We start from the raw sequence: 57,671 nt of genomic DNA, 5'->3' as shown, positions 1-57,671 counted from the left end.
TCGACTACGCCGAGACCAACCCGAACACGGTCGTGCGCTCCGGCAACCTCGACAACGGCTCGCGCATCGCCTTCTCCACCGACAACGGCGCCAACTGGTGGGCCGGGCAGGAGCCGTCCGGGGTGACCGGCGGCGGCACGGTCGCCGCCGCGGCCGACGGCAGCCGCTTCGTCTGGAGCCCGGACGGCACGGGCGTCCACACCGCGGCCGGATTCGGCTCGTCCTGGACGGCGTCGCAGGGCATCCCCGCCGGCGCGGTCGTCGAGTCGGACCGGGTCGACCCGAAGAAGTTCTACGGCTTCGCGTCCGGGGTCTTCTACGTGAGTACGGACGGCGGCGTGACCTTCACCGCCTCGAAGGCCACCGGTCTGCCCACCTCCGGGAGCGTCCGCTTCAAGGCCGTCCCCGGCCGCGGCGGTGACATCTGGCTCGCCGGCGGAGCCACCGGCTCCTACGGCCTGTGGCACTCCACCGACTCGGGCGCGACCTTCACCAAGGTCGGCGGCGTCGACGAGGCCGACACCATCGGCTTCGGCAAGGCCGCGCCCGGCGCCACGTACCCGGCGCTCTACAGCAGCGCCAAGGTGGGCGGCGTCCGCGGCGTCTTCCGCTCCACGGACGCCGGTGCGAGCTGGGTCCGGATCAACGACGACGCACACCAGTGGGGCTGGACGGGCGCCGCCATCACCGGTGACCCGCGGATCTACGGCCGCGTGTACGTCTCCACCAACGGCCGCGGCATCGTCTACGGCGACACTACGGGGTCGTGACCGCCGGCCGGGGTGCGGTGCGCATCCCGGCCCCGATGTGGAAACTCGGGTGCGGGGGCTGGTTGTAGGCGGTGTTCTGCCACGCCAGCCCCGTGCGGTACATGGTGTCGTGCAGCAGCGTCGTGATCCTCGTGCCCGTCTCGTACGGGGTCGCGTACACGCGCAGCGCCCGGTTGTCCGCCGTGCGCCACACGACCTCCTCGCGCCAGTCGCCGAGGATGTCGCCGGAGAGGGCCGGGGTGGCCTTGGTGCCGTTGTTGGACGCGACCGACGCCCCGGTCAGCAGCCGGGTGTCGCCGCCCGTGCCGTACTTGTCGATCCGGGTGCCGTCCAGCAGCTCGCGGGAGGTGTCCCCGTCCCACCAGTTCACGAAGTTCACGGACGACGGTTCCCGGCCGAGTGACGCTCCCGTCGCCGAGCGGAGCGTGGTGTCGGTCGCGGACCACGACTCGGCACCGGGTGAGCCCGCGTGGATGTCGGCGGAGACGCCCCGGCCGTTGTCGCCGCCCGTCGCGGTCTGCCACAGGATCTGCCCGGTCCGGGCGTCGGCCATCCAGGAGCCGGGCTTGGAGGTGTCCTCGGAGATCTTGAAGTACTCCAGGCCCGCGCGGGCCGGGTCGAGGTCTCCCACGTGCCCGGCGTCCCCGTGCCCTAGCCGCGTCGTCCACAGCCCGGTCCCGTCGTCGTCGACGGTCATCGCCCCGTACACGATCTCGTCCCGCCCGTCGCCGTCCACGTCCGCGACCGACAGACTGTGGTTGCCCTGCCCGTCGTACCCCTTGCCGGCGTTGGCCGACGCGCTGCTGTCGAACGTCCACCGCCGCGTGAACCGCCCGTCGCGCCAGTCCCACGCCACGATCACGGACCGCGTGTAGTATCCGCGCGCCATGATGAGCGAGGGCCGTACGCCGTCCAGATAGGCGGTCCCGGCGAGGAAGCGGTCGACACGGTTGCCGTAACCGTCGCCCCAGGAGGCGACGTTGCCGCGCGCGGGCACATAGCCGGTCGTGCCGAGGGCGGCGCCGGTGCGCCCGTCGAACATGGTCAGGTACTCGGGCCCGGCCAGCACGTACCCCCCGCTGTTGCGGTGATCGGCGCCGCCGTCACCGATGACCCTCCCGGTCCCGTCGACGGTCCCGTCGGCCGTCTTCACGGCGACCTCGGCCCGGCCGTCGCCGTCGTAGTCGTACACCTGGAACTGCGTGTAGTGCGCCCCGGAGCGGATGTTGCGCCCCAGGTCGACGCGCCACAGCCGGGTGCCCTCCAGGGTGATCCCGTCCAGGATCGTGGAGCCGGTGTGGCCCGACTGCGAGTTGTCCTTGGCGTTGGTGGGCTGCCACTTCAGTACGAAGTCGAGGTCGCCGTCCCCGTCGAGGTCACCGACGGACGCGTCGTTCGCCTCGTACGTGTAGGCCACCCCGTCCGGGGTGCTCCCGCCGGCGGGCGGGCTGAGCGGCACGTCCTTGTACCCGCCGCGGAACTGCACGGCGCTCGGCGAGTCACCCTGCTCCACGCCGCCCACGACCGGGCGGACGGTGTAGTCGGCGTGGCTGGGCGCACCGGAGTGGAAGTAGTTGGTGGAGCCGGTGAGGGGTGTGGCGTTCACTTTCGTACCGGCCCGGTACACGTTGAAGGCCACGTTGTCGGGGTCGGTGGCGAGCCAGCGCCAGCTGACCAGGTTGCCGCTGCCGGTGTACACACTGACGACACCCCGGTCGAGCCGCTCGACCTGCCGCGCGGCGACGGCTTCCTCGGCCCCGGCCGGCACCGCACCCACGAGCGCGGTGCCGGCCAGGGCGGCGGCGAGGAGAAGGGAACGGCGTCTCGTGCCGGGGATCTGCGGGTGGTGCACGATTCCTCCTGGGGGGAGAGGGCCGTGTTACGTACCTCACAGTCGCCACGGAGGGGGCGGGGGTTGCCGGGTAGTTCAATCCTTGAGGATGTGCGCCTCTGGGCGGCCGTGCGGGGAAGCCCTCGTATCACTTCCGGAGCGCCAGGGGCTCACAGCCCTTGACGGTGACGACGCCGGTACGGTGAAGCCCCCGGCCGGCCGACGGAGGGCGCGGCCGGACGGGGCGGTCGGTCAGGCCCGCGGCGGTACGAGGAAACCGCGTGCGGTTGCCGCTGGGCGCGGCGCGGGCTCGATGATGCGGCTCGGGTAGCCGAGCCACACCCGCCGGCCGTCCGTTGGGTGGACCGTGAGCCCGAAGTCCGTCGGCTCCGGTCGCGCAAGCTCCACGTACTCCTGGTGCACCCGCTCGATCTCGACCCACAGCTCCCGAGGTCCGTACTGCCACACCTCGCCACCGGTGACCGCGGTGGTGGCCGAGCCGTCGCGGTCCTGCGCCCAGACCTGTACGCCTCCGCCTCGCTCGGTGTGCCACATCCGCACGTCGGGCAGGCGGGTGCCGGCGTACAGGGCGAAGCCCAGCGACAGGAGTTCGCGCGGGTCCACCGCGCCGGTGTGCGCCCGGACGCTGGTGTCGTCCACCGGGGCACCGTCCGGTGCGCGGTGGGAGCGCGTCGGCATGTACGAGGCACCGCTGTGGAAGTGCCCCGACGCGACGCCGTGCTCGCCGACCCGGAGTTGTACGAGCGCACCGCTCCAGAAGTCGCGCGCCATCGGGGCGACGATGACGCCGCCGGGCCGGACCTGCTGCACCAGCTGGTGCGGGACGTGCCGGAGTGCGCAGGTGGCGAGGATGCGATCGAACGGGGCCTGGTCGGGCCGGCCCCATTCGCCGTCCACGCACGCGAGGTTCGGCGTGTACCCGGCCGCCCGGAGCGCGGCGGCCGTGTGATGGGCCAGGCCGGGGTCGATCTCGACGCTGTGGACGAGCGGGGCGCCGAGGCGCTCGGAGAGCGGGGCGGCGACGTAGCCGGACGCGGTGCCGATCTCCAGGACCCGATGACCGGACTCGACCTCCAGGAGCCGCAGCATGCGGGCGACCATGGACGGCTGCGAGTTGGACGAGGTGGCGATGCCCGGGCCGTCGGCGTGCCCGTCGTCGAGCTGGATGACGACCGGCTCGTCGGAGTGGATGAGGGCCAGGCGCTCGGCCTCGGTGGTCAGCGGTTCGCCCGACCAGGGCTTGTCGGACGGCTCGCCGCCGTGCTTGCCTCCGTCGGCCATCGTGGCGCTCATCTGTACCTCCTATGTGGGTGGTGCCGGATATGGCGGGGTGGGGGTGCCCGCCCGCTGCGCCGTCCCCGCCATCGGCCGTTCGCAGCGGACGGAGCTCAGCGGTGAAGCAGGGCGTCGGACAGGGTGAATTCCCCTGGACCGGTGCCGGGTCGCTGCGGCCACGCGGCCCCGGAGTACTCGTGGTAGTGGTCGCCCGGGTGGCGAGGCGGGAGGGTGCAGCAGCGGACCGGCTGATCCGGCCTCGGCGACCAGCACAGGCCCAAAGCGGATGGGCGCGCTGCGCTGCTCGGGGTGCTCACTGGGTCGGCTCCCGCCCAGCACTCGGCCGTGCACCTTGAGATGCGGGACAGTTACGGAGTCACCAACGAGTCCGAGGACTTCCGCAACTGGCGTCGCACCGGGCGCCGGGACGTCGATCCCGACTCGGCGTACTGGGCCCCCTGGGTGCGTCTCGTCACGGAGTCCGTCGGCCGGGGCGTTGTCGTACGCCGGGCCCGGATCGTGTCGGAGCCGGTCACCGAGTACATCCGCTACGAGCACGCGGGCACGGCCGTCAATATCCGCGCCGGCGAGCAGGTCCGATGGCTCCCGCGCCGACAGGCGTCCGATCTCGCCCTGCCCGGCAACGACTTCTGGCTGATCGACGACCGGCTCGTCCGCTGGAACCACTTCACCGGTGACGGCGCATCGGCCGGGCCCGAGGACACCGAGGACCCGATGGCCGTGAAACTGTGCGCCTCGGCGTTCGAAGCGGTGTGGGAACGAGGCATCCCGCACGAGCGATACGGCATCCGCTGACGGCACCGGACAGACCGGCTCATGCCCCTCTCCCCGTCCTCGTCGGCACAGGCGGCGCGTGAAGTAGTCGCGCGGAGCCTGCGAGACCTGCGCAAGCAAGCCGGGCTAACGGTCACTGAGCCGGCGGAACGGTGCAACTGGCACCATGCGAAGACCTTCCGCGTCGAGAATGCCCGAACGGCGCCCTCCGCCAAGGACATCAGGTTGTGGTGCTCCGCATGTCGCGTGCCCGACCAGGCGGAAGGGCTCATTGTCCAGTCGCTCCACGCGGAGTCGATGTACAGCGAGTGGCGCCACCAGGTGCGCAACGGGCTCAAGCAGATGCAGGACAACCTGGTGTTCTTCTTCCGGAAGACGCAGCTGTTTCGGGTGTACTCCTCCACCCTGGTGCCCGGGCTCCTGCAGACCGAAGGCTACGCGGCTGCCGTCCTGCGGGCGGTCGCCGACTTCCGCGAGCTCCCCGCCGACGACGGCGCTGCGGCCGCACGGGCGCGCGTCGATCGCTCGCGCATCGTGCACGAGCCCGGGCGCCGTTTCGTCCTGCTCATGGAGGAGACGGTGCTCCACCACCAAGTCGCCGATGCCGAAGCCATGGCGGCTCAGCTGGGTTACCTGCTGACGGCCGGCGCGATCCCCGCGGTCTCCCTCGGGATCATTCCCATGGCGACGCGGGAGCGGAAGCAGTGGCCACGGGAGACGTTCCATGTGTACGACGACGCGCTCGTGTCGGTCGAGCTCGCTTCGGCCCAGGTGAAGATCACGCAGCCTGGCGAGGTCGCGGTGTACCTGAAGGCATTCGAGCAGCTCCGCGGCATGGCCGTCTACGGGGCTGACGCCCGCGCGCTGATCACCAAGGCCATCGACGCTCTCGCATGACCCGCACACGGAAGCGGCCCCTGTCCGGTCCCGAAGAGCACGGCCATGCGCGAGGGCTCCGGCAGTCCCTGCTCGACGCGGACCCAGTCAGTAACGTCATCCCGCGTCAGGTCGCAGATCGTGGCGGGGAACGACAATGCCGTCGGCGCGGTGTGCTGGATCAGGGTGAAGCGGACGCGCACCTCGCGCATGCAGTCCTCGCGCGTCCGCACGTCGATGCCGGTGAGGTGGCTCACATACCGCTCTGCCCACTTCGCCAAGGGCATGTCTCCCGGCATGGTCTCCGATTCCACGAAGTCCACGCCGCGCACCCCATCCAGGCGGCCACTGCCCGCCGTGGGTCTCGGCCGGCTTCTTGAACCGGTCGGCCCGCGTTCCCGCGATGTTCCCAGAATTCAGAGCATGACGAAGGCCCGACCTGTTCTCACAGGTCGGGCCTTGATCAATCAGGGTGAGTAACGGGACTCGAACCCGCGACATCCTGGACCACAACCAGGTGCTCTACCAGCTGAGCTATACCCACCATGACCGGTCTTTTTCCCGACCGGCCGAGAAAAAGTGTACAGGGTCCGAGAGGGTGCTCGCTCCCGCCTTTCGGGTGGAGCCCCGGCGGGGGTCAGTCGGGCAGGACGTGGCGGGCCGCGATCTGCTTCGCGGTGTCGGAGTCCGGGCCCGGCTGCGGGACGAAGATCGCCTCGCGGTAGTAGCGCAGCTCGGCGATGGATTCGCGGATGTCGGCGAGCGCGCGGTGGTTGCCGCTCTTCTCCGGACTGTTGAAGTACGCCCTCGGGTACCAGCGGCGGGCCAGTTCCTTGACCGAGGAGACATCGACGATCCGGTAGTGGAGGTAGTCCTCCAGTGTCGGCATGTCGCGCAGCAGGAAGCCGCGGTCGGTGGAGACCGAGTTCCCGCAGAGGGGGGCCTTGCCGGGTTCCTTCACCCATTCGCGTACGTACGCCAGGACCTGCTCCTCGGCGTCGGCGAGAGTGGTGCCGCCGGCGAGCTCGTCGAGCAGGCCGGAGGCCGTGTGCATCTGGCGCACCACCTCGGGCATGGTCTCCAGCGCGGCGTCCGGTGGGCGGATCACGATGTCCACGCCCTGGCCGAGTACGTTCAGTTCCGAGTCGGTGACCAGTGCGGCCACCTCGATGAGTGCGTCGTCCGTCAGCGAGAGCCCGGTCATCTCGCAGTCGATCCACACCATGCGGTCGTTCATGCGTCCTACCTTAGATGGGCCGCGACGGAGGGGGTGTGGTCGTGCACCCCCTCCGCCGGAGCCCATCGTCACGGTGCGCTGCGCTGGCCCGGGAGAGCGGCCCTGCCGGACGTGAACACGTCCGCGTGCTGCTTGCCCGGCTCCGACGAGGCCGTGGCGGCCGTCGCGGTCGCCCGCCTGACCCCGTGCGGGCCCTGCTGCGCCGGGACCGTCTCCGCGACCGCCGGTGGCGGGGGAGGGGTCGAGTCGCCCTGCGGGCGCCGGGCCCGGTAGGCGGCCCGGTACGCGGCCGGCGACGAGCCCAGCTGGCGCCGGAAGTGGCCGCGCAGGGCCACCGGCGAGCGGAACCCGCAGCGGCCCGCCACCTCGTCGACCGAGTAGTCCGACGTCTCCAGCAACCGCTGCGCCTGGAGCACCCGCTGCGTGATCAGCCACTGCAGCGGCGCCGAGCCTGTCAGCGAGCGGAAGCGCCGGTCGAAGGTCCGCCGGCTCATGTACGCGCGGGCCGCCAGGGTCTCCACGTCGAACTGCTCGTGGAGGTGCTCCAGCGCCCACGCGACCACCTCGGCCAGCGGGTCGGCGCCGATCTCCTCCGGCAGCGACCGGTCGAGATACCGCTCCTGCCCGCCACTGCGCCGCGGCGGTACGACGAGCCGCCGGGCCAGCGCCCCGGCTGCCTCGGCGCCGTGGTCCGTCCGCACGATGTGCAGACAGAGGTCGATCCCGGCCGCCGTCCCCGCGGACGTCAGCACGTCACCGTCGTCGACGAAGAGCTCCCGTGGGTCCACATGGACCGACGGGTAGCGCTTGGCGAGCGTCGGCGCGTACATCCAGTGCGTGGTCGCCGGGCGTCCGTCCAGTAAGCCGGCCGCCGCGAGCACGAAGGCGCCTGTGCACAGCCCGACGATCCGGGCGCCTTCCTCGTGCGCGCGGCGCAGGGCGTCGAGCGCCTCGGCCGGTGGTGGTGAGGTGATCGAGCGCCACGCCGGTACGACGACGGTGCCCGCTCTGCTGATGGCCTCCAGGCCGTACGGCGCGGAGAGTTCAAGTCCCCCGGTCGTGCGCAGCGGCCCTTCTTCGCCCGCACAGACAAGCAGCCTGTAGCGGGGCACTCCTGCGTCCTGGCGGTCAATCCCGAACACAGAGAGTGGAATGGAACTCTCGAAGATGGGGCCGCCGCTGAACAGCAGCACTGCGACGACCTCGCGACGGCGGCGCCCGGACAGTTTTCGTCCGGTCTCCGGTGCGGCGGAGTCCTGGCTCATGACGCTAAGCCCCCCTCGGTGTTCGCGTCTCCTAGGTCCTGTCGCTCCTGCACGTTTCCCCTCGGTTTTGCACGAGTCCCCAGTCTTCGATACTCATGATCGAATCTACTGCGTCCCGTGGCGCCGGCGTGACAAGTTCCGCATCCGGGACTATGTCGACAAGGCAACTTGGCGCGAAGCATTCGTTCACGAAGGGTTCCACTCGCGGGGCCCGCAGGGAAGTGCGCGTCGCGGGCATGGCCCATCCGCATAGGGTTCGCGCGACCGGTTTGGCGCTTTCTTTCCTGGTGACAAGGGGGTTGACCGGCCATTCCGGCAAGGAATGGCCACCTCCCCGAAGTTGGCTGAAAACATACGGGTGCGCATGTGCGAAATCCTCAGTCGCCCGGCGGACATCCCCCTCCGTGACGCCCTCCGCGGTGCGCTCGCGGTCCCGTACGGCCGTGACGGCCGCGACGCGGAGCGTCCTGCGGTGGGCCGCACGCATCGGTGAGCAGCCGCACCGCGCCCCGCTCCGAGCGGCGCAGCAGCAGCCGGCAGACGGCGGTCACGGCGGCCAGCCCGAGCGCGGTGGCCACCGCGCCCCCGAAGGGCGTGCCGTACACGACCAGCACCACGGGGACGAGGGCGCAGCTGAAGGCGGCCCAGCGGACCACGTCACCGGCCGAGTCGGTCGCCCGGTGGGAGGCCGCGGCCGGGGTCGGAGTCGGGGCCGGGGCCGGGGCGGGCGTGGTGGCGGGTTCCGGCGCCGGCGCCGGGGACTGCGGGGCTGCGGGCGGGGCTGCGGGTGGGGAAGTGGGCGACACGACGGGTGAGGGGGCGGGCGGGGGCGCGGGGACGGGCAAGGGGGCTCCCTGAGGGCTGCTGCGGGTACCGGCCGGGCGGTCACCGGACGGTCACCCGGTGGTCATCCGGCGGTCACCGGGCGGGCGCGACGGGCCGGACGCCCGGGCTCGGCGTCAGGGCTCGGCGTCACGACCCGGCGTCCGGGCGGGATGCCGACCGGGTGCCGGCCGGGTGCCCGGTGAACCGTGTGGCCAACGAGGGCCCGCCCGGTCCGGTCACTGCGTCCGGGCCGGGGCGTTACGCAGGGTGCCCGTGAGACGCCTGTAAGGCACATCCGGCATTGCCATACGGGGCGGGCTCGTGCATGCTCCCTGGAACGCCTGTGAGCGCCGTGGGCAGGGCGGCGGGCACTGGGCAGGGCAGGAGTGTCGCCGTACCCTTGGGGGTATGGGGTTGGGAAGATGATTCCCGGACACGCCGCCTACCGTTGTTCCCCCGTTCCTTCTCACGAGGACCTTCTTCGCCGAGACTCCGATGGCCGGTCACGAGATTCCTGAACCCGCGGACCGCAGGCAGGTCGCCGACTCCCCGGTCGACCCCCTCGCGGAGGACCAGACACGCCACTCCTGCGATCCCGCCTTCCAGCACGGAGTGGTCGTCGGCTTCGACGGCTCGACCTCCAGTGAGCGCGCCCTCGCGTACGCGATCGGTATGGCCCGGCGGTCCGGCTCGGGGCTGATCATCGTGCACGTGGCGAACCGGCTGCCCACCACCGTCTGGGCGGGCTGCGAGCCGCCCGTCTTCGTCGACGTGCCGGATCACCGGACCGAGGTGCTCGGTCTGGAGCTCGCCTGCGCCGACTACCTCTCCGAGGTGCCGTGGATCCTGGTCGAGCGCGGCGGTGACATCTGCCACGAGCTGGAGGAGGTCGGCCGGGAGTACTCCGCCGACGCCATCGTGGTCGGCTCGACGCACGGCATCGTCGGGCGGATCTTCGGCTCGGTGGCGGGTCGGCTGGCGCGGCGCGCGCAGCGGCCGGTTGTCGTCATCCCGTAGCGTCCGGCAAACCCGGACATTTCTGCTTCGCCGCTGATGAGGCGGCGTCAACTTCCTTACGCAGCGGTGGAATCCGGCCTCGTTCACAGGTGGATTGTGCGCTTGTGAAGGGTATATCCAGGTGGCCGGGACGCAGCGCCCGGCACAGGCAGCACACCTGCGCACGAAGGGAGCCCGCCGTGGACAACGACGTCTCCGCGGGAAGCACCGCCACCTCCACTCTCGGCCATCTCGCACTCGGTCTGACCCTGCTGGCCGGCCTGCTCGAACTCCACGCGGGCAATAGCGGCAACGGCACGGCCTTCGCCGGGCTCGGCGCCTTCTGGTTCACCTGGGGCACCGCCGTCGGCGGCACGGCCTCCACGGAGGCCGCCGGTCTCTTCCTGCTGGTGTGGTCCCTCCTGGCGCTCACGCTGACGGCCGCCGCGCGCGGCGGCGGCGTGCTCGGACAGGGCGTGTACGGGCTGCTGTTCCTCTCCCTGCTGCTGACCGGCGTCGGCGCCTTCGCGGACACCGCCGCGCTCGGCAGGATCGGTGGCTGGACCGCGGCGCTGGCGGGGCTCGGCGCCTGGTACGGCGCGACGGCGGCGGTCGCCAAGTGGCCGGTGCCCTCAAGGCGCGCCGCGGGCCGGGGTGTGACGGCCACCGGCTGAGCCCCCGTCTGGGCTCGGCCCGGGGAGAAGCCCGGGCCGAGCCCGTCGAGGGCCCACGCGGCCACGAGGCCGGTGCACGGGCGGCACCGGCCGTACCAAAGGGCGACCCCCGGCGCGCTGGTGGCACGCGCCGGGGGTCGCCCCTTCTTGCCTGAACCGGCGCCGCTCCCGCGGATGCGGCCGGCCGCCGTGGGGGTTGCCCAGTCGTCGCTTCGGCCGTCGCCGGCGGCGGGGACTACTCCACCGTGACGGACTTGGCGAGGTTGCGCGGCTTGTCGATGTCCCGGCCCAGGGCCAGCGCCGTGTGGTAGGCGAAGAGCTGGAGCGGGATGCCCATGAGGATCGGGTCCAGCTCGTCCTCGTTCTTCGGGACGAGGATGGTGTGGTCGGCCTTCTCCTGCTCGGAGTGCGCCACGGCGAGGATCCTGCCGCTGCGGGCCTTGATCTCCTCCATCGCGGCCCGGTTCTTCTCCAGCAGGGAGTCGTTCGGGACGATCGCGACGGTCGGCATCGCGGGCTCGATGAGCGCCAGCGGACCGTGCTTGAGCTCGGAGGCCGGGTATGCCTCGGCGTGGATGTAGGAGATCTCCTTGAGCTTCAGGGAGGCCTCCAGGGCGACCGGGTAGCCACGCACACGGCCGATGAACATCATCGACTTGGCGTCCGCGTACTCGGCGGCCAGCTTCTTGATGTCCTCCTCGCCCTGGAGGATCTCCTGGATCTGCTCGGGCAGCTTGCGCAGGCCCTCGATGATCCGCTTGCCGTCGGCGACCGACAGGTCGCGGATGCGGCCCAGGTGCAGGGCGAGCAGCGCGAAGGCGACGACCGTGTTGGTGAAGCACTTGGTGGAGACCACGCAGACCTCGGGGCCGGCGTGGACGTACACGCCGCCGTCGGCCTCGCGGGCGATGGCGGAGCCCACGACGTTGACCACGCCGAGGACGCGGGCGCCCTTGCGCTTGAGCTCCTGGACGGCGGCGAGCACGTCGTACGTCTCACCCGACTGGGAGACGGCGATGTACAGCGTGTCGGGGTCCACGACCGGGTTGCGGTAGCGGAACTCGGAGGCCGGCTCGGAGTCGGCGGGGATGCGGGCCAGGCCCTCGATCAGCGAGGCGCCGATCATGCCCGCGTGGTACGAGGTGCCGCAGCCGAGGATCTTCACGCGGCGGATGCCGCGCGCCTCGCGGGCGTCCAGGTTCAGTCCGCCCAGGTGGACGGTGGAGAACTTCTCGTCGATGCGGCCGCGCAGGACGCGGTCCACGGCGTCGGCCTGCTCCGAGATCTCCTTGTGCATGTACGTGTCGTGGCCGCCCATGTCGTAGGAGGCGGCCTCCCACTCCACGGTCTCGGGGGTGGCGGTGGTCAGCGTGCCCGAGGTGGTGTACGTGCGGAAGTCGTCGGCCTTCAGGGTCGCCATCTCGCCGTCGTCGAGGGTGACGATCTGGCGGGTGTGGGCGATCAGCGCGGCGACGTCGGAGGCGACGAGCATCTCCTTCTCGCCGATGCCGAGGACGACGGGGGAGCCGTTGCGGGCCACGACGATGCGGTCGTTGAAGTCGGCGTGCATGACGGCGATGCCGTACGTGCCCTCGACGACCTTGAGCGCCTCGCGGACCTTCTCCTCCAGCGTCTCGGCCTGCGAGCGGGCGATCAGGTGGGTGAGGACCTCGGTGTCGGTCTCGGAGGCGAAGACCACGCCGTCGGCCTCGAGCTTGGCGCGCAGCTCGGCGGCGTTGTCGACGATGCCGTTGTGGACGACGGCGACCTTGTTGTCGGGGTCCATGTGCGGGTGCGAGTTCACGTCGCTGGGGGCGCCGTGTGTGGCCCAGCGGGTGTGGGCGATGCCGGTGGTGCCGGTGAAGCGCTTGGGGACGCGAGCCTCCAGGTCACGGACCCGGCCCTTGGCCTTGACCATCTTCAGCCCGGTGCTCTTGGGGCTGGTGATCACCATGCCCGCGGAGTCATACCCCCGGTACTCCAGCCGCTGCAGGCCTTCCAGCAGCAGCGGAGCCACATCACGCCTACCGATATAACCGACAATTCCGCACATAAAGTTTCTGCCCCTCCGAGTGATCTCTGGTGTGCTCAGCCGTAGACGATGCGGCGCAGCTGCCGGAGCGAGAGCTCCGGGGGCGCCACGGCGCGGTGCGGCAGTTCCGCCGCGATGCGCTCGAAGATCGCGGAGTTCACTTCGCCGCCGGACTGCAGTTCGCGATGGCGGCGGCGGACGAACTCCTCGGTCGTCTCGTCGAAGTACGCCAGCACGTCGAGCACCACCCGGGCGGCCTCACCGCGCGGGAGCGCGGTGCTGCGGACCAGATGGTCGATGAGGTCGTCATGCGACGTGCGGCGTTCGAGCACCCGTAGATACTGAGGCTTGGCGGGTCGGCTTTGCAAGAATCCTGCCCGATATCGGGCAGTCACTTCATGATCGACGGAATCGGCGGGGGTGCGGAAGGCGCCGGAACTGGTCTACACCTTGACCCGCCCAGCAGGGCGCGATACGCATGGTGAGCGTTCGGTTGCGTAAAGCCCACAGGTGCGACGCCCGTCGAAGGGACCAGCTTGTGAGACAGCACGGAACGTCCCCCCGCCTCCTCGGTTCGCTGCTGCTCGTCGTCGCCGCCGGCGTCGCCGGACTCGCGGCCGTATCCGGTGGCCCCGCCACCGCCGCCGCGCCCGCCGCCCGGCCGCTCGGCGACATCGTGCCCGCCCCCGCCTCCGTACGGCCCGGAGGCACCCCCTACACCCTCACCGACCGGACCAGGATCCACGTCGACGAGGGCTCCCCCGAGGCGCGCCGCGTCGCGGCCCACCTCGCCTCCGTGCTGCGGCCCTCCACCGGCTACGCGCTGCCCGTCGTCGACGACGACGAGGGGCGCGGCGGCATCCGGCTCCGGCTCACCCCCCGCGAGCCCGCCCTGGGGGAGGAGGGGTACCGGCTGGAGTCCGGGCGCCACGGCGTCACCATCACCGCCCGTGAGGAAGCCGGGCTGTTCCACGGCGTCCAGACGCTGCGCCAGCAGCTCCCCGCCGCCGTCGAGAAGGACACCCGCCAGAACGGCCCCTGGACGGTCGCGGGCGGCACCGTCGTCGACACCCCCCGGTACGCCTACCGGGGCGCGATGCTGGACGTCTCGCGGCACTTCTTCACCGTCGAACAGGTCAAGCGGTACGTCGACCGGATGGCGCTCTACAAGGTCAACAAGCTGCACCTGCACCTGAGCGACGACCAGGGCTGGCGCATCGCCGTCGACTCCTGGCCGCGCCTGGCCGCGTACGGCGGCTCCACCCAGGTCGGCGGCGGGCCCGGCGGCTTCTACACCAAGGCGCAGTACCGGGAGATCGTCGCGTACGCCGCCTCCCGCCACCTGGAGGTCGTGCCCGAGATCGACATGCCCGGGCACACGAACGCCGCCCTCGCCTCGTACGCCGAGCTGAACTGCGACGGCGTCGCCCCGCCCCTCTACACGGGCACCGCCGTCGGCTTCAGCTCCCTGTGCGTGCGCGAGGACATCACGTACGACTTCGTGGACGACGTGATCCGCGAACTGGCGGCCCTGACCCCCGGCCGCCACCTCCACATCGGCGGCGACGAGGCGCACTCCACCAGCCACGAGGACTACGTCGCCTTCATGGACCGGGTGCAGCCGATCGTGGCGAAGTACGGCAAGACCGTCATCGGCTGGCACCAGCTGACCGGTGCCAACCCGGCGAAGGGAGCGCTCGCCCAGTACTGGGGCCTGGACCGCACCGGCGACGCCGAGAAGGCGAGGGTGGCAGCCGCCGCGCGGAACGGCACCGGGCTGATCCTGTCGCCCGCCGACCGGATCTACCTGGACATGAAGTACACCAAGGACACCCCGCTGGGCCTGTCCTGGGCCGGCTACGTGGAGGTCCGGCGCTCCTACGACTGGGACCCGGCCACCTATCTGCCGGGCGCGCCCGCGAGCGCCGTCGTGGGCGTCGAGGCGCCGCTGTGGACGGAGACCATCTCGTCGAGCGCGCACATCGACCGGATGGCGTTCCCGCGGCTGCTCGGCGCGGCGGAGCTGGGGTGGTCCCCGGCCGCCACGCACGACTGGGAGACCTACCGGCAGCGGCTCGCGGGGCAGGGGCCGCGCATGGAGGCGCTCGGGATCGACTACTACCGGTCGCCGCAGGTGCCGTGGCCCGCGGCGCGCTGACGCGCTGACGGGTGCCCCGGAGGACCGTACTCCGGGGCACCCGCCCGTTCATGGTGCCGACTCGCCGGCGTCGTACGACCGGGGGCGCCGCCCCCGGCTGACCTCAGGCCCTCAGGCGCCGGACGGACCGGGCCGCGCGAACCGCGCGATCGGGTTCTTCAGCGTGCCGATCAGCTGCAGCGCGCCCGACGGGTCCGCCAGGTCCACCATCTGCCTGTTGTTGCGCAGCTGGAGGCGGTTGAGGCAGGACAGCGTGAACTCGTCCGCGAACATGTCGTACTGCGCGAACTTGTCCGCCAGCTCCGGCTTCGACTCCTGGTACGCGCGCACGCACTCCGCGACCGTCCGCCAGAAGTCGTCCTCGTCCAGCACCCCCTCGGCGGCGAGCGTCGCGCCCAGGAAGCGGAAGAAGCAGTCGAAGACGTCCGTGAAGACGGACAGCAGTTTCGTGTCCTCGGGCACGTCCACCCGGATCCGCTCGACCGCCGGCGGCAGCACCGCGTCCGGGTCCATCACCGCGATCTCCTCGGCGATGTCCTTGAAGATCGCGCGCCGGACCGCGCCGTCCTCGATGACGAGGATGACGTTCTCGCCGTGCGGCATCCACACCAGGTCGTACGCGTAGAAGGTGTGCAGGATCGGCAGCAGGTACGCGTCCAGATAGCGGCGCAGCCACTCGGTCGGCGCGAGCCCCGACTCGGCGATCAGCGCGCCCGCGAAGGACGCCCCCTCGTGGTCCACGTGGAGCAGGGACGCCATCGTGGCCAGGCGCTGCCCCTCCTCGACGGTCGGCACCGGGCTCTCGCGCCACAGCGCGGCCAGCATCTTGCGGTACGGGGAGTAGCGGTCGGTGGCGGCCTCGTACTCCAGGTGGCGGTAGCCGACGGCCGCCCGCTCGCGGATGATCGAGAAGCGGGCCGCCTTCAGGACGTCGTCGTTCTCGATCAGGTGCGCCAGCCAGTCGTTGATGGCCGGGGTGGCCTCCATGTACGCGGCGGACAGGCCGCGCATGAAGCCCATGTTGAGCACGGAGATGGCCGTCTTCACATAGTGCTTGGCCGGGTCGTTGGTGTTGAAGAAGGTACGGATCGACTGCTGCGCCAGGTAGCGGTCGTCGCCCTCGCCGAGGAGGACCAGGCGCCGCTGGGCGATCTCGGCGGCGAAGGTGACGGACAGCTTGTTCCACCACTGCCAGGGGTGGACGGGCACCAGCAGGTAGTCCGCGAAGTCCAGGCCCTGGTCGGCGAGGGTCTTGGCGAAGCCGTCGACGACTCCGTCGCCGAGCTCGGCGCGGATGAACGTCTCGTACTCGATGCCCGCGCCGGCCGTGAAGGTGGTGCGGTCGCGGCGGGCGGCCAGCCAGATCAGCCGGATCGGGTTCGCCGCCTCCGGCGCGTACGCGTGGTACTCGTCGATGCCGAAGCCGAGCCGGCCGTTGTTGGCGACGAAGCAGGGGTGGCCCTCGGTCATGCCGGTCTCGACGGCCTGGAAGTCGGCCCTGGCGAGCTCGGCGGCCGTGACGCGCGGCTTGGTCGACTTGTACGCCGTACCCGAGAGGGTGGAGGAGATCTCCTCCAGGTAGACCGGGAGGATCTCGTCGCTCAGGCCGAGCGAGCCGCGCAGTTCGATGATGAACGCCAGCGCGTCGAGCGTGAGCTCCTCGCCGTCGCGGTGGCGGCTGATCGAGCCGGCGTCCACCTGCCAGTGGTCGAGGGCGTACCGGGCGGCGGTGAAGCGGTACTCGGTGGTGCCGTCGTCGCTGAGGACCCGGTAGCGGCTCTCTCCCCCGGAGCCTTCGGCCCGGGAGGTACCCCCGAGGGGCTCGGGCGTCAGCAGCCGCTCGTGGGTGAACTCGGCGAGGCCCTTGCGGATGAGGAGGCGGTTGGCGTGGGCCCAGCGCTCGGGGGTGAGGTGCGCGACGGGGTGCGCGGCGTTCACGGGGCTCATCGGGCGGCCCCCACGGCGGCGAAGAACTGTTCCCGGGTGCAGAAGCTCAGGTACGCGTCCTTCTCCGGCTTGGCTATCCGGGTGGCTATCTCGAAGCCGACGGCCTCGTTGAGCGCGTGGACGGCCTTGTTGCGCACGTCGGGCTCGACGACGACCCGCCGCGTCTGAGGGTCCCGGAACAGCTCCTCCATCACGGCGGTGATGACGGCGCGGGTGAAGCCGTGGAGCGGGGTGTCGGTCGGGGCGACCAGGAAGTGCATGCCGACATCGCCCGGCCGGGCGTCGTACAGCCCGACCAGCTCCACCTTCGACGGGTCGTACCGCTCCATCAGGACGGCCGGCTCACCGTCGTGCAGACCGATGAAGGCGTCGTGGTGCTCGTGGGCGGCGATGGCCATGTAGTCGCGCTCGACGTCCTGGAGCGCGTGGTCCTGCATCAGCCAGAAGGCCGCCTTGGGGTGCGTGACCCAGGAGTGGACCAGTTCGCTGTCGGCCAGCGGGTCGAGGGGGCGGAAGGTGAACGTACCGACAGCGGTGGCGGTGCGGGTGGTGCTCATACGGAGAACTCCTGGAACGCGATGGTCTTCTCGACGGGGTAGTACTCGGAGCCCAGCAGCTCGCCGATGATGTACGCGTTGCGGTAGGCGCCCATGCCCAGGTCGGGGCTGGTGATCGAGTGGGTGTGCACGCCGGCGTTCTGGAGGAAGATCCCGCGCCCGGTCGTGTCGATGGAGTAGTTGCGGGCGACGTCGAAGCGGCCCTGGCCGTCCCAGCGGATGCGGTCCCTGACGGGCTCCAGGAAGGCGGGCGTGACGTACTTGTAGCCGGTCGCCAGGATCAGGCCCTCGGTCTCGATCTCGAAGTCCTTGCCCTGCTCCTCCTGGCGCAGGCCGAGCGTGTACGTCCCGTTCTCGTACGTCGCGGTGTTGAGCGACGCGTTGGTGAGCAGGCGCGTGGGGACCGGGCCGCCGAGGTTCTTCTGGTACAGCAGGTCGAAGATCGCGTCGATGAGCTCGCCGTCGATGCCCTTGAACAGGCCCTTCTGCTGTGTCTCCAGCCGGTAGCGGGTCGCCTCGGGCAGGGCGTGGAAGTAGTCGATGTACTCCGGGGAGGTCATCTCCAGCGTGAGCTTGGTGTACTCCAGCGGGAAGAAGCGCGGCGAGCGGGTCACCCAGTTCAGCCGGTAGCCGTGGACGTCGATCTCGCTCAGCAGGTCGTAGTAGATCTCCGCGGCGCTCTGGCCGCTGCCGACGAGGGTGATCGACTTCTTCTTCTGGAGCGCCTCCTTGCTGGGGAGGTAGCGCGAGTTGTGGATGAAGTCGCCGTCCAGGCCCCGGCAGGCGTCCGGGATGTACGGCGGGGTGCCGGTGCCCAGGACGAGGTGGCGGGCGCGGAACGTCTCTCCGCCGGACGTGGAGACCACGTACAGCGCCTCTTCGGCGTCGTACTCGACCTTCTCGACCGTCGTGTCGAAGCGGACGCTGCTCAGCTTGGCGGCGGCCCAGCGGCAGTAGTCGTTGTACTCGGTGCGCAGCGGATAGAAGTTCTCGCGGATGTAGAAGGAGTACAGCCGGCCCTTCTCCTTGAGGTACTGGAGGAAGGAGAACGGGGAGGTCGGATCGGCGAGGGTGACGAGGTCCGACATGAACGGCGTCTGGAGGTGGGCGCCTTCGAGGAACATCCCCGAGTGCCACTCGAAGTCCGGCTTGGATTCGAGGAAGAGGCCGTTCAGCTCGTCGATCGGCTCGGTCAGGCAGGCCAGGCCGAGGTTGAACGGACCCAGTCCGATACCGATGAAATCAAGAGGCGTGGACAAGGTTCTCTCCAAGGTACTGCTCGGCGTGGCCGGCGATCAGGTCGAGGACGGCGGCGATGTCGCGCACGGTCGTCTCGGGGTTGAGCAGGGTGAACTTGAGGTACTGGCGGCCGTCGACCTTCGTACCGGCGACGACGGCCTCGCCCGACGCGAACAGCGCCTTGCGGGCGTGGAGGTTGGCGCGGTCGATCTCCGTGGGGGAGGTGACGTCCTGCGGGATGTAGCGGAAGACGAGGGTCGACAGCGACGGCTGGACGACGACGTCGTAGCGCGGGTCGGCGGCGAGCAGGTCCCACCCGGCCCCCGCCAGGTCGCAGACCTCGTCGAAGAGCTGCCCGATGCCGTCGGCGCCCATGACGCGCAGCGTCATCCACAGCTTCAGCGCGTCGAAACGGCGGGTGGTCTGGAGGGACTTGTCGACCTGGTTGGGAATCCTCCCCCGCAGCCCTTCGGACACGGGAGGCGCCCCCGCCTCGACCGCCGGCGCGGGGTTGAGGTAGTCGGCGTGGTACGTGGCGTGGCGCAGCGTCGCCCCGTCCCTGACGAGCACGGCCGACGAACTGACCGGCTGGAAGAAGGACTTGTGGTAGTCGACGGTGACGGAGTCGGCGCGCTCGATGCCGTCCAGGAGGTGACGGCGGGTGGGGGAGGCGAGCAGACCGCAGCCGTAGGCGGCGTCGACGTGCATCCAGGCGCCGTACTCGGAGGCCAGCTCGGCGATCTCGGGCAGCGGGTCGATGGAGCCGAAGTCGGTGGTACCGGCGGTGGCGACGATCGCCATCGGGACCAGGCCCTCGGCGGCGCAGCGCGCCAGCTCGGCGGCGAGGACCACGGACTGCATGCGCTTGTCGCGGTCGGTGGGGATGGCGACGACCGCCTGGGCGGAGAGGCCGAGGAGTTTGGCCGACTTCTGGACGCTGAAGTGGCTGCACTCGGAGGTGAAGATGCGCAGTTTCGCCAGGTCGTCCGTCTTGGACTCCTCGCGGGCGAGGAGGAGGGCCTGGAGGTTGGACTGCGTACCGCCGCTGGTGAAGACACCGTCGGCGGCCGGGCCGAGACCGATGCGGCCGGCGGTCCAGTCGATCAGACGGCGCTCGATGAGGGTGCCGCCGGCGCTCTGGTCCCAGGTGTCCAGGGAGGAGTTGACGGCGGAGAGGATCGCCTCGCCCAGGACGGCGGGGATCACGACCGGGCAGTTGAGGTGGCCCAGGTAGCGGGGGTGGTGGAAGTAGACGGCGTCGCGGAGGTAGACCTGCTCCAGCTCGTCGAGGGCGGCCGTGGCGTCTCCGAGCGGCCGGTCGAGGTCGACGGAGGAGATCAGCGGGGCCAGCTCGTCGGGGGTGACGCCGGTGAACGGCTGCCGGGTGGAGGCGAGTCGGTTCGCCACCCGCTCGACTCCTTCCGTGACGCAGCGCCGGTACTGGTCCGCCGTCGCGTCATTGAGCAGGTGCGAGCGCATGCAATGTCCTTCCGGGGACGGGGACGTGTCGGCCCCTCCGGACAGGGAGAGGGGGGCGAGGGGCGACGTTCGAACTTAGGCTAGCCTAACCTTAATTCACATCGCAACGACCCCACGCCCCCCTTGGGGCACAGCGGTTGGGGTACGCGGTCAGACGTCGTCGTCGGAGGTGTCCGGCGCCTCGCGCAGGGCGTCCTCACTCAGGCCTTTGCGCCAGTAGCCGACGAACGTCACACGGCGACGGTCGATCCGGCGCTCATTCACCAGATGGCGGCGCAGCGCCTTCACCGACCCCGACTCACCGGCGATCCAGGCGTACGGGGACGACCCGGACAGCTCCGCGGCGCGCACGGCGTCGACGGCGGCGGGCGCGCCCTCCTCCCGGACCAGCCAGGTGACGGTCGCGTCCGCCTCGGTCGCGAGCTCCATCCGGTCGGCCGCGTACGGGACGTCGAGCCACACCCGTGCCCTGGTGCCGGCCGGCAGCGACTGAAGGATGGACGAGGCGGCGGGCAACGCCGTCTCGTCACCCCAGATCAGCACCTCGTCGGCGTCGTCCGGCAGCCGGAACCGCACACCGGTGTTGTCCGCGACCGCCGGGCCGAGCACGACGACCCGGTCGCCCTTGGCGGCCTGCTGGGCCCAGCGGCAGGCCGGGCCGCCGTCCTCGTGCAGGGCGAAGTCGATGTCGACCTCATCCGGGTCGTGGCGCTGCTCCCGCACGGTGTACGAGCGCATGACGGCCCGTACGTCGTCCGGCATGGCCCGCCAGGCACCGAGCGCGGCGTACAGGTCGTCGCCGTCGAGCGGCGGCATGACCGGCTCGGGCTGACCCGGGTGCGGGAGGAACAGGGAGAGGGACTGGTCCCGGCCGCCGGAGGCGAAACCTTTCAGCTCCTCGTCCGTGGCTCCCGTGAAGGTGACCCGGACCAGCGACGGGCCGAGCCGCCTCGTCCGGTCGACCCGGAGGGCGAAGAAGCGGAACGGGACGGTCTCGGCTGTCGTCATCGAGGTCAGGCCACCTTCTTGGCGTTCTCGATCGCCTTGGCGAGGTCCTCGAGGATCGGGGCGCACTTGCCGTACGAGTAGACGGGCTCCGTCACGCGCGGCACGACCTGGCCGGCCTTGACGGCGGGCAGCTGACCCCAGGTCGGCTTCGCCTTGAGGGCCTCGGGCTGCAGCGCGGAGGAACGGTTGTCCAGCAGGATGATGTCGGCCTTGTACTTGGCGACGTTCTCCCAGCTGAGGCTCTCGAACCAGCCGCCCTGGTCCAGCTTGGTGGGCGTGACGAGGTTGACGCCGAGCTCCTTGAAGTACAGCGTGTCGCTCGGGCGGGCCGGGGTGGAGACGTAGAAGAGGTCGGCGGCTGCGGAGCCGATCAGGACCTTGATCTCCGGCTTGGCCTTGGCCGCCCTGCGCAGCCGCTCGGCCGCCTTCTCGAAACGGGCCTTGTCGTCGAGGATCCTCTTCGCCTTGACGTCGGCCCCGAGGGCCTGGGCGAGGTCCACGTGACGCTGGAGCACCTTGGGCATCGAGGCGTCGGACGCCCACAGGGCGACGCTCGGCGCGATCTTCAGGATCTTGGCCTTCTGCTCCTCGGGGACGTACCAGAGCTGGTCCTTCTCCCACATGTCGGTGATGAGCAGCTCGGGCTCCAGCTTCAGGTACTCCTCGATCTTGAACTCGCCCCACGTGTTGCCGATCACCGCGACCTTCTTGATGTCCAGGTCACCGGCCTGGACGTCGGGCGTCCGCTCCTTGGTCTTCGGGTCCTCGACGTACGTCGGGCCGAAGACGCCCTTGACCTTCACGCCGAAGTCGTGGAGCGAGGCGGCGGTACCGGTGAAGGCGACGATGTTCTTCGGGGTGGACTTCAGCTCGACGGTCTGCCCGCGGTCGTCCTTGAAGGTGAACGGCTTCTCCCCGGCGGAGCCGGAGCCCTTCTCCTCCTTGCCGCCGCCACACGCGACGAGCGCGGCGCCGAGCCCGAGGGCGCCGCCCGCGGCGAGCAGACCGCGACGGGAAAGGTGGGTGGCTCGGGCGTTGCTGGGCATGGCGGGATCGCTTTCGTACGAGCCGGTGATCGGCTGGGCAAGTTCGAGGGTAGGTTAGCCTAACCTCAGGACTTGTCCAGAGGGTGCCCCTGGCAATTGCGCCCGGCCCGGTGTGACGGTGCCCTAACGGGGCCGTGGCCCCTGACGGGGTGACGGGGTGACGGATGCGGGGCCGACGCCCGCGCGCGGTGCGGTGTGGCGGGCGGTGGTTCAGTCCCCCACCCCGCCCCTTCCCGAAACCGGGGGCGATGCCCCCAGGCCCCCTGACGGGGGGACGGATGTGGGGTTGACGCCCCACACCCCGGACGCGGCAGCTTCCCGCCGCGGTGGGCTGGGTGGTGGTCAGTCCCCCACCCCGCCCCTTCCCGAAACCGGGGGCGATGCCCCCAGGCCTCCCGACGGGGGGAGGGATGTGTGGGGCTGAGGCCCCACACCCCGGACGCGGCAGCTTCGCGCCGCGGTGGGCTGGGTGGTGGTCAGTCCCCCACCCCGCCCCCCGAACTCGGGGCGATGCCCCAGGCCCCCTGACGGGGGGAGGACGGACGCGGCAGATTCGCGCCGCGCCCCCGGCGACCACCCACATCAGCCGCCCCACCACCGGGACGTGAGGGTGGGGATGACCCCACACCCCCGCACGCGTCAGCCGCGCCGCAGGGGTCACAACCCGCACTCGGCGGACGGCATCGGGGTGGGCCGTGCGGGCCGTCCCCGCAGCGGGCCGGCGGCCAGGACACGGCAATCAATGCAAGGGCCCAGAGCCGCCGGGCCCGTTGGGGGTGCCCCTCTGGGGGAGAGTCGAGCCCGGAGGGGACCCGCGCCCCACCCACCGACGGCAGCCGCACCCCGGGAGACGGCAACGAACCCAGCACGCCCGCCCCGAGGCGCGGCAACGAACCCAGCACGCCCGCCCCGGGGCGCCCCGGGTCAGGCGGAGAGGCCCAACTCCCTTGCGATCAGCATGCGCTGCACCTCGCTCGTGCCCTCGCCGATCTCCAGGATCTTGGAGTCCCGCCACATCCGGGCCACCGGATACTCGTTCATGAAGCCGTACCCGCCGTGGATCTGCGTCGCCTCGCGCGCGTTGTCGACGGCGACCGTCGACGAGTACAGCTTCGCCACCGCCGCCTCCTTCTTGAACGGCTCACCGCTCACCAGTCGTGACGCCGCGTCACGCCAGCCGATCCGGGCCATGTGCGCCCGCATCTCCATGTCCGCGATCTTGAACTGGATGGCCTGGTTGTCCCCGATCGGCCGCCCGAAGGCGTGCCGCTCCTTGGCGTACTTGACCGACTCGTCCACGCACCCCTGGGCGAGCCCGGTCGCGAGCGCCGAGATGGCGATGCGGCCCTCGTCGAGGATGCGCAGGAACTGGGCGTACCCGCGCCCCTCCTCGCCGAGCAGGTTCGCGGCCGGGACGCGGACGTCGGAGAAGGAGAGCTCACGGGTGTCCGAGGCGTTCCAGCCGACCTTGGAGTACGGCGCGGCCACGGTGAAGCCGGGGGTGCCGGACGGCACGATGATGGACGAGATCAGCGGGCGCCCGTCGTCCTTGCGGCCCGTGACGGCGGTGACCGTGACCAGACCCGTGATGTCGGTACCCGAGTTGGTGATGAAGCACTTGGAGCCGTTGATGACCCACTCGTCACCGTCCCGCACGGCCGTCGTCCTCGTACCGCCCGCGTCCGAGCCGCACTCCGGCTCGGTCAGCCCGAACGCGCCCAGCAGTTCGCCGCTGCACAGGCGCGGCAGCCACTCCCGCTTCTGCTCCTCGGTGCCGAAGCGGTGGATCGGCATCGCGCCGAGCGAGACGCCCGCCTCCAGGGTGATGGCCACGGACGAGTCCACCCGCGCCAGCTCTTCCAGGGCGATGCCGAGGGCGAGGTAGTCGCCGCCCATGCCGCCGTACTCCTCGGGGAAGGGCAGGCCGAACAGGCCCATCCGCCCCATCTCCCGCACGATCTCGTACGGGAACTCGTGGCGTTCGTAGAAGTCGCCGATCTTCGGAGCGACGACCTCGTGGGCGAACTCCTCGACGGTGCGGCGCAGTTCCTCGTGCTCCGGTGAGAGCCGGTGGTCCAGGGGCATGACTCAGGACTCCTTGTGGGAGGTCGCGCCGGCGAGGGCGCGGACGGTGCGGGACGGGCTGGGACGGCCCAGGTGCCCGGCGAGCCACACGCTGGTGGCGGTGAGCCGGCCGAGGTCGACTCCGGTCTCGATGCCGAGGCCGTGGAGCATCCACACGAGGTCTTCGGTGGCGAGGTTGCCCGTGGCGGACTTGGCGTACGGGCAGCCGCCGAGGCCGCCCGCGGAGGCGTCGATCGTGGTCACGCCGTACTGGAGCGCGGCGAGGGTGTTGGCGAGGGCCTGGCCGTAGGTGTCATGGAAGTGGACGGCGAGGGCGCGGGCGGGGATCCCGGCGTCGTCCAGGGCGGCCAGGAGCCGCTGCACGTGGCCGGGGGTGGCCACGCCGATGGTGTCGCCCAGGCTCAGTTCGTCGCAGCCCATGTCCATCAGGCGCCGGGAGACGCGGACGACCCGGTCGATGGGGACGGCGCCTTCCCAGGGGTCGCCGAAGCACATGGACAGGTAGCCGCGCACGGCCAGGCCGTGCTCTATGGCGCGGGTGACGACCGGGGCGAACATGGCGAGCGCCTCGTCGACCGTGCGGTTCAGGTTGGCCTTCGCGAACGACTCGGTGGCGCTCGCGAACACGGCCACCTCGCGCGCCCCGAGCGCCAGCGCCCGGTCCAGCCCGCGCTCGTTCGGCACGAGGACCGGGAGCCTGGCGGGTACGTCCCGGACCAGGGGGAAGAGCTGTTCGGCGTCGGCGAGTTGGGGCACCCACTTCGGGTGGACGAAGCTGGTGGCCTCGATCGTCGACAGCCCGGCGCCGGCGAGGCGCCGGATGAACTCGGCCTTCACCTCGGTCGGGACGGTGCCCTGTTCGTTCTGGAGGCCGTCGCGGGGCCCGACTTCATGGATCCGCACGCGCGCCGGCAGCCCGGACGCGGGCACGACCATGGGCAGCCCGGTGGGTCCGGTCGGTCCGGTCAGTCCGGTCGGTTCGGTCGGCTCGGTCGGTTCGGTGGGTCCGGTGGTCATTCCTCCTCCTTCGGGGCGACCACGGCCAGGACCTGGTCCATGGCGACGGTGGTGCCGGGAGTGACGTCCAGCTCGGCGACGGTGCCGTCGTGCGGGGCGGAGATGACGTGTTCCATCTTCATCGCCTCGACGACGAGGAGCCCCTGGCCGGCGACCACCTCGTCCCCGACGGCCACCTTGACGACGGTGACGGTGCCGGGCATGGGCGCGGTGAGGGCGTCGGCCCCGGAGTGCGCGGTACGGCTCAGCGACGCCTCGACGGGGTCGTGGTCGAGGACGTTCCAGCTGTCCCCGTCGCGGCCGAGCCAGGTCCCGGCGCGGTGGAAGGTGTGGGTGACGCCGTCCACGGTGACGGTGACCCGGTCCTCGGTCACGTGCGCGTGCGCACCGGCTCCGGCCCGGTGAGCAACGGGTTCGAGACCCGGTACGCGCAGCCAGTGCGTCAGCGGCGCCGGTTCGCCGCCGAGCCGCCAGCCGCTGGGCACCGAGAACGGGTCCGTCCAGCCGCCGGCGTCCGGGCGGGGCCGCAGCCGGGCCTCCCGTACGGCCGCGGCGGCTTCGTACACCTCGTCCGGCACCCCGGCCGGGATCAGGCCGTCCACGTCCCGCTCCACCAGACCGGTGTCCAGGTCGCCCGTGACGACGTCCGGGTGGGCGAGCAGCCGGCGCAGGAAACCGGCGTTGGTGGGCACGCCGAGGGTGACGGTGTCCGCGAGGGCCGCGCGCAGCTTGCGCAGCGCCGTGGGGCGGTCCTCGGCGTGCACGATGACCTTCGCGAGCATCGGGTCGTACAGGCTGGACACCTCCGTGCCCTCGCTCAGCCCCGAGTCGGTCCGTACCCCCGCGCCCTGCGGCTCGTTCAGCGCCAGGACCGTGCCGCCCGACGGGAGGAACCCCCGGGAGGGGTCCTCGGCGCAGATACGGGCCTCGATCGCGTGCCCGCTCAGCGTGATGTCGTCCTGGGTGAACCCGAGGGGCTCTCCGGCGGCGACCCGCAGCTGCCACTCCACCAGGTCCAGGCCGGTGATGAGCTCGGTGACCGGGTGCTCGACCTGGAGGCGGGTGTTCATCTCCATGAAGTAGTAGGAGGAAGGGTCACCGCCCGGGACGATGAACTCGACCGTCCCCGCGCCCCGGTAGCCGCAGGAGCGGGCCGCCTGCACCGCCGCCTCGCCCATCGCCGCGCGCGTGTCCGCGTCCAGCAGGACGCTCGGCGCCTCCTCGATGATCTTCTGGTGGCGGCGCTGGAGCGAGCACTCGCGCTCGCCGAGGTGCACGACGTTGCCGTGCCCGTCCGCCAGGACCTGGATCTCGATGTGGCGGGGCCGGTCGATCCACCGCTCCACCAGCAGCGTGTCGTCGCCGAACGACGCCCGCGCCTCGCGCCGCGCCGCCGCGATCTCCTCCAGCAGCGCCGACTCGACCCGGGTGAGCCGCATGCCCTTGCCGCCGCCGCCCGCCGAGGGCTTCAGCAGCACCGGCATGCCGATCTCGCGGGCCGCCGCCGCCAGTTCGTCGTCGGACAACCCGCTGCCCGAGGAGCCGGGCACGACCGGCACGCCGGCCGCCTTCACGGTCTCCTTCGCCCGGATCTTGTCGCCCATCAGGGAGATCGCCGAGGCGGGCGGCCCGATGAAGACCAGCCCCGCCTCCTCGCACGCCTGCGCGAAGACGGCGTTCTCCGCGAGGAAGCCGTACCCCGGGTGGACCGCCTGCGCGCCGGTCCGCTTCGCGGCCTCCAGCAGCCGGTCCACGCGCAGGTAGCTCTCGGCGGCGGCCGGCGGCCCGATCCGTACCGCCGTGTCCGCCTCCCGTACATGGCGGGCACCGGCGTCCGCGTCGCTGAAGACGGCCACCGAGCGGATGCCCAGGGCCCGCAGCGTACGGATGACGCGGACCGCGATCTCGCCCCGGTTGGCCACCAGAACCGTGTCGAACATCGTCATCGTCTTGAGGTCCCTCACATCCGGAAGACGCCGAAGCCGGGCTCACCCAGCGGGGCGTTGGCACAAGCGGTCAGGGCCAGACCCAGCACCTGGCGGGTCTCCAGCGGGTCGATCACGCCGTCGTCCCACAGCCGGGCCGTCGCGTAGTAGGCGTTCCCCTGCCGCTCGTACTGCGCGCGGATCGGGTCCTTGAACGTTTCCTCGTCCTCGGCAGGCCAGGTCTCGCCGCGCGCCTCCATCTGGTCGCGCTTGACCGTGGCGAGGACGGACGCGGCCTGCTCGCCGCCCATCACGGAGATCTTCGCGTTGGGCCACATCCACAGGAAGCGGGGGGAGTACGCCCGGCCGCACATGGAGTAGTTGCCCGCGCCGTACGACCCGCCGATGACGACCGTCAGCTTCGGCACGCGCGTGCAGGCGACGGCGGTGACCATCTTGGCGCCGTGCTTGGCGATGCCGCCCGCTTCGTAGTCCCGCCCGACCATGAAGCCCGAGATGTTCTGGAGGAACAGCAGCGGGATGCCGCGCTGGTCGCACAGTTCGATGAAGTGGGCGCCCTTCTGGGCGGATTCGGAGAACAGGATGCCGTTGTTGGCGACGATCCCGACCGGGTGACCGTGGACGCGGGCGAAGCCGGTGACCAGGGTCTGCCCGAACTCCGCCTTGAACTCCGCGAACCGGGAGGCGTCGACGATCCGGGCGATCACTTCCCGTACGTCGTACGGGGTGCGGGAGTCGACCGGCACCGCGCCGTACAGCCCCGCCGGGTCGACCTTCGGCTCCTCGGCGGGCTCCACCGTCCAGGGGAGCGGTCCGCGCGCGGGGAGGGTCGAGACGATGTTCCGCACGATCCGCAGCGCGTGCGCGTCGTCCTCGGCGAGGTGGTCGGTCACGCCGGACGTCCGGGAGTGGACCTCGCCGCCGCCGAGCTCCTCGGCGGTGACGACCTCACCGGTCGCCGCCTTCACGAGGGGCGGGCCGCCCAGGAAGATCGTGCCCTGGTTCCGTACGATCACGGCCTCGTCGCTCATCGCGGGCACGTACGCCCCGCCCGCCGTGCAGGAGCCCAGCACCGCCGCGATCTGCGGGATCCCGGCGCCGGACAGCCGGGCCTGGTTGTAGAAGATGCGCCCGAAGTGGTCGCGGTCGGGGAAGACCTCGTCCTGCATGGGCAGGAACGCGCCGCCCGAGTCGACCAGGTACACGCACGGCAGCCGGTTCTCCAGGGCCACCTCCTGGGCGCGCAGGTGCTTCTTGACGGTCATCGGGTAGTACGTGCCGCCCTTGACGGTCGCGTCGTTCGCGACGACCACGACCTCCCGGCCGCTGACCCGCCCGATCCCGGCGATCACGCCGGCGGCCGGTGCCTGCCCGTCGTACATGCCCTCGGCCGCGAGCGGGGCGAGCTCCAGGAAGGGCGAGCCGGGGTCGAGGAGCGTGTCGACCCGGTCGCGGGGCAGCAGCTTCCCCCGGGCGGTGTGCCGGGCGCGGGCCTTCTCACCGCCCCCCAGCCGCACGGCGGCGAGCCGGGCGCGCAGCCCGTCGGCCAGCTCGTGGTGCGCGGCCTCGTTGGCCTGCCAGGCCGCGGACGCGGGATCCGCCGCGCTCGTCAGCACCGGTGCCTGTTGCATCGTGTCGCCCCCAGGTTAATGAGCGTTAACGCGTTTCCATCAGGTTAACGAGCGCTAACCGCGTTGTCTAGAATCAATCCCATGAGCACCAGGACCGACGCCCCGACACGCCGCGAGCAGATCCTCAAGGAGGCCGCCCGCCTCTTCGCCGAGCGCGGCTTCCACGGCGTGGGCGTCGACGAGATAGGGGCCGCGGTCGGCATCAGCGGCCCCGGCCTGTACCGCCACTTCCCGGGCAAGGACGCGATGCTGGCGGAGCTGCTGATCGGCATCAGCGAACGCCTGCTCGACGGCGGGCGGCGCCGCGTGGCGGAGGCGGACGGCCACCCCGAGGCCCTGCTCGGCTCCCTCATCGACGGCCACATCGACTTCGCGCTCGACGACCGTCCGCTGATCACCCTGCACGACCGGGAGCTGGACCGCCTGCGCGACGCCGACCGCAAGCGGGTGCGGCAGCTCCAGCGCCAGTACGTCGAGCTGTGGGTGGACGTGGTGCGCCGCCTGTACCCCGGGCAGACGGAGACGCAGGCCAGGGCGGCCGTCCACGCGGTGTTCGGGCTGCTGAATTCCACCCCGCACCTCGCGCCCGCGACCGCGGACGACGGCCGGTCGGCCCGTACGGCGACGGAGGAGCTGCTACGCCGTCTGGCCCACGGCGCGTTCGGCGCCCTGGGGTCACCCGCGTAACCGTCCACGAAACGGAATGGAGCGGCCCCGGGCGGGGGCGGACGGCAGAATGGGGCCCATGCCGATACCCAGCCGCGCCGCCCTCGTCGAGCACCTCGTCCGCACCCGCATCGCCGGAGACGTCGCCACGCCCCGCGACAACAACCTCTCCCACTACCGCAAGCTGGCGAACGGCGACCGCCACTACTGGCTGGGCCTGGAGCTGGGTGACCGCTGGACCGACGAGCAGGACGTGCTCGCCGTCATGGCCGAGCGGTGCGGGGTGAACGACGACCCGGAGCACCGGGCCGGACAGGACACCATCGACCCCGAGCTCACCGTCGACGGCCTGGACCGGATGGCCGCCCGGCTGCGCAAGGCCGCCGCCGGCGGGCAGCGGGTGCTGTTCGCGACCGGTCACCCCGGCGCGCTGCTCGACGTGCACAGCCGTACCGCCGCCGCGCTGCGCGCCGCCGGGTGCGACATCGTGCGCATCCCCGGCGGGCTCACCGCCGACGAGGGGTACGTCGTCCAGTTCGCGGACGTCGCCGTCTTCGAGCGCGGCGCGAGCCTCTGGCACACCCACTCGCCGGAGCCGATGAACGCCATCCTCGACCACCTGGACACCCAGCCGGACCTGGTGGTCGCCGACCACGGCTGGGCGGGCCGCGCCGGTCAGCGCGGGATCGACTCCCTCGGGTACGCCGACTGCAACGACCCGGCGCTCTTCATCGGTGAGGCCGAGGGCACCATGCAGGTGACGATCCCGCTGGACGACCACGTGGTGGACCCGCGGTACTACGAGCCCATGACGGAGTACCTGCTGGACGCGGCCGGACTGCTCTGACCGGCGCGCTCAGGGACCCGGGGTCCGGCGGCGCCGGGCCCGGGGGCCGAGGTCGGCCGGCTCGCCCCGCGCCGCCTCCATGAAGGCGTGCCGCCGTTCCCTCTTGGCAGGGCGCCGCCGCGCGTGCCCTCGCGCACGCGCGCGTGCAGCGCTTCGGCCTCCGCCTGGGCGGCCTGCGCCGTCTCGTACGAGCAGGCCGGCTCCACGGCCTTCTTCGCGAGCCACAGGGCGTGCAGGGCCTCCTCGTCGGTGCCGTCGCCGACCGGCGGCCCCGGCTCCCTGCTGTCCGGCACCAGCTCGATGCGCTGCGCGGAGCCCAGGAAGCCGACGATGGCCGCCTCGCGCTCGGCGCGCTCCGCGGCCGGCCCGCTCCCACTGGTGGCGCCGGCTCTCGACGCGGGTGGCCGGATGCCGGCCGATGAGCGTGCCCGCCGTGCCCGGCGGCCCGCCCGCCAGGGCGAGGACTGTTCCCCGATACCTCATCCACGGTGCACGGCGTGGACGATCACACCCGTGCCCGTCGAGCCCCTGGCGGGCCGTCAACAACACGGCCCGCCACGGGAAGACGTCTCATCCGCGCGGAACGCGGACCACACCCTCCTGGATGACCGAGATCGCCAGCTGCCCGTCCCGCGTGTAGATACGGGCCTGGCCCAGGCCCCGGCCGCCCGAGGCGGAGGGGGACTCCTGGTCGTACAGGAGCCATTCGTCGGCCCGGAAGGGCCGGTGGAACCACATCGCGTGGTCCAGCGACGCGCCGACGACGTCACCGACCGCCCAGCCGCCCCGCCCGTGGGCGAGGAGCACCGAGTCGAGCAGCGTCATGTCCGACACGTACGTCGCCAGGCAGACGTGGAGCAGGGGGTCGTCGGCCAGCTTGCCGTTCGTGCGGAACCACACCTGGGAGCGGGGCTCGCGCGGCTCGCCGACGCTGCCCCACGGCGGGACGTCGGCGTAGCGCAGGTCCACCGCCGCCCGGGCCTCGATCAGCCGCTCCGCGACATCGGCCGGCAGGTGGCGGGGCAGCGTCTCGGCGGCCGTCGGCAGGGCCTCCGGGTCGGGCGCCGGCGGCATCCCCGCCTGGTGCTCCAGGCCCTCCTCGTACGTCTGGAAGGACGCGGAGAGGTGGAAGATCGGCTGCCCGTGCTGGACGGCGACGACCCGGCGGGTGGTGAAGGAGCGGCCGTCGCGGATCCGGTCCACGGTGTACACGATCGGCGCGCCGGGGTCCCCGGGGCGCAGGAAGTACGCGTGGAGGGAGTGGGCGAGCCGGTTTTCGGGGACGGTCCGGCCGGCCGCCACCAGCGCCTGGGCGGCCACCTGGCCGCCGAAGACGCGGGGGACGAGGGCGGAGCGGGACCGGCCCCGGAAGATGTCCTGCTCGATCCGCTCCAGGTCGAGCAGATCGAGCAGGTCGTCGAGCGCTTGGGTCACCTGGCTTACAGGCCCATCGACTTGGCGATGATGGTCTTCATGATCTCGCTGGTACCGCCGTAGATGCGGTTGACGCGGTTGTCCGCGTACAGGCGGGCGATCGGGTACTCGTTCATGTAGCCGTAGCCGCCGTGCAGCTGGAGGCAGCGGTCGATGACGCGGTGGGCGACCTCGGTGCAGAAGAGCTTGGCGCTGGCGGCCTCGGCCGGGGTCAGCTCGCCCGCGTCCAGGGCCTCCAGGGCGCGGTCGGCGACCGCCTGGGCGGCGTCGACCTCGGCCTGGCAGGCGGCCAGCTCGAACTTGGTGTTCTGGAAGTGCGCGACCGGCTTGCCGAAGACCGTGCGGTCCGTGACGTACTGCTGGGCGAACCGGATCGCGGCCTTGGCCTGCGCGTACGCGCCGAAGGCGATGCCCCAGCGCTCGGAGGCCAGGTTGTGGCCGAGGTAGGAGAAGCCCTTGCCCTCCTCGCCGAGCAGGTCCTCGACCGGCACCTTGACGTCGACGAACGCCAGCTCGGCGGTGTCGGAGGTGCGCAGGCCGAGCTTGTCCAGCTTGCGGCCGATGGAGTAGCCCTCGGACTTGGTGTCCACCGCGAAGAGGGAGATGCCGAAGCGGCGGTCCTCGGCGGAGGGGGCGGAGGTGCGGGCGCACACGATCACACGGTCGGCGTGCACACCACCGGTGATGAAGGTCTTGGCGCCGTTGAGGACGTAGTGCGTGCCGTCCTCGGAGAGCTTGGCGGTGGTCTTCATGCCCGCGACGTCGGAGCCGGTGCCAGGCTCGGTCATCGCCAGCGCCCACATCTCCTCGCCGGAGACGAACTTCGGCAGGTAGCGCTTCTTCTGCTCGTCGGTGGCGAGCATCTTGAGGTACGGCAGGGCGAGCAGCACGTGCACGCCGGAGCCGCCGAACTGGACGCCCGCGCGCGCGGTCTCCTCGTACAGCACGGCCTCGAACTTGTGCGTGTCCAGGCCCGCGCCGCCGAACTCCTCGGGGACGTTGATGCCGAAGACGCCCAGCTCGCCCAGCTTGTGGTAGAAGTCGCGCGGCGCCTGGCCCGCGGCGAACCACTCGTCGTAGACGGGGACGACCTCGGCCTCGATGAAGGCGCGGATGGTCTCCCGGAACGCCTCGTGGTCCTCGTTGAATACGGTCCGGCGCACGGACGCCTCCTCGTGGTCGTCGCTGGGTACGGTCTGGCTAAGCGCTTGCTCAGGGTCTTGCCCACGAAGTTACCCGGCGGTCACGGACGCTGTCCAGGGTCGTTCGTGTCACAACCATCACGGTGACCACCGCAGCGCGAACCACAGCTCCATGCGCGCCTCCGCGTCGTCCAGGTCCATGCCCAGCAGTGCCGCGCACCGCGCGATCCGCTGGCGGACCGTGTTGCGGTGCACGCCCAGGGCCGTCGCCGTGCGGTCCCAGCTGCCGTGCAGGGACAGCCACGTGCGCAGCGTCTCCCGCAGGGGCTCGGTGAGCGGCCCGAGCAGGGTCCCGGCGTGCGCGGCGGCCTCCTCCGGATCGACCAGCGCGCCGAGGCCGGCCGGACGGTGCCGGACCAGGGGAGCGCCCGTCGCCAAGGCGCGGCGCAGGGCGCGGGCCGCCTGGAGATCGGCCGCGCCCAGGTCCCCGGGGCCGGCCGGAGCGCTGACCCCGAGCGTCCAGCCCGGGTGCGGGGCGAGGTCCCGGCCGGCCGGGAGAAGCGCCCGTACGGTGCCGTCCTCCGCCGACATCAGAGGGGTGCCCAGGGGCGGCGGGGGGCCTTCACCGCGCGCGTGGACCACCGTCCACGGGGCCTCGCCCAGCAGCGGGGTCACCTCGGCCGGGGCGGCGCCCAGCAGGAGGCGGACCAGGGCCGTGGAGCGGGCGGCCTCGTCGGCGCCCTGGTGCGGGGCGGTCAGCAGCGACAGGAGGACCACCGCGACGCCCGCGATGGTGTGGTCGCCCGGCTCCCGGCGCGCGGCGGCGAGACCGAGCGTCAGGCGCCGGGTGTCGCCGAGGGCGTACGCGGCGAGGTGGACGCCGGCCACCGTGTCGGTGGCGGAGGCGGGGCGGGCGCCCGCCCCGATGACCTGGACCAGGTGGGACAGGGCGGACCGGGCCTCCGGCGCCACGGAGCGGCCCGCCGCCGCGTACTCGGTGCCGTCCGGCGCGTACAGCGCGGCCCGCCCCGCCAGCCGTGACGCCAGCGCGTGCAGCACGGCGGGCACCGGGTCGGGCCGGGCGGCGGCGGTCGCGAGCGACTGCTGCGCCTCCGTGACGCGCCGCAGCTCGTGGTGGCGGGCCTGCGCCATGAGCCGCCACACCGCCCGGCCCACCGCCGTGAACGGCGTCCTCGGCGGCACCTCCAGCAGCGGCAGCCCATGCCGCGCACAGGCCGCCACCAGCTCCTCCGGCACCGTGTCGTACACCGGCGTCACCCCGAAGCCGAGCGCCGCCGCCCCCGCGGCGACGACCCGCGCGACGTACCGCGCGGGGTCGGTGAGCTGCACGCCCGCCGTCATCAGCAGCTCGCCGCCGAGCAGATAGGGGTAGGGGTCGGCCATCTCGGAGGTGTGCACCCAGTGGATGTCCGCCTCGGACGGCCCGGTGATCAGGCGCAGCCCCAGCTCCTCGCGCGCGAGGAGCGCCGCGAGCGGGATGGCGGGACCGGGCGGGGTGGCGGGGCCGCCGGGCGGCGGCAATGGTGCGGCGGGTCCGGGTGGCGAGGGATCCGGCATGGACGTTTCCTCCATCCATAGGGCCTTGGATGGAGGAAACGTACACTTCAGCCTTTCCGCCCGGCCACCTACTGTCGTGTCGGCCCGACGTGCGCCGGCCGGCGGCCGCGGGGGGCTGCGCCATCCCCGGACCGACGGCGACCGGGGCCGTCCCGGCCCGCGGTTAAAGTCATAAGAGCCGATACGGCAGATAAGTACGGAAGAAGGCAGTTGGTCATGAGCAGCAACGACAACGGGACGCCGCGCGGCCCCATCGACTCGTCCCGCGTCCCGCGGTACGCCGGACCCGCGACGTTCGCGCGGTTGCCGCGGCTCGACGAGGTCGGCACCGCCGACGTCGCCGTCATCGGCGTGCCCTTCGACTCGGGTGTGTCCTACCGGCCCGGCGCCCGCTTCGGCGGCAACGCCATCCGTGAGGCGTCCCGCCTCCTGCGCCCCTACAACCCGGCGCAGGACGCCTCGCCGTTCGCGCTCGCGCAGGTCGCGGACGGCGGCGACATCGCCGTCAACCCGTTCAACATCAACGAGGCCGTGGAGACCGTCGAGGCCGCCGCCGACGACCTGCTGAACACCGGTGCCCGCATCATGACCCTCGGCGGCGACCACACCATCGCGCTGCCCCTGCTGCGCTCGGTGGCGAAGAAGCACGGCCCCGTCGCCCTGCTCCACTTCGACGCCCACCTCGACACCTGGGACACCTACTTCGGCGCCGAGTACACGCACGGCACCCCGTTCCGCCGGGCCGTCGAGGAGGGCATCCTCGACACCGAGGCGCTCTCCCACGTCGGCACCCGCGGCCCGCTGTACGGCAAGCAGGACCTGACCGACGACGAGAAGATGGGCTTCGGCATCGTCACCTCCGCCGACGTCTACCGCCGCGGTGCCGACGAGATCGCCGACCAGCTGCGCCAGCGCATCGGCGACCGCCCGCTGTACATCTCCATCGACATCGACTGCCTCGACCCGGCCCACGCGCCCGGTACCGGCACCCCCGAGGCGGGCGGCATGACCTCCCGCGAACTGCTGGAGATCCTGCGCGGCCTGGCGTCCTGCAACCTCGTCTCCGCCGACGTCGTCGAGGTCGCCCCGGCGTACGACCACGCGGAGATCACCTCGGTCGCCGCCTCCCACACCGCGTACGAGCTGACCACCATCATGTCCCGGCAGATCGCGGCGGGCCGCGCCACCGGCGCGGAGCAGGCCGCGAAGTGACCCCGGCCGCCGGGTCCGGCGCCCTCCCCCCGGCGCCGGGCCCGGCGGTACGGCGCGACGGAAGGGACGCCCCATGACCCACGACCACGACCTGGTGCTGCGGCCCACCGCCGCCCAGACCGAGGCCGCGCTCAACCCCCCGCCCGGCCGCACCGGCGGCGACCTCGTCGTCGAGACCCTGGCCGGGCTCGGCGCCACCACGGTCTTCGGGCTGCCCGGCCAGCACGCGCTCGGCATGTTCGACGCGCTGCGCCGCTCGTCGCTCCGGTACGTCGGCCTGCGCGTCGAGAACAACGCGGGGTTCGCCGCCGACGCGTACGGCCGGATCACCGGCGAGGCGGCGCCGCTCCTGCTGTCCACCGGACCCGGCGCGCTGATGTCGCTCGCCGCGCTCCAGGAGGCCGCCGCCGCCAGCGCGCCCGTCCTCGCCATCGGCAGCCAGGTCCCGGCCGCGGGGCTCGGCGGCGGACGCCACGGCTACCTCCACGAACTGCGCGACCAGCAGGCCTCCTTCCGCGACGTCGTCAAGTCCGTGCACACCGTCCGTACGCAGTCGCAGATCCCTTCCGCCGTCGCCGCGGCCTGGCAGTCCGCGCTGACCGCGCCCCACGGGCCCGTCTGGGTCGAGATCCCGCAGGACGTGCTGCTCGCCCCGGCCGCGCTGCCGGCCGTCACGGCCATGGACGCCACGCCGGACGAGCTGCCGCCCCGCCCCGAGCTGACCGCCCTCGCGGCCTACCTGCTGTCCGGCGCCGAGCGCCCCGCGATCATCGCGGGCGGCGGCGTCGTACGCTCCGACGCGTCCGGCAAACTCCGCGCCCTGGCGGAGCGCGTCCAGGCCCCGGTCGTGACCACCTTCGGCGGCAAGGGCGCCTTCCCCTGGGAACACCCGCTGTCCCTCCAGTCCTGGCTGGAGGACCGGCACATGACGGACTTCCTGGAGGACGCGGACGTCCTGCTGGTCGTCGGCTCGGGGCTCGGTGAACTCTCCTCGAACTACCACACCTTCACGCCGCGCGGCCGGGTCATCCAGATCGAGGCCGACCTCGGCAAGCTGGAGTCCAACCACCCCGCCCTCGGCATCCACGCCGACGCGCGCCTCGCGCTGTCCGCGCTCCTGGAGACCGTGGACGCCAGGCCGGACGCACACGCCGCCGACCGCGTCCGTACGGTGCTGGCGAAGGTGGGAGAACGGCTCGCCGCCCAGGACCTGACCCTGGAACGCCAGGTCCTCGCCGCCGTGCGCGACGCCCTGCCGGACGACGCGCCCAGCTTCTGGGACATGACGATCCTGGCCTACTGGGCCTGGTCGGCGTTCGACCCGCGCCGCCCCAACACCATGCACTCCGCCCAGGGCGCGGGCGGCCTCGGCTACGGCTTCCCCGCGGCGCTCGGCGCCGCCACGGCCGACCCCACCACGCCGGTGCTGGCCGTCTCCGGCGACGGCGGCGCGATGTACTCGCTCGCCGAACTCGCCACGGCGAAGCAGTACGGCCTCGACGTCACCTGGCTCATCGTCGACGACGGCGGCTACGGCATCCTGCGCGAGTACATGACGGACGCCTTCGGCGAGGCCACCGGCACCGAACTGGCCCGCCCCGACTTCGTCGCCCTCGCCGAGTCCTTCGGCGTCCCGGCGGTCCGCACCACCCCGCAGGACCTGCGCGACGACCTCGCCAAGAGCCTCGCCACCCCCGGTCCGTCGGTGGTGGTGCTCCCGGCGCTGCTGCGGATGTTCGCACCGACCCACCTCACGGACACCGACGGGCGCTGACACGACCGTAGGGAAGCACGGGTCACGTGCCGCGTGACGGTGACCCGTGCTTCTCCGCGCGGGTGACGTGCCGCGTGACGGTGACCCGTGCTTCTGCGCACGGGCTTGGGCGTACAACCTTCCGGCCCCTCACCGGTCTGGAAGAGCGTGACTTCCCTACACCGCCACAGACGCGGCGCGCTCGGCGCGGCCCTCGCCCTCGGGGTGCTGCTGCCCACCGCCGCCACGGCCACGCCCGCGACCGCCGCGCCGGCCGTCACGTGCACCTCCGCCAAGACCGGACTGGCCGCCAAGCTGTCCCAGGACATCGCGGCGGCGCTCAACGGCCGGTCGTCCATGACGGCCGTCGCCGTGTACGACCGCAGGACCAACACGCACTGCGAGCTGCGCGCGACGCAGGCGTTCGACTCGGCGAGCATCGTCAAGACGACCGTGCTCGCGACGCTGCTGTGGGACGCGGACAAGCAGAAGCGCCGGCTGACCCAGCGCGAGGTCGACCTGACCACCGCCATGATCACCAAGTCGGACAACGCCTCCACCAGCACCCTGTGGAAGCAGCTCGGCGTCGCCAAGGTGAAGGCGTTCCTCCAGGCGGCCGGGATGACCCAGACCGTGCCCGGCTCCGGCGGCTACTGGGGCCTCACCCAGATAACCGCCCGTGACCAGCGCAAGCTGCTCACCCTGGTCGCCGCTCCGAGCACCGTCCTGACCGAGACCTCCCGCACGTACATCCGGAGCCTCATGCAGCGGGTCGTCTCCTCGCAGCGCTGGGGGACCCCGGCCGGCGCGCCCGCCGGCATGACCGTCCACGTCAAGAACGGCTGGCTGTCGCGCGCCACCCACGGCTGGCGCGTCCACAGCACCGGCGTCTTCACCAGCAACACCGCGAACTACTCGATCACCGTGCTCACCCACGACAACAAGACGATGACCGACGGCGTCAACACCATCCAGGCCGTCGCCCGCGCCGTGCACCGCGACCTCAACCCGACGACGTACAGCACGGGCCGGACGTTCACGCCGCCCGCCGTCCCGCAGGAGGTGATCCCGCCGCTGCCCGAGACCGGCCCCGCCCACCCCGCCACGTAACCGTGGAATGAAAACCGCGTGCAGGGACGTTGCTGCTTCCGGCGGAAACGACCAACGGGAGGCACCGGTGACGGCGGCAGAGGCGGCGCGACACGAGGGGTGGGCACGGCGGCTCGCCGGTTATGCCTGGCGGTACCGGCGCAACGTCCTGCTCGCCCTCGGTTCGTCCCTCGGGGGGATGGCCGTCATGGCCGTCGTCCCGCTCATCACCAAGGTCGTCATCGACGACGTCATCGGTGCCGGAACCCGGTCCCTCGCCGTGTGGACCGGGCTCCTCATCGCCGCCGCGGTCGTCGTCTACGTCCTGACGTACATACGCCGCTACTACGGCGGACGCCTCGCGCTCGACGTCCAGCACGACCTGCGCACCGACATGTACGGGACGATCACCCGCCTCGACGGGCGGCGGCAGGACGAGCTGTCCACCGGGCAGGTCGTCGGACGCGCCACCAGCGACCTCCAGCTCATCCAGGGCCTTCTCTTCATGCTCCCGATGACCATCGGGAACTTCCTCCTCTTCCTCATCTCCCTCGTCATCATGGCGTGGCTGTCGCTGCCCCTGACGCTCGTCGCGCTCGCCGTCGCCCCCGCCCTGTGGTTCATCGCCAAGCGCAGCCGCACCCGCCTGCACCCCGCCACCTGGTACGCCCAGGCCCAGGCCGGTCAGGTCGCGGGCGTCGTCGACGGCGCCGTCTCCGGCGTCCGCGTGGTCAAGGGCTTCGGGCAGGAGGAGCAGGAGACCGGCAAGCTGCGCGAGGCGAGCCGCAAACTCTTCGCGGGCCGCCTGCGCACCATCAAGCTCAACGCGCGCTACACCCCCGCACTCCAGGTGGTGCCCGCCCTCGGACAGGTCGCGATGCTGGCCGTCGGCGGCTGGTTGGCCACCCGCGGCGAGATCACCCTCGGTACGTTCGTCGCCTTCTCCACGTACCTCGCCCAGCTCGTCGGGCCGGTCCGGATGCTGGCCATGGTCCTCACCGTCGGCCAGCAGGCCCGGGCCGGCGTGGAGCGCGTCCTGGACCTCATCGACACCGAGCCGGTGATCAAGGACGGCACCAAGGAGCTGCCCGCGGACGCCCCCGCCAGCGTCGAGTTCGACGACGTGTCCTTCGCGTACGACGACGACCGGCCCGTCCTGGACGGCTTCTCGCTGGAGATCCGGCCCGGCGAGACCGTCGCCGTCGTCGGCGCGTCCGGCAGCGGCAAGTCCACCGTCTCCCTGCTGCTGCCGCGCTTCTACGACGTCACGCACGGCGCGGTCCTGGTGGGCGGGCACGACGTCCGCGAGCTGACCCTGGAGTCCCTGCGCGCCGCCATCGGGCTCGTACCCGAGGACAGCTTCCTCTTCTCCGACACCGTCCGCGCCAACATCGCCTACGGCAGGCCCGACGCGACGGACGAGGAGATCCTCGCCGCCGCCCGCGCCGCCCAGGCCGACGGCTTCATCACGGACCTCCCCGACGGGTACGACACCACGGTCGGCGAGCACGGCCTGACCCTCTCCGGCGGCCAGCGCCAGCGCATCGCGCTCGCCCGCGCGATCCTCGCCGACCCGCGCCTGCTGCTCCTCGACGACGCGACCTCCGCCGTCGACGCGCGCGTGGAGCACGAGATCCACGAGGCGCTGCGGTCGGTCATGGCCGGGCGCACCACCCTGCTCATCGCCCATCGCCGCTCCACCCTGAACCTCGCCGACCGCATCGCCGTCCTCGACGACGGACGGCTGTCCGACATCGGCACCCACGACGAGCTCCAGCAGCGCTCCGCGCTCTACCGGCGTCTGCTGACCGACCCCGACGAGCTGGGCGGTGTCTCACCCGGTCACGCCGTCCCCGCCGCCGCGCCCCACGAGGACGTCACGGTCCGCGAGGAGCTAGACGCCGAGTTCGACGCGGAACGCGGCATCACCCCCGCCCTGTGGCAACGCGACGCGGACAGCGCGGGCGAGTCCGACACCCCCGGCGCCACACCCGAGCTGCTCGCGCAGGTCGAGGCGCTGCCCCCCGCGACCGACGTCCCGGACATCGACGAGGCCCAGGCCGTGCGGCCCGAGGAGACCTACGGGCTGCGCAGGCTGCTGCGCGGCTTCGGACTGCCCCTGCTGGTCAGCCTGGCGCTCGTCGCGGCCGACGCGGGCGCCGGCCTGCTGCTGCCCATCCTGATCCGGCACGGCATCGACGAGGGCGTGGAGCAGGCAGCGCTCGGCGCTGTGTGGGTCGCGTCGGCGCTGGCGCTGCTGACCGTGGTGGTGCAGTGGGCGGCGCAGACCGGTGAGATCCGGATGACCGGACGGACCGGCGAGCGGGTGCTGTACGCGCTGCGCCTGAAGATCTTCGCGCAGCTCCAGCGGCTCGGGCTCGACTACTACGAGCGGGAGCTCACCGGGCGGATCATGACCCGGATGACGACGGACGTCGACGCCCTGTCCACGTTCCTCCAGACCGGGCTCGTCACCGCCTTCGTGTCCGTGGTCACCTTCTTCGGCATCATGGTCGCGCTCGTCGTCATCGACGTGCAGCTGGCGCTGGTCGTGTTCGCGACGCTGCCCGTGCTCGCGATCGGCACGGTGTTCTTCCGGCGCTCCAGCGTCAAGGCGTACGAGCTGGCGCGGGAGCGGATCAGCGTCGTCAACGCCGACCTCCAGGAGTCGGTGGCCGGGCTGCGGATCGTCCAGGCGTTCGGCCGTGAGCGGTCGGGAGCGGAGCGGTTCGCCGGACGCAGCTCCGCGTACCGGTCGGCCCGGGTGCGCGGCCAGTGGCTGATCTCGGTGTACTTCCCGTTCGTCCAGTTCCTGTCGTCGGTGGCCGCCGCCGCGGTGCTCATCGTGGGCGCGGGGCGGGTGGAGGCCGGGACGCTGACGACCGGGGCCCTCGTCGCGTACCTGCTCTACATCGACCTGTTCTTCGCGCCCGTGCAGCAGCTGTCGCAGGTCTTCGACGGCTACCAGCAGGCGGCGGTGTCGCTCGGCCGGATGCAGGAGCTGCTGCGGGAGCCGGCGTCGACGGTCTCCGCGCCCCGGCCCCGCGACCTCGGCCGCCTGCGGGGCGAGATCGCCTTCGAGAACGTCTCCTTCACCTACGCCTCCGCCGACGGGGAGAAGGAGGAGGCCCTCACCGGTGTCGACCTGCGCGTCCCGGCCGGCCAGACCGTCGCGTTCGTCGGGGAGACCGGCGCCGGCAAGTCGACGCTCGTCAAGCTGGTCGCCCGGTTCTACGACCCGACGTCCGGCCGCGTCACCGTCGACGGCACGGACCTGCGCGACCTCGACCTCACGGCGTACCGGCACCGCCTCGGGGTCGTGCCCCAGGAGGCGTACCTCTTCCCGGGCACGGTCCGCGACGCCATCGCGTACGGGCGGCCCGAAGCGAGCGACGCCGAGGTGGAGGCGGCGGCCCGGGCGGTCGGCGCCCACGAGATGATCGCCACGCTCGACGGCGGCTACCTGCACGAGGTCGCCGAGCGGGGCCGCAACCTGTCGGCGGGCCAGCGCCAGCTGATCGCCCTGGCGCGGGCCGAGCTGGTCGCGCCGGACGTCCTGCTGCTCGACGAGGCGACGGCGGCGCTGGACCTGGCGACGGAGGCGCAGGTCAACGCCGCGACGGACCGCCTGGCCGGCCGCCGTACGACCCTGGTGGTCGCCCACCGCCTGACCACGGCGGCCCGGGCGGACCGGGTCGTCGTCATGGACCACGGCCGCGTCACCGAGGACGGCACGCACGACGAGCTGCTGGCGCGCGGCGGGCGGTACGCGGAGCTGTGGCGCACCTTCGTGGGCGACGTGGAGGCCCCGGCGACGGCGTGAGCGGGCGGTCCGGGCCGTGGCGAGGGCAACCATCCAGCGCCCTCCGGCGTCGTACACACGTACGCTCACGAGACAAAGGGGAGCCCGCGTGTTCGATGAGGTGGCTGCGGCCGGGGTGACAGGACGACTGCTCGTGCACGTCCTCGCGGTGCTCGTCGCCGTGAGCGCCCTCACCCTCGCCGGACCGGGCACCGCCCGCGCCGAGGCGGCAGCCGTCTGCTCGGGGCGGCTGGTCAAGAGCGTGCCGTTCACCACCGGAGAGCTGCGGGTCTACAAGAACCGCCAGTACGCGTGCGCCGTCACGTTCGCCAAGAAGCCCGGAGCGCGCCGCTCCATGTCCGTGACCGTCCAGGCGCGAGGCGGACGGGCCGCCGTCGACAAGGGCCTGTTCACCCGGCAGGCCGGACCCGTCACCGTGTACGCCCTCCACCGCTGCGTCCGCGCCTCCGGCGCCGTCGCGGGCAGGGGCGGATCCACCGGCTGGATCCTGTGCTGACGATCCGCCGACGCGTCAACGAGGTGTAGCGGCGCGGGTGTTGACCCCGCTAGGTTCACGGCGACCCGAATGTGAACCAAGTGGAGGGTGCATGCGCAAGGCGCTCAGATGGCTGCTGTCGCTCGTGGTGCTCATCGGCACCGTGAGCGCGGCCGGAACGGCCACCGCCGCCGGCCCGGACAGCCCGTCCCCGTCCCTGTCCCCGTCCTCGTCCGAGGACATCAAGGACCGCATCCTGGCGATACCCGGGATGACCCTGATCGAGGAGACGCCCTACCCCGGCTACCGTTTCTTCGTCCTCTCCTACACCCAGCCGGTCGACCACCGCGACCGCGCCAAGGGCACCTTCCAGCAGCGCCTCACCCTGCTGCACAAGGACACCGGCCGCCCCACGGTCTTCCACACCAGCGGATACGGGCTCAACACCCGCCCGCGGCGCGCCGAACCGACGGCCATCGTCGACGGCAACCAGGTCTCCATGGAGTACCGCTTCTTCACCCCGTCCCGCCCCCAGGCCGCCGACTGGTCCACGCTGGACATCCGGCAGGCCGCCGACGACCAGCACCGGATCTTCACCGCGCTGAAGCCCCTCTACCCCGGGAAGTGGCTCGCCACCGGCGCCTCCAAGGGCGGCATGACCGCCACGTACTACGAACGCTTCCACCCCCGCGACATGGACGGCGTCGTCGCGTACGTGGCGCCCAACGACGTGGTGGAGAAGGAGGATTCGGCCTACGACCGGTTCTTCGCGACCGTCGGCACCCGGGAGTGCCGTGAGCGCCTGAACGCCATGCAGCGCGAGGCGCTGATCCGCCGCGCGCCGCTGCAGGAGAAGTACCGCGCGTGGGCCGCCGCCGAGGGCGCCACCTTCCACACGGTCGGCACCCTGGACAAGGCGTACGAAGCGGTCGTCCTCGACTTCGTCTGGGCCTTCTGGCAGTACCACACGCAGGCCGAGTGCGCCGACATCCCGGACGCCGCCACCGCCACCGACCAGACCGTCTACGACACCATCGACACCTACTCGGGCTGGGCGTACTACACCGACCAGGGCCTGGAGTGGGCGGTTCCGTACTACTACCAGGCGGCCACCGAACTCGGCTCGCCCAGCCTGCGGACCGAGCACCTCAACGGGCTGACCCGGTACGGCTACCAGCCCGCGCGGAACTTCGTGCCGCGCGAGGTCCCGGTACCCCGCTTCAAGCCGTGGGTGATGCGTGACGTCGACACCTGGGTGCGTACGCGGGGCCAGCGGATGCTCTTCGTGTACGGCGCGGACGACCCGTGGGGCGCGGAGCGGTTCCGCGTCGACAAGGGCCGGGACAGCCACGTCCTCACCGCGCCCGGCGCCAACCACGGCGCGGGCGTCGCCGACCTGGCCGACGCCGAGCGGGCCTGGGCGACGGCACGGCTCCAGGCGTGGGCGGGTGTGTCACCGGCCCCCGTCCGGACCGACCCGCGCCTGGACAGGCCCGGCGTGGAACAGCGGCGGACGCCGCGCTTCTGACGCCGCGCGGCTCTTCACAGCGCGGGCGTACGGGCCGCCGCCCCCGGTTCCTCCGGGTGCGGCGGCTCGGGACGTCGAAGACAGGACCTAGTAGGTCAGGCCGTACCCCAGGGGGTACAGCACCCGGGTGGGATCGTCCGCGCGCTGTACGGGGACGGGCAGCCGCCCCCCGGGCCGCGCCCGCCCGGCGATCACCCGGGCGGCGGCGCGCAGCTCGACGTCGGTCCAGGAGTACGTGGCGAGGGTGGCGCGCTGGCCGCTGAGCCGGGCGATGTCGTACGGGTTGCGGATGGCGACCGTGACCACCGGGACGCCCGTCGCGGCGAGCCGGGAGACGAGCGTGCGCTGCGTGCCGGTCGCCGAGACGTTGTACGTGCCGACGACGACGGCGTCCTTGCCGGCCGAGGCCGCCACCGCCTCGTCGATCTTCGCCGCGGACGGGTTGGCGCCGGTCGGCAGGGTGGTCACGGTGAAGCCGAGCTCGGTGAGGGCGGCGGCGAGGGTGGCCGTCGGGGGGCCGGTCGTGCCGGACGGCGAGGCCGGGTCGGCGCCGACGACCAGGAGGTTCGGCCGCCGGCGCCGGTCGAGCGGCAGCAGCCCGCCGTCGTTGAGCAGCAGCGTCGTGGTCCCCTCGGCGATCCGGTCGGCGGTGGCGAGGTGGGCCCGGGTGCCGACGGTGTGGTCGACGTCCTCGTGGGTGACGTAGGGGTCGCGGAAGAGGCCCAGCTTCGCCTTGAGCCGGAGGATGCGGAGAATCGATTCCTCGACGCGGGCCTCGCTGATCTCACCGCTCCGTACGGCCGCGAGGACGGCGTTCCGGGCGACCGCCAGGTTCGGCGGGTTGAGCAGCTGGTCGCAGCCCGCCTTCAGGGCGAGGACGGGGACGCGGTCGTCGCCGTACTTGGTGCGGACACCCTCCATGCCGAGCGAGTCGGTCACCACGACACCGTCGTAACCCAGCCTCTCCCGCAGGATGCCGGTGAGGATGGGGCGGGAGAGGGTGGCGGGCTCCTCGGCCGGGTCGAGCGCCGGGACGACGATGTGCGCCGTCATGATCGAGTCGATCCCCGCGGCGATGGCCGCCCGGAACGGAGGGGCGTCCAGCGCCTCCCACTGCTCGCGGGTGTGGGTGATCCTCGGCAGTCCGTAGTGGCTGTCGGTCTCGGTGTCGCCGTGGCCCGGGAAGTGCTTGGACGTCGCGGCCACGCCCGCGCGCTGATAACCCCTCACCTGGGCGGCGACCAGGCCGGACACCGCGTGCGGGTCGGCGCCGAAGGAGCGCACGCCGATGACGGGGTTCGCGGGGTTGACGTTCACGTCCGCTACGGGCGCGTAGTTCTGGCGGATGCCCATCGCGGCGAGCTCGGCGCCGGCGATACGGGCGGCGCGTCGGGCGTCGGTGCGCGAGCCGCCCGCGCCGAGCGCCATCGCGCCGGGCATCAGGGTGGCCGGTTCTCCTATCCGGGCGACGATGCCGTGCTCCTGGTCGATGGAGATCAGGACCGGAAGGGGCGTCGGCTGGGCGAGCCCGGCCCGCTGGATGCCGTTGGACAGGTCGGCGATCTGGTGCGGGTCACGGGTGTTGTGCGCCCAGCTGAAGTAGATGACGCCGCCGACGTGGTACCTGGCGATGAGCTCGGCGGCGGTGCGGACGCCGATCTCCTTGAGGTTGGCGTCGATGTCGGCCTGGTCGGGCGCGGTCGCGGAGTGCCCGTACACCCGCATGACGAAGAGCTGGCCGACCTTTTCCTCAAGGCTCATCCGGGAAATGAGCCGCGCGAGCCGGCTGTCGTCCACCGCCGCGTGGGCGGGGGCCGTGGCCCCGGTGGCGGCGGCCGCCACCGCGGCGGCGGTGACGGTGAGGAGGGTACGTCTGGAGGTGATGGCGCGGTGGTGCACTGGTGCTCCTTCCGGCCGTGCGTGAGGAGAGGTGAAGGAAACTGCCAAGGTGTCACGGATAGCCGGAAAGTAACTGCCAGGTCAAGGATCGCGGCGCGCTCGGCGGCAAATGGCCCCGGGAAGTCGCCCCGTCCCCGCCCCCGGCCTTGCGGCGGGGGAGGGGCGCGGGCTCGGGGCGGGCGGGAGCAGCGGGAGCGGTGCGGGCCGGGGCCGCGGGCCGGGGGCGCCACCGGCGCTCAGGGGGGCGACGGTGGCGGTGGCGGTGTGCTGCCGGCCGCGGGCGGCTGGAGAGGAAGAGCCGGCGCTCGCCCGACAGCGAGGGCCCACACCGCTCGGTGACTCACCGGCGGTACGCCCGGCCCGGCGGCTGCGTGAGGACCGGAGTTGCCGGCGCCCCTGGACCCCCGGGACCCCGGGACCCCGGAACCCCGGATTCCGGAATTCCGGGGCTCCTGGGAAATGGCGCGGGCGGTGGGGGAGTCGCGCCCCGGTCCCGGTGCGAGCCCCCCGCTTATCCGCGCGGCCCGGTCTGTCCGGGACGCCTACGCCGCCGGTGGCTCCGGGAGCCGCGCCGGGCATGCCTCGGCACGCCCCCGACACGGCCTCGGGCGGCTCGACAGGCCGGTCGCGGGCAACCGCACCCTGGAGATCCGCCTGCGTGACGGCGCCGGCGGCAGGCCCGTCAGCTGCTCGCGAGGACGCGCAGGTGCTCCCGTCCGGCGGCCAGCAGGGGCGGAAGGTCGGAGGCGTCCGCGTACCAGCGCTTCTCGTACTCCCAGCAGACCCAGCCGTCGTCACCGTCCATGAGGGACAGGCACTCGGCGAGCGGCAGCACACCCGCGCCCAGCGGCAGCGGAGTGGTGTCCTCCGCCGACGCGATGTCCTTGACCTGGACGTATCCCAGGTACGGCGCCAGGACGGCGTGCGACGCCGCGGGGGACTCGCCCGCCAGCCAGGTGTGCATCACGTCCCACAGCGCCCCGACGTGCTTGTGACCGACGGTGCCCACGATCCGGGCGACGTCCGCGCCCGCGCGGTGCGAGTCGTGTGTCTCGACCAGGACCCGTACGCCCAGGTCCGCCGCGACCTCCGCCGCCACGCCCAGCCGTCGGGCGGCCGTCGCGTCCGCCTCGGCCGGGTCCTGGTCACCCCCGCCCGGGAAGACCCGGACGTACGGTGCGCCCAGATCGGCCGCCAGATACAGGAGTTGGTGCAGCTGCTCGTACACGGGCTCGTCGTCACCGGCCGCCGCGACCTGTGTGTATCCGGCGACCGACAGGATCTCGACACCGGCCCGGGCGAACTCCTCGGCCACCGCGCGCCGCTCATGCCCCACCAGTCCCGGGTGCACCGGTTCGTCGGGGTGGGCGCGCAGCTCGACCCCCTGGTAGCCGGTGCCGACAGCGAGACGGATGACCTCGGCGATGGGCATCCCGGGGACGCCGAGCGTGGAGAAGGCGTACTTCATGGCCGCGAACCTACCCGCTCCCCGCGCACCTATGACGGACCGCCCGAATCGGCCGTGGTGGGCGGCATCGGCGGCGGCGCCCATGGTGGTGGGCGTCGGTGGCTCTTCCTCGGCCGGGCGGCCGGACGCCCCCGGCACCCACGCCGACCCGCTCGCCCGGTCACCGGCGAACCACCTCGCCCCCCGCGCACCGCGTCACCGGCGGTCGGTCCAACCGGCGGCCGGATCGTCGACGCCCGAACCGGCGTCACCGCCGCCCCAACCGCTCTCCCGGCACGACGACCGCTCTCCCGGCACCGCGACCGGGCGCCGGTCACCGGTCGGTCCCGATGATCACGGCGCGCCGCGGCAGCGCGGTCCGGGTGGTCGCACCAGGGACAGGCGGCCTCACGCCCGCGGTCTGCCCGCCGACGCGCGGACCCTCACGCCCGCGGTCTCCCCGCCGACGCGGGGACCCTCACCCCCGCGGTCGCCCCGTTGACGCGCGGACCATCAGCTCCGCGCCGATCGTCGCCATCCCGCCCGGCGGCGGCGTCTCCGTGCCCACCGCCAGCCGGCCCGCCCGTGCGCCGGCCTCCGAGAGCGGCAGGCGCACGGTCGTCAGCGCGGGCATCGCGTCCACCGAGAACGGCAGGTCGTCGAAGCCGGCCACCGACACGTCCTGAGGGATGCGCAGGCCCCGATCCCGCAGCGCGGCGCAGGCGCCGAGCGCGACGGTGTCGTTGGCCGCGACGACGGCCGTCAACTCGGGCTCGCGCCGCAGCAGTTCCAGCGTCGCCTCATACCCGGAGCGCCGGTCGTACGGCCCGTGCACGGTGAGCCGCGCCACCCCCTCGCCGAGCCCCGCCGCGCCCATCGCCTCGCGGTGGCCCTCCAGCCGGTGCCGGGTGGTGGTGCGTTCGGCCGGCCCCGCCACGTACCCGATGCGCCGGTGCCCGAGCGCCAGCAGGTGCTCGGTCAGCCGCCTCGCCCCACCCTGGTTGTCGAAGGTCAGCGCGGCCACGAACGCGTCCCCCGGCACCGGGGGCCGCCCGCACAGCACCACGCGCGTGCCCGCGTCCGCCAGCTTGGCGAAGCGGGCGGCCATCGCCGCGCTGTGCCGCGGGTCCTCCAGCGCGCCGCCGGTGAGCACGACGGCCTCGGCCCGCTGGCGCTGGAGCAGCGTGAGATAGGTGAGTTCACGCTCGGGGGAACCGCCGGTGTTGCAGACGACGGCGAGTTTCTCGCCGCCCGCGCGCCCCGGCGCGCCCTCGCCGATGGCGCCCTGCGCCGCCCCGGCCATGATCCCGAAGAAGGGGTCGGCGATGTCGTTGACGAGGATGCCGACCAGGTCGGAGGTGGCGGCGGCGAGGGAGCTGGCCGGCCCGTTCAGTACGTAGTCGAGCTCGTCGACCGCGCGCAGGACCCGCTCGCGGGTGGACGCGGCGACCGGGTAGTTGCCGTTCAGGACGCGCGACACGGTCGCCGGGGACACCCGGGCGCGCGCCGCCACATCGGCCAGGGTGATCGTCATCGCTTTCCTCCGCGGAGAGTCGGGCGTGGCTCTTGTACGGGCCGCTGCCCGCAGGCTAGCGTCCCCCCGTATAGAAAGCGCTTGCTATCACATGGCAGGCCGACGACATCTGGAGGGACCTTCGTGACACGCAGGACAGTGCGGATCGCCATGAACGGCGTCACGGGGCGGATGGGCTACCGGCAGCACCTGGTGCGTTCCATCCTCGCCATCCGCGAGCAGGGCGGCCTGGACCTCGGCGACGGCGAGGTCCTGTGGCCCGAGCCCGTCCTCGTCGGCCGCCGCGAGCACGCCCTGCGCGACCTCGCCGAACGCCACGGACTCACCGAGTGGTCCACCGACCTCGACGCGGTCCTCGCCGACGAGCGCACCGACGTCTACTTCGACGCCCAGGTCACCTCCGCCCGCGTCGACGCGCTCACCAGGGCCATCGCGGCCGGCAAGCACATCTACACCGAGAAGCCCACCGCCACCGACACCGAGGGCGCCCTGGAACTCGCCCGCCTCGCCCGGGCCGCCGGCATCAAACACGGCGTGGTCCAGGACAAGATCTTCCTTCCGGGCCTGCTCAAGCTGAAGCGCCTCATCGACGGCGGCTTCTTCGGCGAGATCCTCTCCGTACGCGGGGAGTTCGGCTACTGGGTCTTCGAAGGCGACTGGCAGCAGGCGCAGCGCCCCTCCTGGAACTACCGCGCCGAGGACGGCGGCGGCATCGTCGTCGACATGTTCCCGCACTGGGAGTACGTCCTGCACGAGCTGTTCGGGCGGGTCACCGGCGTGAGCGCCCACGTCACCACCCACATCCCGCAGCGCTGGGACGAGCAGGGCAAGCCCTACGCCGCCACCGCCGACGACGCCGCGTACGGCATCTTCCAGCTGGAGGGCGGCGCCGTTGCCCAGATCAACTCCTCCTGGGCGGTACGCGTCCACCGCGACGAACTCGTCGAGTTCCAGGTCGACGGCACCCACGGCTCGGCCGTCGCGGGACTGCGGGACTGCCGCGTCCAGCACCGCTCCCTCACGCCCAAGCCGGTCTGGAACCCGGATCTGCCCGTCACCCACTCCTTCCGCGACCAGTGGCAGGAGGTGCCCGACAACGGCGAGTTCGACAACGGCTTCAAGGCCCAGTGGGAGCTGTTCCTGAGACACGTCGCGCTGGACGAGCCGTACCACTGGGACCTGCTCGCGGGCGCGCGCGGTGTGCAGCTCGCCGAGCTCGGCCTGAAGTCCTCGGCGGAAGGCCGCCGTTACGACGTACCGGAGCTGTCGCTGTGACCATCACACTGCCGCACGGCACCTACACCCCCCGCACCGAGCCCGCCCTCACCCCCGGGGGCGGCCCGCCCGCCTCCCGTACGGTCTTCTCCGCCGCGCATGTCGTCGCGGACCCGTACGCGGACGTCTCCCCCGACTCCCCGGCGGCGGTCGACTGGGACGCCACCCTCGCCTTCCGCCGCCACCTGTGGGCGCACGGGCTCGGCGTCGCCGAGGCCATGGACACCGCGCAGCGCGGCATGGGCCTGGACTGGGCGGGCGCCGCCGAGCTGATCCGCCGCTCGGCGGCGGAAGCCAAGGCGGTGGGCGGCCGGATCGCGGCGGGCGTCGGCACCGACCAGCTGTCCGGCCCCGCCGACCTGGCGACCGTCCGCGCCGCCTACGAAGAACAACTCTCCCTGGTCGAGGAGACAGGCGCCCAGCCCATCCTCATGGCGTCCCGGGCGCTCGCGGCGGCCGCCACGTCCCCGGACGACTACCTCGCCGTCTACACACACCTCCTCCGCCAGGCGTCCGAGCCGGTGATCCTCCACTGGCTGGGCCCGATGTTCGACCCCGCGCTGGAGGGCTACTGGGGCTCGGCGGACCTGGACGCGGCCACCGACACCTTCCTGAAGGTCATCGCCGAACACCCCGACAAGGTCGACGGCGTCAAGGTGTCCCTGCTGGACGCCCGGCGCGAGGTCGACCTGCGCCGCCGGCTCCCGCGCGGCGTGCGCTGCTACACCGGCGACGACTTCCACTACCCCGAGCTCATCGCGGGCGACGACCAGGGCTTCAGCCACGCGCTGCTCGGCATCTTCGACCCGCTGGGTCCGCTGGCGGCTCAGGCGGTGCGCGTCCTGGACACCGGCGATATCCCGGGCTTCCGCGAGCTCCTCGACCCGACGGTCGCCCTGTCCCGCCACCTCTTCCAGGCGCCGACCCGCTTCTACAAGACGGGCGTGGTGTTCCTGGCGTGGCTGGCGGGCCACCAGGACCACTTCACGATGGTCGGCGGCCTGCAGTCGGCCCGCTCGCTGCCGCACCTGGCGCGGGCGTACGAACTGGCCGACCGGCTCGGCCTGTTCCCGGACCCGCAGCTCGCGGAGTCCCGCGTGAGGAACCTGCTCACGGTGTACGGAGCCGACCGGTGAACGCAGACCTCACCCGCTTCAGCATCAACCAGATGACGGTCAAGCAGCTGACCCTCCCGGAGCTCACCGAGGCGTGCGTACGCCTCGGCATCCCGGGCGTCGGCCTGTGGCGCGACCCGGTCCGGTCGTACGGCGTCGAAGCCGCCGCCAAGGTGGTGCGCGACGCCGGCCTGACCGTCACCACGCTGTGCCGGGGCGGCTTCTTCACCACCGCCACCGACCTGGACGACAACCGCGCGGCCATCGACGAGGCGGCGACCCTCGGCACGGACACCCTGGTCCTGGTCTCGGGCGGCCTGCCGCCCGGTGGCAAGGACCTGCCCGCCGCCCGCGCACGCATCACCGGCGCGATCGCCGAGCTCGCCCCGTACGCGGCCGAGCGGGGCGTCCGCCTCGCGATCGAACCGCTCCACCCGATGTACGCGGCGGACCGCTGCGCGGTCTCCACCCTCGACCAGGCGCTCGCCATCGCCGCCCACTTCCCGGCCTCCCAGGTGGGCGTGGTCGTCGACACGTACCACATCTGGTGGGACGACCGCGCCCCGGCGGCGGTGGCCCGCGCGGGCGAACAGGGCCGCATCCACTCCTTCCAGCTCGCCGACTGGACGACCCCCCTGCCCGCCGGCGTCCTCAACGGCCGCGGCCAGCTCGGCGACGGCACGATCGACCTCCGCGCCTGGCGCGAACGCGTCGACGCGGCGGGCTACACGGGCCCGATCGAAGTGGAGCTCTTCAACGACGACCTGTGGGCGCGCGACGGCGTCCAGGTCCTGGAGGAGACGGCCCACCGGTACATCCGGCACGCGCTCTAGGACGGCGCGCTCCCGGAATCCGGATTCCGGAAAAATTACCGCCCGCATCCGTGCAACCATCCCGCGGTGACGGGTGTCGTACATGGCATCAGGGCTTCCGGGGAGGGATCCGGGGGGATTCGGGAAGCCCTGCGGAGGGGGAGCGCGCGGGGCCCGGTCTTCGGACCGGGCCCCTTGTAGCGGGAAGGAGCCGAGGGGGGCTCGCCAGTGCAGTGGCGAACCGCCGCAGCGGCGACCATGGCGCCATGGCGGGCTGGACATCAGGCCCCCGTGTCCTCGGCCAGAGGACGGAACTGCTGCGGAGCGGCAAAACAATCACCGCGAGCAGCGTCTCGCAGGGGAAGCCGAGAGACCTCTGTGTCGGCGAGAACCTGTGCCGCACGAAGGCCTCCTTCGCCAGTTGGTGCGGTGTGGCTGTGCCCAGCAATGTGCCCCCGCCCGACACCTCCATGAGGCCCTTCTTCTCGCGCCGGAACGCGAGACTGAACGAGCTGTCGACTGCGACGAACGTCAGCGTTCTTTCGCTGTTGCTCAGGAATCGCCTCAGACCGTCGAGGAGAAGCGTCACTGAAAGGTGGATCATCATCCCCTGGTCGGGCGTATGTCCCATGGAGCTCGCTTGCTGCCGCCCGGACGAGGGCCAGTGACCCGTGCCGCGACGAGGCTTCGCCCAACGCGAGAGCGTAAGCGGCCTGGCCGACCCGCAACTGGTCGGGGCCGTCCACGCGGTTGCCGGTTTTCCACAGGCTCACCGCAGTGTCCGACCTGCCGGGTAGCTTCGAGGCATGTCCAATCCAGCAGTGGTCGAAGGGGTCCTCGAGCGGATCACGTACGCCAACGAGGAGAACGGCTACACGGTCGCCCGGGTCGACACGGGGCGTGGTGCCGGGGAGTTGCTCACCGCGGTCGGCTCGCTGCTCGGGGCGCAGCCCGGGGAGTCGTTGCGGATGGAGGGGCGCTGGGGGTCGCATCCGCAGTACGGCAAGCAGTTCACCGTGGAGAACTACACCACCGTCCTGCCGGCCACCGTCCAGGGCATCCGGCGGTACCTGGGCTCCGGGCTGATCAAGGGCATCGGTCCGCGCATCGCCGAGCGGATCGTCGACCACTTCGGGATCGACACACTCGACATCATCGAGAAGGAGCCGAAGCGGCTCATCGAGGTGCCGGGGCTCGGGCCGAAGCGGACGAAGCTGATCGGGGCCGCCTGGGAGGAGCAGAAGGCCATCAAGGAGGTCATGGTGTTCCTCCAGGGTGTCGGCGTCTCCACCTCCATCGCGGTGCGGATCTACAAGAAGTACGAGGACGCCTCGATCTCCGTGGTGAAGAACCAGCCGTACCGGCTGGCCGCCGATGTGTGGGGCATCGGGTTCCTCACCGCCGACCGGATCGCCCAGGCCGTGGGCATTCCGCACGACAGCCCGGAGCGGGTCAAGGCCGGGCTGCGGTACGCCCTTTCGCAGTCCACCGACCAGGGGCACTGCTTCCTGCCCGAGGAGCAGCTGATCGCCGACGCGGTCAAGCTGCTCCAGGTCGACACGGGCCTCGTCATCGACTGCCTGGCCGAGCTGGCGGAGGAGGAGGAAGGGGGTGTCGTACGGGAGCAGGTGCCGGGCCCGGAGGGGCAGCCGCTGACCGCCGTCTATCTGGTGCCGTTCCACCGCGCCGAGATTTCCCTGGCGGCTCAGCTGCTGCGCCTCCTGCGCACCGGGGAGGACCGGATGCCCGCCTTCCGGGACGTGGCCTGGGACAAGGCGCTGGCGTGGCTGGCGGACCGTACGGGGGCGGAGCTCGCGCCCGAGCAGGAGCAGGCGGTGCGCCTCGCCCTCACCGAGAAGGTGGCCGTGCTCACGGGCGGGCCGGGCTGCGGCAAGTCCTTCACCGTCCGGTCCATCGTGGAGCTGGCCCGAGCCAAGCGGGCCAAGGTGATCCTCGCGGCGCCCACCGGCCGCGCCGCCAAGCGGCTGGCCGAGCTGACGGGCGCGGAGGCGTCCACCGTGCACCGCCTGCTGGAGCTGAAGCCGGGCGGGGACGCGGCGTACGACCGGGACCGGCCGCTCGACGCGGACCTGGTCGTCGTCGACGAGGCGTCCATGCTGGACCTGCTGCTGGCCAACAAGCTGGTCAAAGCGGTGGCGCCGGGGGCGCATCTGCTGCTGGTCGGCGATGTGGACCAGCTGCCGAGCGTCGGCGCGGGGGAGGTGCTGAGCGACCTGCTGGCCCCGGACAGCCCCGTCCCCGCCGTGCGGCTCACCCGGATCTTCCGGCAGGCCCAGCAGTCCGGTGTCGTCACCAACGCCCACCGCATCAACTCCGGGGAGCAGCCGATCACTTCCGGGCTGCCGGACTTCTTCCACTTCGTGGCGGAGGACACCGAGGAGGCCGGCCGGCTCACGGTGGACGTCGCGGCCCGCCGCGTACCGGCGCGGTTCGGTCTCGACCCGAGGCGTGACGTCCAGGTCCTGGCGCCCATGCACCGCGGCCCGGCGGGCGCGGGCACCCTCAATGGTCTGCTGCAACAGGCGATCACCCCCGCGCGGCCGGATCTGCCGGAGAAGAGGTTCGGCGGCCGGGTCTTCCGCGTCGGGGACAAAGTCACTCAGATTCGCAACAATTACGAGAAGGGAGCGAACGGAGTCTTCAACGGCACGGTCGGCGTGGTCACCGCCCTTGAGGTGGACGACCAGCGCCTGACGGTGCGGACGGACGAGGACGAGGAGGTGTCGTACGACTTCGACGAGCTGGACGAGCTGGCGCACGCGTACGCCGTCACCATCCACCGCTCGCAGGGCAGCGAGTATCCGGCCGTGGTGATCCCCGTCACCACGGGCGCGTGGATGATGCTCCAGCGGAACCTGCTCTACACCGCCGTGACCCGCGCCCGGAAGCTGGTCGTGCTCGTCGGCTCACGCAAGGCCATCGCGCAGGCCGTCCGGACCGTTTCCGCGGGTCGGCGCTTTACCTCACTCCGGCACCGACTGACAGGTGAGGGGCGGGTGGCAAACATCACCCAGAGCTGATCAGGACTTTCGGAACCGGGGCGAAGGGGGCAGGATGAGCAGGTTGACGGCACTGAGTGCCGCCAATTGGCCGAATGGTCGACCCCGAGTGCACTCTGCTGAGCCAAGTGGGGGATGGTAGAGACAGTCAGGGCACCTCGAAGAAGAGGCACTACGTCGGTGAGGGATGACGTGAGCGACAACTCTGTAGTACTGCGGTACGCGGACGGTGAATACACCTACCCGGTGGTCGAGAGCACCGTCGGTGACAAGGGCTTCGACATCGGGAAGCTCCGAGCCCAGACCGGTCTGGTGACCCTGGACAGCGGCTACGGCAACACGGCCGCGTACAAATCCGCGATCACCTACCTCGACGGCGAGCAGGGCATCCTGCGGTACCGCGGCTACCCCATCGAGCAGCTGGCCGAGCGCTCCACCTTCCTCGAGGTGGCGTACCTGCTGATCAACGGCGAACTTCCCAAGGTCGACGAGCTGTCGGCCTTCCGGAACGAGATCACCCAGCACACGCTGCTGCATGAGGACGTCAAACGGTTCTTCGACGGCTTCCCGCGCGACGCCCACCCGATGGCGATGCTGTCCTCCGTGGTCAGCGCGCTGTCGACGTTCTACCAGGACAGCCACAACCCCTTCGACGAGAAGCAGCGTCACCTCTCGACGATCCGGCTGCTGGCCAAGCTGCCGACGATCGCGGCGTACGCGTACAAGAAGTCGATCGGTCACCCGTTCGTCTACCCGCGCAACGACCTCGGGTACGTCGAGAACTTCCTGCGGATGACCTTCTCGGTCCCGGCCCAGGAGTACGAGCTCGACCCGGTCGTTGTCTCGGCGCTCGACAAGCTGCTGATCCTGCACGCGGACCACGAGCAGAACTGTTCCACCTCCACGGTGCGCCTGGTCGGCTCCTCGCAGGCGAACATGTTCGCCTCGATCTCCGCCGGTATCTCCGCCCTGTGGGGCCCGCTGCACGGCGGCGCCAACCAGTCGGTCCTTGAGATGCTCCAGGGCATCCAGGCCAGCGGCGGCGATGTCGACTCCTTCATCCGCAAGGTGAAGAACAAGGAGGACGGCGTCCGTCTGATGGGCTTCGGCCACCGCGTCTACAAGAACTTCGACCCCCGGGCGAAGATCATCAAGGCGGCGGCGCATGACGTCCTCTCGGCGCTCGGCAAGTCCGACGAGCTGCTGGACATCGCGCTGAAGCTGGAGGAGCACGCGCTCGCCGACGACTACTTCGTCTCGCGCAACCTCTACCCGAACGTCGACTTCTACACGGGTCTGATCTACCGGGCGATGGGCTTCCCGACCGAGATGTTCACGGTCCTCTTCGCGCTGGGCCGGCTGCCGGGCTGGATCGCCCAGTGGCACGAGATGATCAAGGAGCCGGGTTCCCGCATCGGCCGTCCGCGCCAGATCTACACGGGCGAGGTCCTGCGCGACTTCGTGCCGGTCGAGAGCCGCTGACGCCCCCGTAGCCCGCAGGGCCTCAGGTCTCGCGGGCTTCGGCGCCGCGGGCTGCAGGGCCGGGCGATTCCGGCCGCGCGTGGCTTCCGGGCCGGCGGGCTTCGGCCCACACGGGCCGACGGGCTTTCCGGGCTCGCAAGCTCCAGGAGCCGACAGGCTCCAGACCCGGCGGGCTGCAGGGCCAGTTGTCTTCGGGGCCCGCAGGGCTCCTCGCGCCAATGCGAAAGCGCCCCGCTGCCGATCCCCCCACGGGTCGGCGAGCGGGGCGCTTCCATATCCCCGGAGCGGATTCCCCCCACGGGATCCGGGCCGGGCGTCTGCCGGGTTTCAGCAGAAGCTCGCGATGCGATCTGCCGGGGTACGTACGGGAGGGCCGCTCAAAGCTCCCCGTGCACGTGCCCCGGCCACGCTTGCCTGGGACGTCCCCCAAGACATCCCATGAACGTCCCCCAAGACGTTCGTGGCATCGCCCATTTAGACTCGCGAGCCGTCCAAATGGTTACCCCCAAATATCTGTGATCTAGGTCTCTTTGTGAAGGTCTTGTGTGTCACGTGAAGGCAAACTCACGTGAACGATCGCAGACGGAGGCTGTTGGTCACCACGAAAACGGATGAAAAGGCCATCGCGAGCCCGGCGATCATGGGGTTCAGCAGCCCGGCCGCGGCGAGCGGCAGCGCGGCGACGTTGTAGCCGAAGGCCCAGAAGAGGTTGCCCTTGATCGTGGTGAGGGTGCGGCGCGAGAGGCGGATGGCGTCCGCCGCCGCCCGCAGGTCCCCGCGTACGAGGGTGAGGTCGCCCGCCTCGATGGCGGCGTCCGTGCCGGTGCCCA

Annotated in this window: 44 protein-coding genes, 1 tRNA gene and 1 pseudogene (1 of these 46 running past the window's edge); 20 read left to right on the top strand and 26 right to left on the bottom strand. The window is 71.9% G+C overall.

The window, feature by feature from the left end:
- Positions 1-770, top strand: partial view of a xyloglucanase gene (locus ABZZ38_RS24815; protein WP_356743692.1) — the 3' end only. Its footprint begins 1,558 nt before the window's first position; 770 of the gene's 2,328 nt are visible here — the last part of the coding sequence; the start codon falls outside the window, past its left edge; the stop codon is at positions 768-770.
- Here ABZZ38_RS24815 and ABZZ38_RS24810 read toward each other — a convergent pair.
- Positions 757-2,565, bottom strand: a complete 1,809-nt coding sequence (locus ABZZ38_RS24810) for a rhamnogalacturonan lyase (protein ID WP_356743709.1) — start codon at positions 2,563-2,565, stop codon at positions 757-759. The genes ABZZ38_RS24815 and ABZZ38_RS24810 overlap by 14 nt on opposite strands.
- A gap of 288 nt (positions 2,566-2,853) precedes the next feature.
- Positions 2,854-3,915, bottom strand: coding sequence for a methyltransferase (locus ABZZ38_RS24805; protein WP_356743689.1), 1,062 nt, complete (start codon positions 3,913-3,915; stop codon positions 2,854-2,856).
- Positions 3,916-4,206: 291 nt separating this feature from the next.
- On the opposite strand from ABZZ38_RS24805, the gene ABZZ38_RS24800 reads away from it, so the two are divergent.
- Together ABZZ38_RS24800 and ABZZ38_RS24795 are read left to right on the top strand one after the other, a co-directional pair.
- Positions 4,207-4,713, top strand: a complete 507-nt coding sequence (locus tag ABZZ38_RS24800) for a DUF6879 family protein (RefSeq protein WP_356743687.1) — start codon at positions 4,207-4,209, stop codon at positions 4,711-4,713.
- A 21-nt stretch (positions 4,714-4,734) separates the two neighbouring features.
- On the top strand, positions 4,735-5,589 hold the full coding sequence (locus ABZZ38_RS24795) for a helix-turn-helix transcriptional regulator (RefSeq protein ID WP_356743685.1): 855 nt from the start codon (positions 4,735-4,737) through the stop codon (positions 5,587-5,589).
- Here ABZZ38_RS24795 and ABZZ38_RS24790 read toward each other — a convergent pair.
- The 4 genes from ABZZ38_RS24790 to ABZZ38_RS24775 all read right to left on the bottom strand — a co-directional run bounded on the left by ABZZ38_RS24790 (position 5,535) and on the right by ABZZ38_RS24775 (position 8,070).
- Positions 5,535-5,891 (bottom strand): hypothetical protein, encoded by a 357-nt coding sequence (locus ABZZ38_RS24790; protein WP_356743683.1) that lies wholly within the window; start codon positions 5,889-5,891, stop codon positions 5,535-5,537. The two genes, ABZZ38_RS24795 and ABZZ38_RS24790, sit on opposite strands and share 55 nt — an antisense overlap.
- Before the next feature lie 148 nt (positions 5,892-6,039).
- Positions 6,040-6,112: transfer RNA gene (locus tag ABZZ38_RS24785), tRNA-His, on the bottom strand.
- Positions 6,113-6,205: 93 nt separating this feature from the next.
- A complete protein-coding gene (gene orn, locus ABZZ38_RS24780; protein ID WP_356743681.1) occupies positions 6,206-6,805 on the bottom strand; it encodes an oligoribonuclease in 600 nt (199 codons plus the stop codon).
- 68 nt (positions 6,806-6,873) lie between these two features.
- Positions 6,874-8,070 carry a helix-turn-helix domain-containing protein gene (locus ABZZ38_RS24775; RefSeq protein WP_356743679.1) on the bottom strand — a complete coding sequence of 399 codons (1,197 nt, stop codon included), beginning with the start codon at positions 8,068-8,070 and terminating at the stop codon, positions 6,874-6,876.
- 489 nt (positions 8,071-8,559) lie between these two features.
- Between ABZZ38_RS24775 and ABZZ38_RS24770 the strand changes: the two genes are divergently transcribed.
- The 3 genes from ABZZ38_RS24770 (at position 8,560) to ABZZ38_RS24760 (ending at position 10,565) form a co-directional block, all read left to right on the top strand.
- Positions 8,560-8,928: a hypothetical protein gene (locus tag ABZZ38_RS24770; protein ID WP_356743677.1), complete on the top strand. Its 369-nt coding sequence runs from the start codon at positions 8,560-8,562 to the stop codon at positions 8,926-8,928.
- A 462-nt stretch (positions 8,929-9,390) separates the two neighbouring features.
- Entirely contained in the window at positions 9,391-9,912 is a 522-nt protein-coding gene (locus tag ABZZ38_RS24765) for a universal stress protein (RefSeq protein WP_356743675.1), read from the top strand.
- A 179-nt stretch (positions 9,913-10,091) separates the two neighbouring features.
- Positions 10,092-10,565 (top strand): GPR1/FUN34/YaaH family transporter, encoded by a 474-nt coding sequence (locus ABZZ38_RS24760; protein ID WP_356743673.1) that lies wholly within the window; start codon positions 10,092-10,094, stop codon positions 10,563-10,565.
- Positions 10,566-10,800: 235 nt separating this feature from the next.
- Here ABZZ38_RS24760 and glmS read toward each other — a convergent pair whose 3' ends face one another.
- Both glmS and ABZZ38_RS24750 read right to left on the bottom strand, forming a co-directional pair.
- On the bottom strand, positions 10,801-12,618 hold the full coding sequence (gene glmS, locus ABZZ38_RS24755) for a glutamine--fructose-6-phosphate transaminase (isomerizing) (RefSeq protein WP_356743671.1): 1,818 nt from the start codon (positions 12,616-12,618) through the stop codon (positions 10,801-10,803).
- Positions 12,619-12,653: 35 nt separating this feature from the next.
- A complete protein-coding gene (locus tag ABZZ38_RS24750; protein WP_356743669.1) occupies positions 12,654-12,929 on the bottom strand; it encodes a hypothetical protein in 276 nt (91 codons plus the stop codon).
- A gap of 146 nt (positions 12,930-13,075) precedes the next feature.
- Here ABZZ38_RS24750 and ABZZ38_RS24745 point away from each other — a divergent pair, with 146 nt between their 5' ends.
- Entirely contained in the window at positions 13,076-14,755 is a 1,680-nt protein-coding gene (locus ABZZ38_RS24745; protein WP_356743667.1) for a beta-N-acetylhexosaminidase, read from the top strand.
- Between the two features lie 111 nt (positions 14,756-14,866).
- On the opposite strand, the gene ABZZ38_RS24740 is transcribed toward ABZZ38_RS24745, so the two are convergent.
- From ABZZ38_RS24740 to ABZZ38_RS24695, 10 genes are all read right to left on the bottom strand, one after another.
- Positions 14,867-16,702: an IucA/IucC family siderophore biosynthesis protein gene (locus ABZZ38_RS24740; RefSeq protein ID WP_356743665.1), complete on the bottom strand. Its 1,836-nt coding sequence runs from the start codon at positions 16,700-16,702 to the stop codon at positions 14,867-14,869.
- A complete protein-coding gene (locus tag ABZZ38_RS24735; protein WP_356743663.1) occupies positions 16,699-17,259 on the bottom strand; it encodes a GNAT family N-acetyltransferase in 561 nt (186 codons plus the stop codon). Before ABZZ38_RS24735 ends, ABZZ38_RS24740 begins: the two co-directional genes overlap by 4 nt.
- On the bottom strand, positions 17,256-18,518 hold the full coding sequence (locus tag ABZZ38_RS24730; RefSeq protein ID WP_356743661.1) for a lysine N(6)-hydroxylase/L-ornithine N(5)-oxygenase family protein: 1,263 nt from the start codon (positions 18,516-18,518) through the stop codon (positions 17,256-17,258). The genes ABZZ38_RS24735 and ABZZ38_RS24730 overlap by 4 nt, the downstream gene beginning before the upstream one ends.
- Positions 18,502-19,977: an aspartate aminotransferase family protein gene (locus tag ABZZ38_RS24725; RefSeq protein ID WP_356743659.1), complete on the bottom strand. Its 1,476-nt coding sequence runs from the start codon at positions 19,975-19,977 to the stop codon at positions 18,502-18,504. Before ABZZ38_RS24725 ends, ABZZ38_RS24730 begins: the two co-directional genes overlap by 17 nt.
- Positions 19,978-20,127: 150 nt before the next feature.
- Entirely contained in the window at positions 20,128-20,985 is an 858-nt protein-coding gene (locus ABZZ38_RS24720) for a siderophore-interacting protein (RefSeq protein WP_356743657.1), read from the bottom strand.
- Between the two features lie 5 nt (positions 20,986-20,990).
- The gene (locus tag ABZZ38_RS24715) at positions 20,991-22,031 is read right to left on the bottom strand and encodes an ABC transporter substrate-binding protein (RefSeq protein WP_356743655.1); all 1,041 of its coding nucleotides are present in this window, start codon (positions 22,029-22,031) and stop codon (positions 20,991-20,993) included.
- A gap of 924 nt (positions 22,032-22,955) precedes the next feature.
- Positions 22,956-24,116, bottom strand: coding sequence for an acyl-CoA dehydrogenase family protein (locus ABZZ38_RS24710; RefSeq protein ID WP_356743653.1), 1,161 nt, complete (start codon positions 24,114-24,116; stop codon positions 22,956-22,958).
- Between the two features lie 3 nt (positions 24,117-24,119).
- Positions 24,120-25,052: a hydroxymethylglutaryl-CoA lyase gene (locus tag ABZZ38_RS24705; protein WP_356743707.1), complete on the bottom strand. Its 933-nt coding sequence runs from the start codon at positions 25,050-25,052 to the stop codon at positions 24,120-24,122.
- Between the two features lie 77 nt (positions 25,053-25,129).
- Positions 25,130-27,073: an acetyl/propionyl/methylcrotonyl-CoA carboxylase subunit alpha gene (locus ABZZ38_RS24700; RefSeq protein WP_356743705.1), complete on the bottom strand. Its 1,944-nt coding sequence runs from the start codon at positions 27,071-27,073 to the stop codon at positions 25,130-25,132.
- A 20-nt stretch (positions 27,074-27,093) separates the two neighbouring features.
- A complete protein-coding gene (locus ABZZ38_RS24695; protein ID WP_356743651.1) occupies positions 27,094-28,710 on the bottom strand; it encodes a carboxyl transferase domain-containing protein in 1,617 nt (538 codons plus the stop codon).
- Positions 28,711-28,791: 81 nt separating this feature from the next.
- On the opposite strand from ABZZ38_RS24695, the gene ABZZ38_RS24690 reads away from it, so the two are divergent.
- Together ABZZ38_RS24690 and ABZZ38_RS24685 are read left to right on the top strand one after the other, a co-directional pair.
- On the top strand, positions 28,792-29,397 hold the full coding sequence (locus ABZZ38_RS24690) for a TetR/AcrR family transcriptional regulator (protein WP_356743649.1): 606 nt from the start codon (positions 28,792-28,794) through the stop codon (positions 29,395-29,397).
- A 58-nt stretch (positions 29,398-29,455) separates the two neighbouring features.
- Positions 29,456-30,223: a phosphatase gene (locus ABZZ38_RS24685; RefSeq protein ID WP_356743647.1), complete on the top strand. Its 768-nt coding sequence runs from the start codon at positions 29,456-29,458 to the stop codon at positions 30,221-30,223.
- On the opposite strand, the gene ABZZ38_RS24680 is transcribed toward ABZZ38_RS24685, so the two are convergent.
- The 4 genes from ABZZ38_RS24680 to ABZZ38_RS24665 all read right to left on the bottom strand — a co-directional run bounded on the left by ABZZ38_RS24680 (position 30,175) and on the right by ABZZ38_RS24665 (position 34,377).
- Positions 30,175-30,516, bottom strand: coding sequence for a hypothetical protein (locus tag ABZZ38_RS24680; protein WP_356743645.1), 342 nt, complete (start codon positions 30,514-30,516; stop codon positions 30,175-30,177). The two genes, ABZZ38_RS24685 and ABZZ38_RS24680, sit on opposite strands and share 49 nt — an antisense overlap.
- A gap of 277 nt (positions 30,517-30,793) precedes the next feature.
- Positions 30,794-31,657 carry an acyl-CoA thioesterase II gene (locus tag ABZZ38_RS24675; protein WP_356743643.1) on the bottom strand — a complete coding sequence of 288 codons (864 nt, stop codon included), beginning with the start codon at positions 31,655-31,657 and terminating at the stop codon, positions 30,794-30,796.
- Positions 31,658-31,662: 5 nt separating this feature from the next.
- Positions 31,663-32,820: an acyl-CoA dehydrogenase family protein gene (locus tag ABZZ38_RS24670; RefSeq protein WP_356743641.1), complete on the bottom strand. Its 1,158-nt coding sequence runs from the start codon at positions 32,818-32,820 to the stop codon at positions 31,663-31,665.
- Between the two features lie 117 nt (positions 32,821-32,937).
- Positions 32,938-34,377, bottom strand: a complete 1,440-nt coding sequence (locus ABZZ38_RS24665) for a PucR family transcriptional regulator ligand-binding domain-containing protein (protein WP_356743639.1) — start codon at positions 34,375-34,377, stop codon at positions 32,938-32,940.
- Positions 34,378-34,593: 216 nt separating this feature from the next.
- On the opposite strand from ABZZ38_RS24665, the gene speB reads away from it, so the two are divergent.
- The 6 genes from speB (at position 34,594) to ABZZ38_RS24635 (ending at position 44,257) form a co-directional block, all read left to right on the top strand.
- Positions 34,594-35,589 (top strand): agmatinase, encoded by a 996-nt coding sequence (speB, locus tag ABZZ38_RS24660; protein WP_356743637.1) that lies wholly within the window; start codon positions 34,594-34,596, stop codon positions 35,587-35,589.
- Between the two features lie 73 nt (positions 35,590-35,662).
- Positions 35,663-37,363 carry a thiamine pyrophosphate-binding protein gene (locus ABZZ38_RS24655; protein ID WP_356743634.1) on the top strand — a complete coding sequence of 567 codons (1,701 nt, stop codon included), beginning with the start codon at positions 35,663-35,665 and terminating at the stop codon, positions 37,361-37,363.
- Between the two features lie 204 nt (positions 37,364-37,567).
- The gene (locus tag ABZZ38_RS24650; protein ID WP_356743703.1) at positions 37,568-38,452 is read left to right on the top strand and encodes a serine hydrolase; all 885 of its coding nucleotides are present in this window, start codon (positions 37,568-37,570) and stop codon (positions 38,450-38,452) included.
- 67 nt (positions 38,453-38,519) lie between these two features.
- The gene (locus ABZZ38_RS24645) at positions 38,520-42,254 is read left to right on the top strand and encodes an ABC transporter ATP-binding protein (RefSeq protein WP_356743631.1); all 3,735 of its coding nucleotides are present in this window, start codon (positions 38,520-38,522) and stop codon (positions 42,252-42,254) included.
- Between the two features lie 115 nt (positions 42,255-42,369).
- Positions 42,370-42,750 carry a hypothetical protein gene (locus tag ABZZ38_RS24640; protein WP_356743701.1) on the top strand — a complete coding sequence of 127 codons (381 nt, stop codon included), beginning with the start codon at positions 42,370-42,372 and terminating at the stop codon, positions 42,748-42,750.
- Between the two features lie 91 nt (positions 42,751-42,841).
- Positions 42,842-44,257, top strand: a complete 1,416-nt coding sequence (locus tag ABZZ38_RS24635; protein ID WP_356743629.1) for an aminopeptidase — start codon at positions 42,842-42,844, stop codon at positions 44,255-44,257.
- A gap of 87 nt (positions 44,258-44,344) precedes the next feature.
- On the opposite strand, the gene ABZZ38_RS24630 is transcribed toward ABZZ38_RS24635, so the two are convergent.
- The 3 genes from ABZZ38_RS24630 to ABZZ38_RS24620 form a co-directional block, all read right to left on the bottom strand.
- Positions 44,345-46,156 carry a glycoside hydrolase family 3 protein gene (locus ABZZ38_RS24630; RefSeq protein WP_356743625.1) on the bottom strand — a complete coding sequence of 604 codons (1,812 nt, stop codon included), beginning with the start codon at positions 46,154-46,156 and terminating at the stop codon, positions 44,345-44,347.
- A 682-nt stretch (positions 46,157-46,838) separates the two neighbouring features.
- Complete coding sequence (locus ABZZ38_RS24625; protein WP_356743620.1) at positions 46,839-47,624, bottom strand: sugar phosphate isomerase/epimerase family protein; 786 nt, start codon at positions 47,622-47,624, stop codon at positions 46,839-46,841.
- Positions 47,625-48,081: 457 nt separating this feature from the next.
- Positions 48,082-49,137: a LacI family DNA-binding transcriptional regulator gene (locus tag ABZZ38_RS24620; protein ID WP_356743615.1), complete on the bottom strand. Its 1,056-nt coding sequence runs from the start codon at positions 49,135-49,137 to the stop codon at positions 48,082-48,084.
- A gap of 123 nt (positions 49,138-49,260) precedes the next feature.
- Here ABZZ38_RS24620 and ABZZ38_RS24615 point away from each other — a divergent pair, with 123 nt between their 5' ends.
- The 5 genes from ABZZ38_RS24615 to ABZZ38_RS24595 all read left to right on the top strand — a co-directional run bounded on the left by ABZZ38_RS24615 (position 49,261) and on the right by ABZZ38_RS24595 (position 56,841).
- Positions 49,261-50,412 (top strand): Gfo/Idh/MocA family oxidoreductase, encoded by a 1,152-nt coding sequence (locus tag ABZZ38_RS24615; protein ID WP_356743612.1) that lies wholly within the window; start codon positions 49,261-49,263, stop codon positions 50,410-50,412.
- Positions 50,409-51,548, top strand: a complete 1,140-nt coding sequence (locus ABZZ38_RS24610) for a dihydrodipicolinate synthase family protein (protein ID WP_356743610.1) — start codon at positions 50,409-50,411, stop codon at positions 51,546-51,548. The genes ABZZ38_RS24615 and ABZZ38_RS24610 overlap by 4 nt, the downstream gene beginning before the upstream one ends.
- A gap of 32 nt (positions 51,549-51,580) precedes the next feature.
- Positions 51,581-52,360: a sugar phosphate isomerase/epimerase family protein gene (locus ABZZ38_RS24605; protein WP_356743699.1), complete on the top strand. Its 780-nt coding sequence runs from the start codon at positions 51,581-51,583 to the stop codon at positions 52,358-52,360.
- Positions 52,361-53,145: 785 nt separating this feature from the next.
- Complete coding sequence (locus tag ABZZ38_RS24600) at positions 53,146-55,380, top strand: ATP-dependent RecD-like DNA helicase (RefSeq protein WP_356743608.1); 2,235 nt, start codon at positions 53,146-53,148, stop codon at positions 55,378-55,380.
- Between the two features lie 171 nt (positions 55,381-55,551).
- Entirely contained in the window at positions 55,552-56,841 is a 1,290-nt protein-coding gene (locus ABZZ38_RS24595) for a citrate synthase (protein ID WP_356743606.1), read from the top strand.
- A gap of 564 nt (positions 56,842-57,405) precedes the next feature.
- Here ABZZ38_RS24595 and ABZZ38_RS24590 read toward each other — a convergent pair.
- Positions 57,406-57,671, bottom strand: a pseudogene (locus ABZZ38_RS24590) (heavy metal translocating P-type ATPase); the annotation flags it as partial.

Origin of the sequence: Streptomyces sp. NPDC006368 (assembly GCF_040612535.1) — a bacterium.
Taxonomy (GTDB): domain Bacteria; phylum Actinomycetota; class Actinomycetes; order Streptomycetales; family Streptomycetaceae; genus Streptomyces.
This window is presented reverse-complemented; position numbering and strand designations above follow the sequence as displayed.

Excerpts from the sequence above, each read along its gene's own strand:
- ABZZ38_RS24805 (WP_356743689.1), bottom strand. The coding sequence starts at position 3,915 with ATGAGCGCCACGATGGCCGACGGAGGCAAGCACGGCGGCGAGCCGTCC.
- ABZZ38_RS24710 (WP_356743653.1), bottom strand. The coding sequence starts at position 24,116 with ATGCCCCTGGACCACCGGCTCTCACCGGAGCACGAGGAACTGCGCCGC.
- ABZZ38_RS24665 (WP_356743639.1), bottom strand. The coding sequence starts at position 34,377 with ATGCCGGATCCCTCGCCACCCGGACCCGCCGCACCATTGCCGCCGCCC.
- ABZZ38_RS24620 (WP_356743615.1), bottom strand. The coding sequence starts at position 49,137 with ATGACGATCACCCTGGCCGATGTGGCGGCGCGCGCCCGGGTGTCCCCG.
- ABZZ38_RS24795 (WP_356743685.1), top strand. The coding sequence starts at position 4,735 with ATGCCCCTCTCCCCGTCCTCGTCGGCACAGGCGGCGCGTGAAGTAGTC.
- ABZZ38_RS24635 (WP_356743629.1), top strand. The coding sequence starts at position 42,842 with ATGCGCAAGGCGCTCAGATGGCTGCTGTCGCTCGTGGTGCTCATCGGC.
- ABZZ38_RS24605 (WP_356743699.1), top strand. The coding sequence starts at position 51,581 with ATGACGGTCAAGCAGCTGACCCTCCCGGAGCTCACCGAGGCGTGCGTA.
- ABZZ38_RS24740 (WP_356743665.1), bottom strand. The coding sequence starts at position 16,702 with ATGAGCCCCGTGAACGCCGCGCACCCCGTCGCGCACCTCACCCCCGAG.
- ABZZ38_RS24745 (WP_356743667.1), top strand. The coding sequence starts at position 13,076 with ATGGTGAGCGTTCGGTTGCGTAAAGCCCACAGGTGCGACGCCCGTCGA.
- glmS (WP_356743671.1), bottom strand. The coding sequence starts at position 12,618 with ATGTGCGGAATTGTCGGTTATATCGGTAGGCGTGATGTGGCTCCGCTG.
- ABZZ38_RS24685 (WP_356743647.1), top strand. The coding sequence starts at position 29,456 with ATGCCGATACCCAGCCGCGCCGCCCTCGTCGAGCACCTCGTCCGCACC.
- ABZZ38_RS24720 (WP_356743657.1), bottom strand. The coding sequence starts at position 20,985 with ATGACGACAGCCGAGACCGTCCCGTTCCGCTTCTTCGCCCTCCGGGTC.
- orn (WP_356743681.1), bottom strand. The coding sequence starts at position 6,805 with ATGAACGACCGCATGGTGTGGATCGACTGCGAGATGACCGGGCTCTCG.
- ABZZ38_RS24705 (WP_356743707.1), bottom strand. The coding sequence starts at position 25,052 with ATGGTCGTGCCCGCGTCCGGGCTGCCGGCGCGCGTGCGGATCCATGAA.
- ABZZ38_RS24775 (WP_356743679.1), bottom strand. The coding sequence starts at position 8,070 with ATGAGCCAGGACTCCGCCGCACCGGAGACCGGACGAAAACTGTCCGGG.
- ABZZ38_RS24655 (WP_356743634.1), top strand. The coding sequence starts at position 35,663 with ATGACCCACGACCACGACCTGGTGCTGCGGCCCACCGCCGCCCAGACC.
- ABZZ38_RS24725 (WP_356743659.1), bottom strand. The coding sequence starts at position 19,977 with ATGCGCTCGCACCTGCTCAATGACGCGACGGCGGACCAGTACCGGCGC.
- ABZZ38_RS24735 (WP_356743663.1), bottom strand. The coding sequence starts at position 17,259 with ATGAGCACCACCCGCACCGCCACCGCTGTCGGTACGTTCACCTTCCGC.
- ABZZ38_RS24715 (WP_356743655.1), bottom strand. The coding sequence starts at position 22,031 with ATGCCCAGCAACGCCCGAGCCACCCACCTTTCCCGTCGCGGTCTGCTC.
- ABZZ38_RS24600 (WP_356743608.1), top strand. The coding sequence starts at position 53,146 with ATGTCCAATCCAGCAGTGGTCGAAGGGGTCCTCGAGCGGATCACGTAC.
- ABZZ38_RS24700 (WP_356743705.1), bottom strand. The coding sequence starts at position 27,073 with ATGTTCGACACGGTTCTGGTGGCCAACCGGGGCGAGATCGCGGTCCGC.
- ABZZ38_RS24765 (WP_356743675.1), top strand. The coding sequence starts at position 9,391 with ATGGCCGGTCACGAGATTCCTGAACCCGCGGACCGCAGGCAGGTCGCC.
- ABZZ38_RS24695 (WP_356743651.1), bottom strand. The coding sequence starts at position 28,710 with ATGCAACAGGCACCGGTGCTGACGAGCGCGGCGGATCCCGCGTCCGCG.
- speB (WP_356743637.1), top strand. The coding sequence starts at position 34,594 with ATGAGCAGCAACGACAACGGGACGCCGCGCGGCCCCATCGACTCGTCC.
- ABZZ38_RS24690 (WP_356743649.1), top strand. The coding sequence starts at position 28,792 with ATGAGCACCAGGACCGACGCCCCGACACGCCGCGAGCAGATCCTCAAG.
- ABZZ38_RS24625 (WP_356743620.1), bottom strand. The coding sequence starts at position 47,624 with ATGAAGTACGCCTTCTCCACGCTCGGCGTCCCCGGGATGCCCATCGCC.